The following is a 57,671-nucleotide window of genomic DNA, read 5'->3' on the forward strand; positions in this document are numbered from 1 at the left end:
ACCGGCCCCAATGGCGCGGGCATGACCGATCTCGGGTCGCTGAGTGGAGGTGACAGTTTCGCCTCTGGCATCAACGGCGCCGGGCAGGTGGTGGGACGGTCCTACACGGCCGCAGGTTTGCGTGCTTTTATCACCGGCCCCAATGGCGTGGGCATGACCGAGCTCGGGACGCTGGGTGGAGACACTTACGCTTCTGGCATCAACGACACCGGGCAGGTGGTGGGGATCTCCACCACGGCCGCAGGTGCTTACCATGCCTTTATCACCGGCCCCAATGGCGGGGGCATGACCGATCTCGGGACGCTCGGTGGATCGGAAAGTTACGCCTCTGGCATCAACGACGCCGGGCAGGTGGTGGGGATTTCCACCACGGCCGCACGTGCTTACCATGCTTTTATCACCGGCCCCAATGGCGTGGGCATGACCGACCTCGGAACGCTGGGTGGAGGTTACAGTGACGCCACTGGCATCAACGATGCCGGGCAGGTAGTGGGAGGCTCCGTCACGGCCGCAGGCGATCGGCACGCTTTTATCACCAGCCCCAATGGCGTGGGCATGACCGATCTCGGGTCGTTGGGTAGTTTCGCCCGTGGCATCAACGACGCCGGGCAGGTGGTGGGGGCGTCCGACACGGCCACAGGTGCTTACCATGCCTTTATCACCGGCCCCAATGGCGCGGGCATGACCGATCTCGGGACGCTGGGTGGAGATTACAGTTACGCCTCTGGCATCAATGACGCCGGTCAGGTGGTGGGGGACTTCGACACGGGCGCAGGTGCTTGGCATGCCTTTATCACCGGCCCCAATGGCGTGGGCATGACCGATCTCGGGACGCTGGGTGGAGATTCCAGTTACGCCTATGGTATCAACGACGCCGGGCAGGTGGTGGGGCGGTCCGACACGGCGGCAGGTGCTTGGCATGCCTTTATCACGGGCCCCAATGGTGGGGGCATGACCGACTTAAACTCGTTGGTGAGTCTGCCGGGTGGAGCTGCTCTAACCGACGCGACGGGGATCAATAACCTGGGGCAAGTCGCCGTCATTAGCAACCCTATCCCCGAACCCGAAACCTATGCCATGCTGTTGGCCGGTCTGGGCCTGCTGGGCTTTATCGCGCGCCGCCGCAAGACTGCTTAAGCAGCGTTGATGCCGCGCCACAAAGGGTCGGACCCGCCCTTGTGGAGGCATATTGTTTCCAGCGCCTGAGGACCGTTTCCTGGCACTTGGCGCAGTTCGAGGCTAACATTGTTTGTCCGATCAAATCCAAACTAATACTGGATAGATGCGATAGATGATTGTTCTGTAATAGCTTCTACTGTCTTTCTCCCTTGCCACTATACTACTTTCAAAGCAGCCCACCCCATGGTGTGACATATTGTCGCGCGGCAATATGTCACATTCCCAAGCTGGTATCCCCTCTATAATCGGGCTACTTCTTGTTGCTAAGCATTAGTACGACTAAGTGTTGGTGTCTGTACTTTCAGCGTTTTCCCCCCTAGGTTTCATTACCTATTTAGGTTCGTAACATTCGCTCAAGGATGTTACAAGCCTGTTCTTTTCCCCTTCGCTCACCTCAAGACCCGGGCTATCAGAAACGCTCGGCGGCCACAATAGAAAATTGCTTGGAAAGCGAATCCAAGTAGAGACGGGGTTTAGCACCTCTCCAGCACCGCGTCCACCTCGATGTACTTGCGGTATTCGTCCAGCGCGGTTGCCCACACACAGTGCAGCCCGCCATGCGCCAGCGCCGGTTTGAGCATATTCCCCGCATCGATCGCGCTTCCGCCTTGCGCCTACCACGGTGTGAAGCTCGTCAATAAACACGATCGTGCCCTCGCTCTGCGCGATTTCCCTCAAAACCGATTTCAGCCTTTCTTCGAATTCGCCACGGTATTTGGCACCGTGAGCAATTCCGCCGTATCCGGCGATAGCACTTCTCGTCCTTCAGCGTTTCGGGCACTTCGCCATTGACGATCCGTTACACAAGGCCCTCCGCGATGTGCTGTAAGGAAAGGAAAAGAAATAAAAATAATTTCAATCCCCCCAATCGGGCAGTTTCCCGAATATTCAATATGCATAACCGGAATGCAACACTTTTCCGTGCTAACCGAAGCTACAGGCGACTTGGCGCGGGGTTCATTTCTCGTGTGCGACAAAATGTCACATGCGGAAATATGCCACATTCCTAATTCAAATCATTTGTTTTACAGTTTGTTCCCAGACATATGACTGTCTGGAATGGACCATGACTTTTAGTAGGGGCTCTCCCCAGGCGGCCCAACCGGCAGCAAAAATACGGAATATTGCAAACCCTGCGGCCCTCGGCGCTCAGTCCCCTCGCTTTACCCTGCTCCCGGCTGGTGGCATATTGATGAGCTGGGTAGAACCGGTTCCCGATGGTCATGCCCTCAAGTATGGCGTATTGCGCGATGGACGAGGGATCCACAAGGGCGAAGTCGCGCGCGGTAATGACTGGTTCGTCAACTGGAGCGATTTTCCATCTGTGGTACCCATTGACGAGTCCTTTTGGGTGGCGCATTGGCTAATCAATAAAGAAGGGGAGAACGCCTATCACTACGATATTGCCATATCCGTTTCTCGGGATGCCGGCATAACCTGGAGTGCTCCCCGTCCACCCTATCGCAACGCTACGGCGGCGCAATACGGTTTTGCCACGATATTCCCGGTGCATGACAGTGCCGGCGTGATCTAGCTGGATGGACGCGATCGGCACAAGCGGGATGGCGGTGGCAAATCGGTTTTCACTTTACGCTATGCGCGCATTCATCGCGACGGCGGGATGGATAGCGAGCAGATAATCGACAGCAGTACATGCACTTGCTGCTGGACAACAGTATCTGTAACACCAGCCGGCCCAGCCCCAGCCTGGCGTGGCCGCACGGAGAACGAGATCCGCGATTACCGGGTGGCGCGTTTGCTTGCTGCTAAATGGTCTGCACCTACGCCGCTGGGTAAGGAAAATACGATTGTCGAATAGCTTTACACTTTGTACCGTTTCTACTCATCTGCTACAGGAGAAACTAGAAAAACATACACCTAAACAGATAGGCATAATTTATGCTTAAGGTTATTCTATCCTTTTTATATAAAAAGCAGGCACACAATGCCCTGCGACAAACAGGTTCGGCCACGTTAGCGCGCATTGTCATCGGAAGGACTTATTTTTTAGCAGACTCGTTTATTCTGTTTCAAACTTGGCTTCCTCGTAGTTTCTTGATTGGAGCGTATGTTAGCCAAGACCAGCCGCCCTCGTCTCTCCGCCGTCTACCAGCGCTCGCGCTTGTTTGATCAGCTGGACATGGCATGGAGAAAACATTCGGTCACCCTCGCCCATGGGCCACCTGGAGCGGGTAAAACCACGCTCGTCTCAAGCTATATTGAATTTCGAAATCGTCCCTGCCTTTGGTATCAGGTGGATTCGGGCGATGAGGACGTAGCCACGTTCTTTCACTATTTCGGCTCCGCGGCAAAGGAACATTTACCGGTCGACGCAACCCCGTTGCCTGATTTCGACCCGGGTACCGCGGCAGACCTCGTAAGATTCAGTCGACAGTACTTCCGCAAATTTTACGCTGGACTGAAAAGCCCGCTTGTCGTGGTGCTGGACAACTACCAGGAGCTGGCCGACGCCTCCCCCTTGCACACCGTGGTACAGGTCGCCTGCGAGGAAATTCCAGAAGGCTATCACATCGTTATCGCTAGTCGCGAAGCCTGCCCTCCGCCAATCGCCTCGGCGCGCTTTAGGCAGGCGTTGACGGTGATTGGTGCGGACGATCTTGTTTTAACGCATGAGGAGACGTGCGGAATTGCGGAGTTACAAGGGATGAAGCAGCCTTCCCCAGCCACGACACTAGCCCTGCACGCACGTAGCGCCGGATGGATGATGGGCTTGATGCTGATGCTCGAGCGTGCGGATGGTATCCGCAATGACAGCGATCTGAGCCTTTCCCTCGGAGACGATCAGGGAGAATCTGTATTCGATTATTTCGGTGTCGAAGTTTTCAAGAAACTCGACACTACTTGCCACGACCTGCTATTGCAAAGCGCGTTGCTCCCCAAGATGACCATACCCCGCGTTACGCAACTCACCGGCACGCCCAAAGCCGGCGAGCTGCTGCGGGAACTGTTACGGCGAAACCATTTCATCACACGCCATGCGGGAAAGGAAGCGGCGTATCAGTTCCACCCCCTCTTTCGGGAGTTTCTCCTTGAACAAGCAATGGCGCGGTACTCTAAGGATGCGCTAGAGTTAAAGTACTGTAGAGCTGCTGAGGTGCTGATAACGGACGGCGATAACGAGGGTGCCATCGGCTTGCTGGAGCAGGCAGGCAACTGGCGGCGCCTGGCGGAAGTAATCTTGGCGACCGCCTCGACTCTGAAGGCACAGGGCCGTGATGCAACCCTCGTGGCCTGGATGGAGAAGCTGCCCGCCGACGTGATCGACACGGATCCGTGGCTGCTCTACTGGCACGGTAGCAGCAAGGCATTCTCGGACCCTGCCGCCAGCCAGGCAATTCTTGAAAATGCCTATCGGCAATTTCGCATGATGGACGACCTCGTGGGTATGGCGATGAGCTGGGCTGGGCTTATGGGTGCGATTTTCAACATGTACCAAAACCTCCGGCAGATGGACGCATGGGTAGAGGAATTCAGCGAACGACTTATTGGCCGACTTGAGCTGCTGCCACATGACCTTCAGGTGGCGGTGACCGTCGCTTTCGTTATCGCGCTATCGTTCCGCCAGCCTCTGCATCCTGACCTGTTGTATTGGCGGGAACGATTGCGGAAGGTGCTGGAGTCCGAAACCCGGGCTGCAAATCGACCTCTGTTGCGCCACCATCTGGTGACGCATCACATCTTGCGCGGCCAGCATGCGGAGGCCGAATCCGTTCTGAGCATGCTTTACTACGCAACCAACCTGCCCTCGGCTGAACGTCCGCCTCGCACCCCCGTGGACTATATAAACGAGGCCGCGGTTGCGCTGCATACCGGCATGAAAGAGCGCTGCTTGCGAGCAGTTCATGATGGGTTGCGCGTCGCTGAGGGTACCGGCGATCGTCGTCTCGATTCGGTTTTTCTCCAGCTTGGCGCGGCCATGAGCCTCAATCGAGGCGATCTTGGACAGACAGACGAGTTCCTCGCCGCCTTCGAGCGTTTGGCTGAATCTATGCCATTTGTGGACCGGGGCGCCTATTATGCTGTGGCGGCCTGGCGCAAGTTTTATGCAGGAGAGCCTGCGCTGGCACTACATCTTTTAGGCCGGGCGGTCGCTGCTTCGGAAGCTCGGGGCGCACCCTACTACATCGCCGTCGATAACCTTGGCTTCGGGCTGCTGCTTCACCTCTGTGGCAGGAAGAGCGAAGCGCTTCTGTGTCTGAAGATGGGACGCAGGCTCGGCGCAAGCATCAAAAATGCGTTGATCGAGTACGCCTACCAGCTCTTTTCAGCCTTCATCGCGTTGGATACGGGCGGGAAAAATCACGCCCTCTACCATCTCGCTACCGGCATGCGGCTCGGCCAACAACATGGCTACATGCATTTCTTTTTTTTCCCCCCGAGAGTAATTTCAAAACTATGTTCGATAGCACTCGGGGCCGGAATTGAGACCGAGTATGTTCGTATCCTCATTGAACGCAATGAACTAAGCCCGGACCCCTCTTGGCGAGACGCCGAGTCATGGCCCTGGCCCATCCGTATTTATACCCTTGGACGTTTTAGCGTAGTCAAGCAAGGCACAGCGCTGCAATTTTCCGGAAAAGCCCAGAAGAAACCCCTGGAGTTGTTGAAGGTGTTGATCGCGTTGGGGGGTCGCGATGTGTCAGAAGCGAGGCTGGCAGATGCCCTCTGGCCCGATGCTGAAGGCGACGCGGCTTCACAGGCGCTTGCGACCAACTTGTTCAGGTTGCGTAAACTCATTGGAGAACAGGCGATTCGCAGGCAGGAGAATCGCCTTACAATCAATCCGACCTTCTGCTGGGTAGATTGCTGGGCGTTCGAACGATTGTCTAGGGAGAGCCCAGGCGATTCGCAGAGATGTCTTGAGAAACTCAGGAAGTTCTATCAGGGCCCTTTCCTCGACGGAACAGACGATGCCCCCTGGGCCCAGTCAATGCGCGAGCGATTGAAGGCAAGGTTCGCACGACTCACGCAGAATCCAGGCAATTCATCCGGCAAGAGATCGTAGCCCCAGGCCAACTTTTCCTGTTCCCGCATCTGCTGGCAATGCTCTCGTCTTCGGCCATACGAAAGAATGTAACCGTTCATCTTTCCACTGGCCGACCTCCATTTCCTCCCATACCGGCAAACTCCCCGGCTTACTCGCAACGTTGACGCAGGTCCTGCGTCAACCGTCTGCTGCTGATGCCGCGCCGCTGAATCCGAGTCTTTAGAGCTCATCCGGGCCCAGCAGCTATCTATACCGCGTCCTCATAGTCGAGATAGAGCCGGACCAAGCCCAAAGCGGTTGCGGTATCGTGGCGCCGCCCCGCAATCGTTTTGCAGCGTCTCCAATTTGTAACCCGGCACGCCTGACATCGACCGTAAAACAAACGGCGTATCTGTCCTTTTGACGGGTTGCGGCCCTTTCCTGGCCATTCCCATTCTCAGAGTGGGGGGAAACTCGATTATTGTGAAATTTATTTGAAGTTTATGTGAATCTGTACCTGATCCGTAATGACTACTGCGTAGCATTTATTTCGTCGGAGGTTATATCGCCTAACGAAATAGCATGCCAGCGAGTGTGCTTCCGGGTGATCCACCGAAAAAAAATACTTACAAAGGTGTGCAGTGCGGCCGGAGCAATGGCCCTACCGTATCAGCTGGATCACATACTCAAGGAGCGTATCATGCCAGTCAGCGTCATTAAATCAGATCTAGAATTTATCCTCGCCCAGATCAAGATCTCCGAGGCGCACGCCGGCGGTCAGCCGCTGTTCGGCCCGGGCGGGCTCATTCCATCCTATAACAATTCGTTGGGCCTGCGCACCGTCGACGGTACCTACAACAACCTTCTCAATCCAACATGGGGTGCTGCGGACCAGCAGTTTACCGAGTTGCTGCCGCCGGAATTCAGGCCTGGTTACAATCCCTCGAACGATCCCAACTCAGTCGTCATCGACTCCAGCATTCGCACCATATCCAACCTGATCGTGGATCAGACACTTGCCAATCCCGCAGCGATCCTGACCGCGCTGCAGCAGGCGGGAATCGTGGCCCCGGCAAACCAGATGGCGGTCATGGCCCAAATCAGCAATGCATTCGCACCGATTGAATCCCTGTTTTCGGCATTGACCGCCGCCGAGGTCGTCGCCGCCGAGGCAGCTGCGGCAGCCGGTGCAAACCCGGACGATCCGGATCTTGCCGCTGCTGCGGTTGCAGCCGAAGCTGCCCGCGCAGACGCGGAGACAGCTTTGACGGACGCCCGCAGCGCCCTCGACACGTTACTTGCAACCAATGGCGTGGAACTCGACGGGGCAAATGTCGTGCTCGCAAACGTCGCACCCGACGAAGGATTGTCGGCGCCGTTCAATTCCTGGTTCACGCTGTTCGGCCAGTTCTTCGATCACGGGCTCGATCTCGTCAACAAGGGGGGCAGCGGCACCGTTTTCGTTCCCCTGCTGCCCGACGATCCGCTATACGATCCAGCTAGCCCCACCAATTTCATGGTGATGACCCGTGCCACCGTTTCTGCGGGTGCCGATGGTGTGATGGGAACCGCGGACGATGTGCGGCCCGTGAACACGACAACGTCGTTCGTCGACCAGAACCAGACCTATACCTCGCACGCTTCCCACCAGGTGTTCCTGCGGCAGTACGAGTTCAACGCCGCGGGCGACCCGGTTGCGACCGGCAAGCTGATCGAAGGCGGTAATGGGGGCATGGCTACCTGGGCTGACGTCAAGGCGCAAGCCGCGGATCTGCTCGGAATTCAGCTGCGCGATGCCGAGGCCGGCAATGTTCCGCTGCTCGCGACAGACCAGTACGGAAATTTTATACCTGGGCCGAATGGCTTTCCCCAACTCATTTTTCCCGGAGCAAATCCCGGTGACCCTGGGATGCTGGTCGAGGGCGATCCGACGGCCAACGGCGGGCTCGGCGTGTCTACGGTCGGCTCCTACCGCACCGGCCATGCCTTCCTTGCCGACATTGCCCACAACGCCGTGCCCACCGGCCTCGCCGACGGCGACATTGAAATAGGTCTGGGCAATCCGGACAATTCGCCAACAAACGGCCAATACGACAATGAGCTTTTGGATGCTCACTATATAGCCGGGGACGGGCGTGCCAATGAGAATATCGGGCTGACCGCGGTACATCACGTGTTCCATTCCGAGCATAACCGGCTTGTCGAACATACGCAGCAGGTCGTTCTAGAGACGGGGGATCTTGCTTTTCTGAATGAATGGCTCGCTGTCGATGTGGCGGCGCTGCCAACGACGCCGGAGCAAGTGGATGCTTTGGTTTGGGATGGCGCGCGGCTCTTCCAATCGGCGAAGTTCGTAACCGAGATGGAATACCAGCATCTCGTGTTCGAGGAATTTGCCCGCAAGGTGCAGCCCGCGATCAACCCTTTTCTGGTGCCTGACGGCTTCGATGTCACGATCGATCCTTCAATCGTCGCCGAATTCGCCCACGTCGTCTATCGCTTCGGCCATTCGATGCTCACGGAGACGATCGACCGCTTCGATCCGGACTTCAACCAGAATCACATCGGTCTGATCGAGGGTTTCCTCAACCCCATCCAGTTCGAAAACAATGGCATGGGCACTACCGTCGACGCCGATATTGCGGCCGGCGCCATCGTACGGGGCATGACGCGACAGGTCGGAAACCATATCGATGAGTTCGTTACAAGCGCGTTGCGCAATAACCTGCTGGGGCTGCCGCTTGATCTGGCGACTATCAATCTGGCCCGCGGACGCGATACTGGCGTTCCGTCACTCAACGCCGCCCGGCGCGACTTCTACGAGGCAACCAACGATGACGCCCAACTTAAGCCCTATGAGAGCTGGGTTGATTTTGCCGGTCATCTGAAGAACGAATCCTCGATCATCAACTTCATCGCCGCTTACGGCACACACGCGCTGATTACCGGCCAGACCACGATCGAAGGCAAGCGCGACGCGGCCCTCACGATTATCACCGGCGTATCCGTCGGTGGTTTTGAAGTCCCGGCTGACGCTGTCGACTTCCTCAACGCGACAGGCGCCTACGCTGGAGGAGCGCTGGGCGGCCTGGAGAATGTCGATCTCTGGATCGGCGGCCTTGCGGAAGAGACGATGCCTTTCGGCGGCATGCTAGGGTCGACCTTTAACTTCGTGTTCGAGATGCAGATGGAGAGCCTGCAGAACGGCGATCGCTTCTATTATTTGCAACGCCTCGACGGCCTGCACCTGTTCGGCGAGATGGAGAATAATTCCTTCGCCGCCATGATTATGGCCAACACCAACGCGGGCCATCTGCCCTCGGATGTTTTTTCGACCCCTGGTCTGATACTCGAGGTCAATCAAAGCAGGCAATTCAACGATCTGGATGGCGACGGGGACCTTGAAAGCACTGATCCGATCGGAGCGGGCATTCTCACCCAACTGGTTGTCCGCAACAATCCGGCTACTGTTGGCCCCGATACGAACTACTTGCGCTATGCCGGAGACAACCATATCGTTCTCGGGGGAACCGACAACAGGGACATTCTTGTTGCTGGCATTGGCGACGACACGTTGTACGGCGATGGTGGCAATGATGATCTCGAGGGCGGTTTTGGCAACGACATTATCAATGGAGGCGCTGGCGACGACATCATTCGCGACGCCGGCGGCGACGACAACGTTAAGGCCGGCGACGGCAACGACGTGGTTCATGGCGGCCCCGGCCTCGACCTGATCATGGGCGGGTCTGGCCAGGATTTTGTCGTTCTCGGTACTGACGCGGGCTCGGAAGTGTTCGCTGGAGAAGGGAATGACTTTATTCTCGGCACCAAGAACGCTGAGCGGATTCTCGGCAACGAAGGGAACGACTGGATCGAGGTCGGTACGTTTGACGGCGCGCCCGGCGACAACTTCGACGAAATCTTTGCGCGCGATGGGGTCAAGGGTCACGACGTGTTTCTGGGCGACGGCGGCTTCGATGAATTCATCGCCGAAGGCGGAGACGATATCATGATTGGCAGCCCTGGCGTCGGCAAGATGGTGGGTATGTCAGGCTTCGACTGGGCCAACTACAAGAACAACACGTCGGGCGCCAACGCGGATTTCTTCCGGCTGGCGTTCGATGAGAACCCGGTTCCCCCGGAAAACGCTGCGCTGGACGTATATGAGGCAGTCGAGGGCCTGTCCGGCTCGGCCTTCAATGACCTTTTATCAGGCTCTGATGAAAACGCGACCACACTTGTCCCGCGGGCGGCGGGGGGCGCGGCCGGCTATCTTGGCAGCGTGCTGGATGCTGAAGGCATCGCGCTGATCGCCGGGCTGCAAGACGTGGTTGGTGCGGGCGTCACGTCTTTCGGCTCGGGCGATATCATCCTCGGCGGCGACGGCAGCGACCTGATCACCGGACGCGGCGGTGACGACATTATCGATGGCGACAAATGGCTGAACGTGCGCATCAGCGTTCGGGAGAACGTCGGGCCCAACGGCGGTACCGGCTTGGAGATCGACAGCGCCAATAGCATGAAGGAGCTGGTCACCGAGATGTTCAACGGGACGTACAATCCCGGGCAGTTGCAGATTGTGCGTGAAATCCTGACAGCGAATGGAGCGGGCGATATAGACACGGCGGCATATCGTGGCGTGCAGGCCGACTACCAGATCGGCGTGGCCAACGATGGGACGGTTACGGTCACCGACGTCGCGTTGAATCCGCTCGACGGGTCGGACAGGCTGCGCAACATCGAACGACTGCAGTTCACAGATAGCACGCTCGGGCTCGTAATCGGCACAGCCGGTAATGACATGCTGGCCAGTTCGGCAACCAACGATCTGATAGTCGGCCTGGGCGGCAACGACACGGCCACCTATGCAGCCGCGACTGCCGGTGTCACCGTTTCCCTGAGTAACGGGGGTCCGCAGAACACCGGTGGAGCAGGCACGGATACGCTGACGAGTATCGAAAACCTGACGGGCAGCGCGTTTAACGACACGTTGACCGGCAACGGCGTTGCCAATGTCCTGTCTGGCGGCGGCGGTAACGATACGCTGGTTGCAACGGTTGACAATGTGCGGGATACGCTCGATGGCGGCGCGAACACCGACACAGCGAACTATGCGGCTTACGCCGCTGCACTGACCGTAAACCTTGGCGGTTTGGATCCGATTATCGTTGGTGGTTCGGGCAGTACTGCCGCCAATTCCGATGTTCTGGTGGGGATCGAAAACTTCACTGGCGGTTCGGGCAGCGACACGCTGACCGGTAGCAACGTAGCGAACGTTCTTAATGGCGGAGCCGGCAACGACACGCTGTTAGCGACCGTTGACAACGTGCGCGATACTCTGGATGGGGGTGCAAACACCGACACGGCCAACTATGCAGCCTACGGGGCTGCGCTGATCGTGAACCTTGGCGGTGTCGCACCGATCGTTGTGGGCGGTTCGGGCAGTACTGCCGCTAATTCCGACGTTCTGGTAGGGATAGAGAATTTTACTGGCGGTTCGGGCAACGACACGGTGACGGGCAGCAACGCGGACAACATCCTTACTGGCGGGTTGGGAAGCGATACGCTCAATGGCGGAGGCGGCAACGACACGCTGATCGCAACCGTGGACAACGTGCGCGATACGTTGGATGGGGGTGGAAACACCGATACGGCCAATTACGCAGCCTACACTGCGGCACTAACCGTGAATCTTGGCGGTGCGGCACCGATCGTTGTGGGTGGTTCGGGCAGTATTAACCCCAATTCCGACGTTGTCGTCGGGATCGAAAACTTCACCGGCGGGTCGGGCAACGACACATTGACAGGCAGCGGAGTCGCCAACGTCCTTATTGGTGGTGCTGGGAACGATACCATCAATGGCGAGGCAGGAAACGACACCATCGATGGCGGCGCAGGAGCTGACATACTCATTGGCGGCAACGGGGCTGACACCATCAATTCGGGTGCAGCGAACGACAACCTCCAGGACGTGTTCAGGTTCAACGCGACGGCCGAATTTGGCGACACGGTCAACAATTTCGACGCCAATGGCGCTGATGGAGTTGATGACCAGGTTGAGTTTGGCAGTGCGCTCAATAATGCATATGACGACGGCAACGATAACAACGATTTCCTGTTCGCTTCCGGAAACGGCTCGGGAGGCACGGTGAATGTTACCGTGGGACAGGCGAATGCCAATATCGAGGCGCTGCTCCTGACCGGCGTAGGCGGCGAAGGCGTGACCACTGCAAATCTGGGGAACGCCGCCGCTGTTTCGGCAGCATTTAATGCAGAGTTCGTCATTACGGCAGCTGCCGGCGAAGATGCGCTCCTGGTTGTCAACGATACCAACGGCAACAGTTTCAGCTTGTGGCAGTGGGTTCAAGCTGGAGGGGGCGAGACGGCGGCGGGCGAAATCACCCTCATCGGCACCTTCAACGCCAATGCTGCGGTTTCTGCCGGGAACTTTGACTTTATCTAAAGGATGGGGATGGGGATGGGCACTTCGGAATAGCGGGGGCCCTTCCCAAAACCGCGTCGCAACAGGGTGATCGAGTGTCAGGGGGAGGGGGAACCTGGCTATGGTGGGGAGGAAAACTGCCAGCGCTAGGTGATTCCCCTTTTTTATTGCGTTGCCAACTGCATTGAGGAACATGGACTTGAGTCCAATAGGCAGGGTGCGTCCTGTGGAATAGCATCTGTCGCAACCGCTTTTCCCTCATGGGCTGTTTGTCGATTTATTGCGACCGTCCAGCCGAGATCATCGAGTCGAACGTTGCTGCTGTAGAGAATGAATAAATAATGGCCAGACGCCAGGTTGCACAAAACGAGATTGCCGAAGTTCTTAGTAGCTTCAAGGCAACCTTCAGAACTATCGGGGTGTTCAGTGCCATCATCAACGTGTTGATGCTGGTACCGGCCCTCTACATGTTGCAGGTCTATGACAGGGTCCTTGCCAGCCGCAACGAAACAACGCTATTGATGCTCACTCTGATAGTACTCGCTGCTTATCTGGTGATGAGCAGCCTTGAATTCATACGCAGCTTCGTGTTGATACGTGTCGGGGCGCAGCTCGACATGAAAATGAACAAACGCATTTACGAGGCGGCATTCGAGCAGAACCTGAAACGCCCTGGCGGGAGCGCAGGTCAAGCCCTGCAGGATCTGACAAGCGTTCGCCAATTCCTGACCGGTAACGGGCCATTCGCGTTTTTCGATGCGCCCTGGTTTCCGGTCTACCTGATCGTTATTTACCTGTTTGACCCAATATTGGGCTTGTTCGCACTGGGCGGAACGGTCGTGCTGGTCGCGCTGGCCGTGGTCAACGAAATAGTATCGAAAAAGCCCCTGGCGGCGGCAGGCACGATGGCAATAGAGTCAGCCAATCTTGCCAGCAATAACCTCCGCAACGCAGAAGTGATCGCGGCCATGGGAATGCTGCCCCATCTCATGTCGCGCTGGTTCAAGTTGCACAGCCGGTTTTTGCAGTTACAGGCCGAGGCGAGCGAAAAAGCTGGAATGATTGCCTCAGGCACAAAGTTTGTCCGGACCTCGATGCAATCGCTGATATTAGGGCTGGGAGCATTGCTGGTACTGGACGGCAGAATTACTCCCGGCATGATGATTGTCGCTTCCATCCTGATGGGCCGCGCATTAAGCCCGGTCGAACAACTGATCGGCGTGTGGAAAAACTGGAGCAATACGCGCGGGGCCTACCAGCGGCTCAATGAGTTGCTGCAGTTCAATCCTGCGCGGGAGGGCGGCATGTCGCTGCCAAAGCCCCTCGGACGTATTTCTGTCGAGGCAGTCACTGCAGCGCCTCCCGGCGTATCGTCGGCTTTTATTAAAAATCTCAGTTTTGCCATTTTCCCCGGCGACGTGCTGGGCATCATCGGACCCAGCGGTGCGGGCAAGTCCACCCTCGCCAGGTTGCTCGTTGGCATCTGGCCCTCGATGATTGGCAAAGTGCGCCTGGATGGGGCGGATGTCTACCTGTGGAATAAGGCTGAACTTGGGCCGCATATCGGTTATTTGCCGCAGGACATAGAACTGTTCGGCGGAACGGTCAGCGAAAATATCGCGCGCTTTGGCAAAATCGATCCGGAGGAGGTGGTTTTGGCAGCCAAGCGTGCGGGCGTTAACGACATGATCTTGCGTTTCCCGCAAGGGTATGACACGCCGCTAGGTGATGGGGGGGCGGGTTTGGCTGGCGGGCAAAAGCAGCGCATCGGGCTGGCGCGCGCGCTTTACGGCGATCCTGCCCTCGTTGTACTGGATGAACCGAACTCCAATCTGGACGACAGCGGGGAATCGGCACTGGTGGCGGCGATAAATGACCTGCGCAGCCGGCAAAAAACCGTCGTGATGATTACACACCGGCCCAATATCCTGGGCGCCACGACCAAGCTGCTGGTTTTGCAGGAAGGGGTGGCACGCTCGTTTGGCGCCCGCGCAGATGTTCTCGCCGAATTGACCAGGCAAAACCAGCAACTGACGCAACAGGCTCAACAAACTCCGCAGGTAAAGCATGCAAAATCAGCTTCAGCCTAATCCGGGCGAGGGCGTCGTCCTCTATCCTGATGAGCTTGTTTCATACGACGTCGACACCGACCCGCGCGGTTATATTCGAACAGGATGGGGAATCGTTATTGCAGGAGTCGGCGGTTTCCTGCTGTGGGCATCCCTCGCGCCACTCGACAAGGGGGTGCCCCTGAGCGGCACAGTGACGGTTTCCACCAGCCGAAAAGCCGTACAGCATCCCACGGGGGGCATCGTGGATGCAATCCTGGTGAAAGAAGGCGACCGTGTGAAAGCAGGGCAAGGCCTGGTTCATTTGAACGGAGTGCAGGCAAGCGCAAATGCGGAAATGAGGCGGGTGCAGTATTTTACTGCACGTGCAGCGGAAGCCCGCCTGATAGCGGAACGCGACGGAACGGGTGCAATCGAATTCCCTGCAGAACTGTATAAGGAAAAAGACGACCCGCGTGTCGCCAGCAATATAAGGACGCAGGAACACTTGTGGAACTCGCGAAGGGTGGCAATCAGGAGCGAATTGGGCGCCCTCGATGAAAGCATTATTGGCCTTCAACTTCAAAACCATGGATGGGAGGAAGCACGGGATAACAAAAAGATGCAGCTTGAACTCCTGAAGGAACAGCTGCATGGAATGCGGGACCTCGCCAAAGAGGGATACGTCGCGCGCAATCGCCTGCTCGAACTTGAGCAGTCTTATGCGCAGATCAGTTCTGCAATATCCGAGGATATCGGGAATATCGGACGCGGGCAGCGGCAGATCGCGGAATTCAAGCTTCGACGCGTACAACGTCAGCATGAGTACCAGAAGGAGGTACGTACACAGTTATCCGATGTGCAGCGGGAAGCCGAGGCGCTTGCCAATCAGCTGAAAGGACTGGATTACGATTTGTCCAATGTCGTGGTGAAAGCGCCCGTTGATGGAACAGTGGTCGGGCTGTCGATCTTCACGGTTGGGGGCGTAATTGGTCCTGGCGTCAGGATGATGGATATCGTGCCGAGTGAAGATGCGCTGGATATAGAAGGACAGTTGCCGGTGCATCTCATCGACAAGGTCCACCCAGATCTCCCGGTGGAGCTGATGTTTACGGCGTTCAACTTGAACCTGACGCCGCGCGTGCCAGGCGTGGTAACCCACGTCTCGGCGGACCGGCTTGTCGACGAAAAAACCGGCTTTCCCCACTACAAGATCAAAGTCAAGATTGCGCCTGAGGGAGCGGATATTATTTCCAATTTGCACATCCGACCCGGTATGCCGGTAGACTTATTCGTGAAAACAGGCGAGCGCACAATGATCAATTACATTTTGAAGCCAATACTGGATCATTTCAAAATGTCAATGACGGAAGAATAACGATACGGCTTCGCTGTTTTGTCTTCCAGGCGGAATCGGACCGGACCGTTACGCAGAAGCGTGCTGCATAAGGCACTCAGGTATATCACCCTCCACGGCTAGCGAAGGCGCCATAATCTCGCATCTCTTCGTTCCTGACATGAAACCGTAGGGGACGCGCCACTTCCTCAAGGTAGGTGATGAAATCGAAGTAGCGTCTAGTCAAAAAAATGTGATAATTTTTGTGATCATCCCATCACGCAAAGTTCCGGGCAGGTGATGGCATTCAGACCGCAGAACCGGTCGGAAATCGGGTTGCACCAAGTGAAGCTTCGGCCTGTGCCAAAAGACTTCGGGTTGGGACCAGTCATGGATGGTGCGACTGCCACGACGAAGCTTCAGCATCCGGGAAGTTATTAGCCGGAAGTTTATTTAACTACAGGCCTATCCCGGGCTAAAAGCTTCCCCACCCATCTTCTTTCGCCGCGCGATGAATCCAACAAGGGCCAGGCCGGAAAGAAGGAGCACATAGATCTCCGGCTCCGGGATGGTTCCAATGGCAACGACCTGCCCCGAGTTATTGATGCCGGTGGCTTGTTCTAGAACCAGCCCATCAGGCAGATCAACCAGAGAATTGAGGTCCATCATGCCTGCGCCATCGAGCCCGGTGACGAAAGCATGTGTGGACCCCCCAACCATGACAAAATCACCCACCACCTGCCCGGCGTCGTTGATGCCAGAAGCCCGGCTGAAATCAAAGCCGTCAGTACCGCCCAAAGTACCAAGGTCGCGCATACCTATCCCGTTGGGGCCGGTAATGAAAGCGTGGATGGCGCCCCCAGCCGTGTAAGACCAACCCACCACCTGCCCGGCATCGTTGATGCCATAAGCCCAGCTGTAATCACCCCCTAAGGTGCCGAGATCTCTCATGTCCATTCCGTCGGGGCCGGTAATGAAAGCATGTGGAGTGTTTCCATCCGTGTAAGATAAACCCACCACCTGCCCGGCGTTGTTGATGTCAGAAGCACTGCTGTTTTTATCATCCCCAAAGGTGCCGAGATCTCTCATACCCATCCCGTCGGGGCCGGTGATAAAAGCATGTGGAGTGTCCCCAACCGTGACAGAATCACCCACCACCTGCCCGGCGTCGTTGATGTCAGAAGCAGAGCTGTAAGTACCACCCAAGGTGCCAAGGTCTTTCATCCCCATCCCATCGGGGCCGGTAATGAAAGCATGGTTAACGCCTTCAGACGTGTCAGACCAACCCGCCACCTGCCCGGTGACGTTGATACCAGTAGCAGTACCACCCAAGGTACCAAGGTCTCTCATGCCTATCCCGTCGGCGCCGGTAATGAAAGCATGGTTAACGCCTCCAGACGTGGCAGAATCACCCACTACCTGCCCGGCGTCGTTGATTCCATAAGCAGAGGTGTCATTACCACCCAAGGTGCCAATATCAGTCACTGTCTTGCTGTTGAGGTCGACGAGGTATGAATGTGTTGCTTGTGCCGAGACGCCGGTGGCGAAACCCAGACCAGCAGAAAATGCTGCGGCGAGGATAAAGCCGCGGACTTTGAAACCACGTGTGATTTTCATGATGAATCTCTTCAGTTTTCTCAACAAAAGGTGGGGCTGCCAGGCTGCCAAAAAGCAATGCTCCTGCTTGAGGATAGATCACGGATTTGAATTATCAAGGGGACGAAATGCAGGATGCCTGTCAGGTCGTCCACCCTGGAGCCGGCAGGTCCTTCTCGGAGCCCAGTCATGGACGGTGCGCACTGGCATGACGAAGCTTAAGCATCCCGGAGGTTATTAGCCGAGAAGTTTATTTAAATAAAGGCCTGCCCCTTGCTAAAAGCTTCCCCACCCGTCTTCTTTCGCCGCGCGATGAATCCAACAAGGGCCAGGCCCGCAAGAAAGAGCGCGGAGATCTCCGGCTCCGGGACCGCGATAGCGATGACCTGACCCGAGTTATTGATGCCGGAGGCTTGGTCAAAAACCAGCCCACCAGGCGCGTCAACCAGCGAATTGAGGTCCGTCATGTCTGCGCCATCGGGGCCGGTTATGAAAGCGTGGGCAGCGCCAACGCCTCCACGCTGAGTTTCAGACCATCCTGCCACCTGCCCGGCATCGTCGATGCCAAAAACATAGAGGTAAAAACCCCCAAAGGTGCCAATATCTCTCATACCCATCCCATCGGGGCCGGTTATGAAAGCATGTTGAGCTTCAGCCGTGGCAAAAAAACCCGCCACCTGCCCCGCATCGTTGATGACAGAAGCATTGCTGTAACTACCACCAAAAGTGCCAAGGTCTCTCATGCCCATCCCATCGGGGCCGGTGATGAAAGCATGGCGGCCGCTTCCAGCCGTTTCAGACACCCCCGCCACCTGTCCTGCGTCGTTGATGCCATAAGCCTCGCTGTACCCACCACCCAAGGTGCCAAGGTCTCTCATACCCATCCCATCGGGGCCGGTGATGAAAGCATGGGTGGCGCCTCCAGCGGTGTCAGAAATACCCACCACCTGCCCAGCGTCGTTGATGCCATAAGCAACACTGCGATTACCACCCAAGGTGCCAAGGTCTCTGATGCCCATCCCATCGGGGCCGGTGATGAAAGCATGGGTAACGCCATTGAATGTTTGAGACTCCCCCACCACTTGTCCTGCCTCATTGATACCAAACGCCTGGCTGGAATTCCAGTCCTGCCCTCCCAGGGTGCCCAAGTCTCTCATGCCCATTCCATCGGGGCCGGTGATGAAGGCGTGATCACCAGCTACAGCCGTGGAGGACCGCCCCACCACCTGCCCGGCGTCGTTGATGCCATTAGCAGTACCACCAATAGCGGTTACTGTCTTGCTATTGAGGTCGACGAGGTATGAATATCTTACTTGTGCGGAGGCGCTGGTGGCTAAACTCAGGCCAGCAGAAAAAGCTGCAGCCAGGATAAAGCCACGAACTTTGAAGCCACGGATGATTTTCATGATTGTCTCTCCAGTAAGAGAGGGTTTTTAGAGATTCGGGACTCTGCTCATTTGATGGAAGCGTGCCGACAGCGGGGTCGCATGCGTCAAAGATAACTGCCCGGCCACCATTTCTCATAATTTAGCTTAGATCAATTAGGGGAAAAGTATATGAGCAGCCGCCTATCCAACGGAAGACATCTACTCCTGGTTTCACAAGCACTGAGCAGTAGCAATGGACCGTTTTGTATCGAAAGCAGTAACTTGAATCTGACAACCAGGGTGGGATCAGTGCCAGGAGGTGACTCTCAGGCGCTGGAAACAAAAAGCCATATGCGACCTCCGCTCCGCTTTGGCTCAGCAAAACGCTGCTTAAGCAGTCCTGCGGCGACGCGCGATAAAGCCCAGCAGACCCAGACCGGCCAACAGCATGGCGTAGGTTTCGGGTTCGGGGATGATAGGTGAGACGCCAAAGGCGGCGACCTGTCCCTGGTTATTGACCCCAGTCGCCTCGCCTAGGGTTAGAACAACTCCACCCGGCAGACTCACCAACGAGTTTAGATCGGTCATACCCACGCCATTGGGGCCGGTGATAAAGGCCGTGTCCGAGGTCCCCACCACCTGCCCGACGTCGTTGATACCATAGGCCTGACTCTCACTTCCACCCAGCGTCCCGAGATCGGTCATGCCCCCGCCATTGGGGCCGGTGATAAAAGCATGCTCAATACCTGTGGCCGTAGCGGACCTCCCCACCACCTGCCCGGCGTCGTTGATCCCATAGGCGACGCTGTAACTTCCACCCAGCGTCCCTAGATCGGTCATGCCCACGCCATTGGGGCCAGCGATAAAAGCATGGTCAACACCTGCGGCCGTGATGGAGTTTCCCACCACCTGTCCGGCGTCGTTGACGCCAAAGGCGTAACTGGTACCTCCACCCAGTGTCCCGAGATCGGTCATGCCCACGCCATTGGAGCCGGTGATAAAGGCATGCGTAGTACCTGTGGCCGTGTCAGAGTACCCCACCACCTGCCCGGCGTCATTGATGCCACGGGCGAAACTGTTAACTCCACCCAGCGTCCCGAGATCGGTCATGCCCATGCCATTGGAGCCGGTGATAAAGGCATGGTCAGCATTTGAGGGCACGTCGGAGTACCCCACCACCTGCCCGGCCTCATTGATGCCAGAGGCGGAACTGTCACGGCCACCCAGCGTCCCGAGATCGGTCATGCCCACGCCATTGGGGCCGGTGATAAAGGCATGCATTGCATCTACGGCCGTGGTGGACCCCCCCACCAACTGCCCGGCGTCGTTAATGCCATAGGGCTCACTGTAACCTCCACCCAACGTCCCGAGATCAGTCAGTCCTTTGCTATTGGAGTCTACAATGTATGCATGTTGTGCGGAGACAGGGGAAACAAAACCCAGCCCGATACTCAGGGCGGCGGTCAGGATCAAGCTTTGGATTGTAGAGCTACGGGTAATTTTCATGATTTTTCCTCAACAAGAGGGGGTTTTTTAAGGTTCCGGGCTTCTGCTGATTTGTGAAAAGCGTACCGACAGCTCGGTCCCTTGGGTCAAAGATAACTGCCCAGCTACCATTTCTCACAATCCAGCTTAGATCAATCAAGGGAAAAGTATATGAGCCGAGCGGCCTGTCCAACTGAAGAAATCTAACTCCTGGTCTCACAAACACTGAGCAGTAGCCATGGACTGTTTTGTGCCGAAAGCGGCACCTTGAATCTGTCGACGAGGGTAGGATCAAATCTCGACCGCTATACTTTAAGTGCACTATGGAGAATATATTAACGCTTTTTAATCAGATATTTATAGATTTAAAATGTAAAAACTCCGTTAGTGTAGGTGTCTACGAACCAAGGGGTCTTGAGTTCGAATCCTGCCGGGCGGGCCATTCCATTCGGTTTTTTGCAGAACCGCATTTTTCTTCTTGTGCGATAAAAATGTAGGAGTTAGGATTTGACCGGGCAAACAATGTCAGATTCGAACTGCCGCCAAGTCGCAGGAAGCGATTCTCAGGCGCTGGAAACAAAAAGCCACAAGCCGACAGCTGCTCCCCTGTGGCTGGGCATCAAACGCTGCTCAAGCAGTCCGGTGGCGGCGCGCAATGAAGCCCAGCAGACCCAGGCCGGCCAGTAGCATGCTATAGGTTTCGGGTTCGGGGATTACGGAGACGCCATTGGCTGCGACCTGCCCCATGTTATTGATAGCTGATGCTTCGGTAAAGGTAACTCCGGGTGGCGGGCCAGCGCAAGCCTGAGAGCTCTTCATCCGTCTTGTGGACGAGTTCCTGTTTCGTCAATCCACGCATGAGGTCGGCATTGCCAGCCGATACCGCTTCTGCCACCATCGAGAGAATCCGACCCTGGAGACGTGCGAGAGATAATTCTCCAAGGGAGGTTCCCTCCCGTCGGCTATGTCCAGATTCAAGGCGATCATGAGCGCCGATTAACCATTGCTCCGCTATCAAGGAACCTCATCCCCAGCCCTGGTGGGTAAGCGGCCCGGTCCATTTGGCAGTTCTTACGAGGTGGTGCGACAAAATGCCGCGCGGCAATTTGCCGCATTCTCAAATCGACGCTTCCGCACTATGCTTTGGCTTGGCTTCCATACACTAGCTTGCGGGTGGTGATAAGTGACCTACAGCTTGCATATCAAAGCTATTCTAAGTTTATTAATGGTAACCGCCACCCTGGGCCAGGCGGCCCAACCGGCAGCAAAAATACGGAATATTGCAAACCCTGCGGCCCTCGGCGCTCAGTCCCCTCGCTTTGCCGTGCTCCCGGCTGGTGGCATATTGATGAGCTGGGTAGAACCCTTTCCCGACGGTCATGCCCTCAAGTATGGCGTACTGCGCGATGGACGGTGGATCAACAAGGGCGAAGCCGCGCGCGGTAATGACTGGTTCGTCAACTGGAGCGATTTTCCATCTGTGGTACCCATTGACGAGTCCTTTTGGGTGGCGCATTGGCTAATCAATAAAGAAGGGGAGAACGCCTATCACTACGATATTGCCATATCCGTTTCCCCGGATGCCGGCATGACCTGGAGTGCTCCCCGTCCACCGCATCGCAGCCCTACAGCGGCGCAATATGGTTTTGCCACGATATTCCCCCTGCATGAAAGTGCCGGCGTGATCTGGCTGGATGGACGCGATCGGCGCAAGCGGGATGCCGGTGGCAAATCGGCTTTCACTTTACGCTATGCACGCATTCATCGCGATGGCAGCATGGATAGCGAGCAGATCATCGACAACAGTACATGCACGTGCTGCTGGACAACAGTATCGGTAACACCAGCCGGTCCAGTTGCAGCCTGGCGTGGCCGCACGGAGAACGAGATCCGCGATCACCGGGTGGCGCGTTTGCTTGGTGACGCATGGTCAGCACCTGCGCCGCTGGGTAAAGAGGAATGGCAAATTGATGGATGCCCGGTCAACGGACCCATGTTGAGTGCCCGCGGCATGCAAGTTGCCGCTGCGTGGTTTACCGCTCAGGGCGACCGGCCCCGCGTAAACGCCGCATTCTCCACTGACGGCGGGCAGAGTTTCGGTCAGACGATGGAAGTGGATGGGAAAAACCCGACTGGACGCGTTGGACTAGCCTGGATCGATGACCGTACCGCAGTCATTTCCTGGATTACGGCGCCAGACCTGGCCACAATGAAAGCCCATCTGGTGCTACGCAAGTTGTATACCGATGGCTCATCCGGTCGGTTGATACGCCTTGCGGAAATCAGTGCCGGACGAGATAGCGGCGTGCCGCAAATGGTTGCGGACGGTTCAAATTTCTTATTCTCATGGACGGGTGAAGCTCCCGATCATGGCGTCCATATGATATCCGTCTCCCGGGACTGGCTAAGAAACCTCTAAAGAACGTAAGAAACCTCTAAACAAGTTCGATGTAGAGGGGAGCTTTAGATAAAACAGGCCCTCCTTTCGGATACCCTGCCATTTTAAGTCACAAGCTACACTCTCTCCTTTTGTCACCTTACCACTGGCACTGATTCCAGTCTCCCGTGTAGGCAGGACTCTTGAAGCTGCGCCACATGGACCATGAACGTCAACTCCCTCAGATGCTGGATAAACCGTGCTATGCGGGTATTTGCTGTTGATATATCAACAATATCCATCAGCCTGTCGATTTGTTGCTGCCTTCGGTTTATTGGGACCTGAGTCCTGCCTTCTCCCCGCCGCGTGCGCCCAAGACTCGCCGTGATTTAACTCTGTAACGTAGTTCGATTTACGGCAGGGCCCGAGCGGTCCGTCTATAACAGTATAGTAGCCGCAGATTCCTTTGATTCCGAGAGTGAGTAACCGCCCCTTTCTTGTGTATGCCGATGAAAAACGCTTCCTTCTTGCTATTCATGTGGTCATTGCTGTTTACGGCGGGCTCGCTTGCGGATTCGCTGAAGGGTAAGGACATTGAAGTTCAGGTCAACATGGCTGGGGAAAATATCATCATTGACCTTAATTTTGCTGTTCCAGCAACCCGCCAGGAGGTCTGGGACGTACTGACCGACTTCGAAAACATGGCTGATTTTGTCACTAACATGAAGGAGAGCAAGGTGATCAGTGTTTCTGAAGCCACGCTTAGGATTTTCCAGCGCGGCGCTGGGAGTTACGGCCTTCTGCGCTATCCGTTCGAGTCAACACGGGAAGTAAGATTGATTCCTTACCATGAAATACGGTCGCACCTGATCAGTGGCAATATGCGCAAATTGGACGGTGCTACTTATCTGATTGACGAAGGCGGACAAACTCGTGTGATCCATCGTAGCGATGCCATCCCGAAAGTCTGGATCCCTGCGGCAGTGGGAAAGATCTTCATCGAGATTGAAATGCGCGAGCAGTTCAATGAAATGCGAAATGAGATAATCAAGAGAAAACGGGCCTCCGCTTCTTCGACACCACCCCAAAACTCCGCTAGCGGAATTTAATGCTGCTTTCCTGCTGGTTGAGCACGAAAGGTAGTGTAGTGCTTGAAACTGGCGGAGTGAATATTTGCGCTAGTTGATTTTTTATCATGAAAAAAATTCTGTTGTTGCTATGCTTGCTGACGCTCGCGGCGTGCGCCGCCCGAAAGCCAGTGGAGGGATTCGATAGTGATTTTGATGGTGACAAATCTTGGGCTGAACTGCAGGTACAATTGCCTGCTTACCCCAAAGCGGAGAATCTGCTGCCATTTGACGCCGGCCCGGCCAGCAATAATCTTCATTACATTGATGCTCCCTCTATCGTCGTCGGAGAGGATGGCATAGTGCGCTACACGCTGGTAATCAAATCACCCCAAGGAGCGGTGAACGTGAGCTACGAGGGTATGCGGTGTGCAACCGATGGCGTGAGAGAGAGCGCGAGACTGAAAATATTGATACTTAAATTTCAGATTTCCGAAAAAAGGCTCTATGCCATTGGCCGTGACGACAGGACCTGGGTACGGACGCGGGAATCAAAATGGGAGGAACTTCAAGATATCTCTCAGCATTATGCGCAACGGGCGCTTTCCAGATACTTCTTCTGCCCGGCTAATGTCATTGTAAGAAATGAGAAAGAGGCCATTCAAGCGTTGAAGAGAGGCAGCCATCCACGCGTGATTCAGTAGCCAGCGATATATACTGAACTCTCATGTTGAAAAGCCCATCGCGACAGGCAGCGCCGTGTCGGGTTGCGACTTTCGCGGTGTGGCACAGCGCTGCATACTTTCGTCACTGGCGCAGTCGGGTATGACGGGCTTGAATACCCCTGGTGGCGCGTCGCCTGGGATTGTTCTTTTGAATCCGCGTGACCAAAAACCCGGACCAGTTGGTTGCAGATGTCTCCGTATGCCTGAGCCCAGGAATTGTGCCTTTGCTATTTACGACCCTGGGTCCGCTCGGTCTTGTGGCAAAGCGCAAGAAGGTGGGCATCTGAAAACAGGTTGTGCTCTAGCGAACTGACTCAATAGTACAGGAATTCATGTCCGGCTCAATGCTCTGCTTCACACCGCAGCAAACGTTTTCCGCACTCCTACAAAGTTCTCCATCCCATCGGTCAGGAGCCTTGCCCGAGCCTCAGCAGATTCGGCATGTCCAGCAATCCAAGCACGTCCAGGCCTTCCAGTGAGAGGCAACTCAGCCTTCAAATCGCATATAACCACCGGGCGGTCAGGCTCACCAGCACTATAAATATACCAAAAACAAAGCGGGAAGTGTCGAGCGGCATTTTCATTTCCTCCAGAAATCATCAGAGGAAAATCTAGCATCATCGTTTTCTAATCCCAACCAATAAAAAATGAATAGCTTATCAATCGGTACCGAATAAAGCTGGCAAGAGCGAAGTCTCAGAGCGAAAGTTTTTTACCACATCGAGACTTAGGGTCGGATAACTACAATGTGCCAACAGAACGGTATGAATCACAAAAAAGCTTTAATCTGATTCTTTAGCTGTACTAACAAGTATTTCCTCCCCAACCCGCTCCCGGCGGGTTTTGTTTATCCGGATATGTGGGTCAATTGCCTGCGAAAATCCAGCTCGACCGGCGCATCGGCCATCCAGGACGAGGCGCAATGCTTTATGCATAGCTTGAGGATGACACGCCAGCTGCAGGAACAATTATCCCAGCGGACCCTCTAATCTTTCCTTAATATTAATGGCGCTTGCCAAGGCAATAATTCAACCTGCACATGAAGAGTCCAGAATTCACGCCCCCCGCTCCTGGTGAGCGAAAAAACATTCTTTCCGAAATGCGGAATCGGAAAATGGCTAGATCACCTCATGCTTATGTACGAGGAAACACGGCCAAGTTTTACGAATGGCTGGAAGAGAAGACGATGCGATTTCCATCGGGACCCGCTATTTGGATTTGCGGCGATTGTCACTCAGGGAACCTCGGTCCCATCGCCAATCATGAAGGAAAAGTTGACATACAGATCAGGGATCTTGACCAAGCCGTTATTGGAAACCCGGCACACGACTTGATACGGCTCGGGTTATCTCTTGCTTCGGCCGTACGTGGATCCGGCTTGCCGGGTATTATCACTGCACAACTAATCGAAAACTTAATGTCAGGTTATGAGCATGCATTCGATATTCGGGATGAACCAGAATCGAAGCCAATCAAAACTCCAACATCTATAAAAATCGCAAAAAGAAAAGCAACCAGGCGGACCTGGAAGGAGTTAGCTAAGGAACGGTTGGAGCAATCCTCTCCACTTATCCCGCTGGGAAAAAATTTTTGGCCGCTTTCTCCGGAGGAGAGAGAGTCCATCAAAAAATTATTCGAGCTAAAAACCGTAACACACCTCGTGACTTCGCTACGTCTGAAGGATGACAACGCGGTTGTAAAGCTCCTCGATGCCGCATACTGGCAAAAAGGTTGCAGTTCGTTGGGAAACCTTCGCTATGCTGTGCTGCTTCAAATACAAAACAGTGCTTCCGATGAAAAAACGTTTTGCCTGATGGACATCAAGGAAGCAACGTTGCCAGTTGCGCCGAAGCAACAGGGTCAATTGATACCGGGTGAACATGCCGATCGGGTTGTCGCAGCGGCCCGGCATCTTTCGCCCCACCTGGGAGAAAGAATGGCGGCAGCACGCTTCCTGGATAAATCGGTGTTCCTAAGGGAGCTACTTCCCCAGGATATGAAAATTGAAGTCGGCAGCTTGACGGAAGACGAAGCGAGGGAACTCGCGAGGTACTTGGGGGCGATAGTTGGAAGAGCACATCTGGGGCAGATGGATGTTTCCACCAAAAAAATGTGGTTTAGCGAACTTCAGAAAAATCGATTTAAAACCCTGGATGCCCCTTCGTGGCTTTGGACAAGTATCGTGCATTTGATTACAAATCATGAAGGGCAGTACCTCGAGCATTGCCGAAAATACTCAGTGGGGAAAAACGAGCATGACTAATTCAGCAGTATTTCCGATCATTCAAATTTGACCTGCATAAAATGTAATTCATAGGCATCGGGATCGAAGGTTAATTCAGCACATATTTGCTGAACTATTTCGCGGCCGTGTCCATCCTGAAGCTCCTGGCGTGGCGAAGAGCGAAACGCTCCTGCTTGCGCTGCAGCTAGGACTAGGTGATGTAGCGGTCATTCTCCCTGACAAGCCTGAGCGTATCTTCCCCGTTACGCGATATCAGCTGCTTAATCGGTTTTTGCAGGGTGGTCTGTCATATCGTACAGCTGAGATATAACAAACAGAAATGCCGTGGGTCGACGGTCGTCATGCAGTACTGCCAGGTGGTAAATGACTGAAACGCCCCGGGATTTGAGGAGGCTCCAACATCTGAGAGAATGGAGCCATGAAAAAATCAAACAAGTTTTCCCCCGAGGTACGTGAGCGTGCGGTACACATGGTGCTCGAACACCGCGGCGAGTACTCCTCCATGTGGACAGCCATCGAGTCTATTGCGCCCAAGATAGGGTGTGTGCCACAGACATTGAACGAATGGGTGCGCAAGCACGAGGTCGAGACCGGCATGCGCAATGGGGTGACGAGCGCTGAAAGGGAGCGGGTAAAAGCGCTAGAGCGCGAAGTGAAAGAATTGCGAAAAGCCAACGAGATATTGAAACTGGCCAGTGCGTTTTTCGCCCAGGCGGAGCTCGACCGCCGATTCAAGTCTTGAGAGCGTTCATTGATGCGCATCGGGATGTCTGCGGGGTCGAGCCGATTTGTAAGGTGTTGCAGATTGCCCCGTCAGGCTACTGGCGCTACGCTGCGCAGCAAAGGAATCCAGAATTGCGTTGCGCACGCGCCAAGCGTGATGACATGCTGATGCCGGAAATTCAACGTGTTTGGCAGGCCAATATGCAGGTCTATGGCGCTGATAAAGTCTGGCATCAGCTCAATCGCGAACATGACCACGTGGCACGTTGTACGGTTGAACGCTTGATGCGGCGCATGGGGCTGCAAGGCGTACAACGGGGTAAAACCGTACGCACCACGATTCCTGACACATCGGTCCCATGCCCGCTGGACAAGGTCAATCGGCAATTCAAAGCGGAACACCCAAATCAGCTATGGGTTTCGGACTTTACCCATGTTTCGACTTGGCAAGGCTGGTTGTACGTGGCCTTCGTCATTGACGTATTTGCCCGGCGTATCGTAGGTTGGCGCGTGAGCAGTTCCATGCACACGGGCTTCGTACTCGATGCGCTGGAGCAGGCGCTCTATGCTCGCCAGCCAAAGCTCTCCGATGGCTTGATCCACCACAGCGATAGAGGCTCCCAGTATGTCTCTATCCGCTATACCGAGCGTCTAGCCGAAGCAGGTATTGAACCCTCGGTGGGCAGCCGGGGAGACAGTTACGACAATGCCTTGGCTGAAACCATCAACGGCCTGTACAAAGCCGAATTGATACACCGACGTGCGCCCTGGAAGACAAAAGCGGCGGTGGAACTGGCCACCCTGGAATGGGTATCGTGGTTCAACCATCAACGTCTGCTCGAACCCATCGGTTATATTCCACCGGCTGAGGCCGAGGAAAATTATTATCGACAGCAGGCAGAAAAGGCCACGGTAGAGGTCTAACTTAAACCAACCAGCCTCCATGAAATCCAGGGCGGTTCAGACAGCTCAAGCAAGGCTGCTTGAGCTATCACTAATTGAAATACCAGTTACTGTTTTTTTACAGGAACATTATTTACATCGTGATTTTCGTAAGTGAAACCACCGGTACCGTTCCAGTTATTATCAATAGCCATATTGGCAGTGAATTTAGCCAGGTAAGATCCGATTGCGGGAGGTGGAAAACTTTGAACATATTCACCTTCAAGTGAAACGACTTGGGTAACGGTGCCGAATCCAGTAGGGCGAATTTGTCCAGTTACATTTTTTACAACGATAACTCCATTTGGAGAAGCAAGTGCTTGGGTAATTTCGACTGTACCGGATACGGTATGTGCTCCCGGAACAACCACTAATGAAAAATGCATGATTGGAGCGCCGGGCATTCCAACATTTCCTACGGTTCCAGTTACTAAATAAGCTCCGATCAGTGAACTCTCATACTGGGTTTTTTGGGCTACTTCTGTCATAACGAAACCTTATAAGTTATTTGTCCTACTCATGAGGCTTTTCGGAATACGCCCCCGTTTTAACTCCATGTACGGACCATGCCCGCGTATTAAAAGATACTATCGTTCATAGGCGGAAGCTGATCCTAATCCGCTTTCTTGCGAAGCAAAGCAATAAATACAATTGAAATTCCCCGCCTATTCTCTCCTTGGCTCGGTGCGCAGAGGCGTGCCGATTGCACTTCTCAATTCCAAATACGCAAGATTTCGAAATCTTCCCGCTCGTAGGCGCCGAGCACCTGCTTGAATTCCCCGCTTTCACTAGACACTTTTGAGCCGGTTGCTATACTGCTTTTTCGAACTCTACTGGAGACAGGCTATTGTTGTAGCCATGTCGCCTGCTGTCCTGGCCCAACCGCGCCCTGACTTGGCTGGTGTTCAAGCGCGAGCGCAATGGCAATAGATTAAACGAGTGAAGGAGAACCACATGGCAATTTCAGTGATTGCAGTGGATCCCAATCAAACCATTCCACCCGGCCTGGCAGCGGGGGGCCTCACGATCCTCAGCGGGATTGTGGAATGTGTTTTCAAGGGCGATACTCCAGGGGCGATCAGCAGGGATACGTTGACTTTCACTGTCGGGCCCGTGAATTTAGGTCCCGTTGGGCCGATAGCAAGCTGCACCATGTCCCTAGCGAGTTTCGCATATGATGGCGCGGTGAGTGATGCGCTATGGGCCGTCGACAGCGCACGCGTGCCGGCCTTCGTCGACGTGGACAGGGGCAGCGGGACGGCACAACTGGAAGTAGTCGGTAACTTGGCGGTCAGGGGTCCGAACGGGATCATTCTTCGGGTCAATTACATCGTCTTTTATGTGTCATCGTGACGGCAAGGGTATCAACCGCGAAATTTAAAGCAAGGCGGCATGCGCTGGGACATCCCGCAAAAACACTTCACTCCTTCCGGTATGTCGTCATCAATCGCCTGTACGGGATCATGCGGGAGCGCCTACTGGTAGCGGAAATTACCGGCGAGCGTCGTCGGGGCCACCACGTGTTGGCGTGTTGATCAACGTGTATCTCGATCCGATCGAAACAAGCCGGCCAGCGGAGACGCAATCCTCATTTCGGGGCCAATGCATGATCTCGGGTTAAGCCTCGATTCATGCTCTGAAAAGGCTTGAAGGGAAGAACGCCGTCCCATGAGCTTCGAGCACCGTGGAGACGCTACTTATGGGGATGACAGATGAGTCTCTGCACTGCTTCCGCATCCGATGAGCCCGCGATCATGGCTGCGCCAGCCGCTGCCCCATGCGCCGAGCACGTTCGCCCCATGGTGCTGGCGGCGACAATACTCGCTTCCGGTATGGTCTTCATTGACAGCACAGTCGTCAATGTTGCCCTGCCGGCGCTGCAGCATGAATTCAGCGCAAGCGCAGGACAGGTCCAGTGGGTTATCGAATCATATGCGCTGTTTCTGGCGGCCCTGCTGTTGGCAGGCGGCAGCGCTGGCGACCGGTACGGCCGGCGCCGGGTATTTCTGGCCGGCGTCATGCTGTTCGCCGCGGCATCCGTATGGTGTGGCATGGCAGCCAGCATCCAGCAGCTCATCTGCGCCAGGGCCGTGCAGGGCGTGGGTGGAGCACTACTGGTGCCGGGCAGCCTTGCGCTGATCAGCGCCTCGTTCCCAACGGATGTTCGTGGCAAAGCCATCGGCACCTGGTCCGGCTATACCGCAATCACCGCCGCACTGGGACCGGTGACAGGCGGCTTTCTAATAGAGCAGTGGTCATGGCGTGCCGCCTTTCTAGTCAATATCCCGCTGGCGCTGGCAGTGCTATTCCTCACTTTGCGCTACGTACCTGAAAGCCGGGGCAGGGAAAAGGGGCGCCTGGACTGGCTGGGCGCTGCATTGGCCAGCATCAGTCTTGGCGCGCTGGTATTCGCTCTTATTCTGTCCTCTACCGCCGGCTGGCTCGATTTGGGGGTTGCCGGTTCCTTTTTACTGGCTGCGGTCGCTTCAGTGGCTTTTGTGCTGCAGGAGCGTGGGCATCCCGCGCCCTTGCTTTCGCTGCAGCTTTTCCGTTCGCACGACTTTTCCGGGGCCAATTTGCTCACGCTGCTTCTATATGCCGCCCTGGGCGGAAGTTTGTATTTTCTGCCGCTCAACCTGATACAGGTGCAGGGCTATACTGCAGTGGAGGCGGGCGCCGCCTTGCTGCCCTTCATACTCACCATGTTCCTGTTGTCGCGCTGGGCAGGCGCGCTGGTAGACCGTTACGGCGCGAAGAAACCGTTGATGATCGGCCCGGCTATTGCTGCGCTGGGGTTTGGCCTATTCGCATTGCCAGCGACCGGTGGAAGCTATTGGCTTACGTTCTTCCCGGCTGTAATGGTTCTGGGCCTGGGCATGGCGATCAGCGTGTCGCCGCTCACGACCACCGTGATGAATGCCCTGGACAGCAGCCAGGCCGGCGCTGCGTCCGGCATCAACAATGCCGTCTCGCGGCTTGCTGCGCTGCTGGCGATTGCGCTGTTTGGCATCGTGATGAGCGTGGCCTTCCGGCATGCGATAGCTGATCTCGAACACAAAGTGTCGCCCGGGGTGAGCAGGGAAGTCTTTGCGCATTGGGACAGGCTAGCCGGGATCGACGTGCCGGCCGCAGCGACTCGGGACGAACAAATTACTGTAAAGGCCGATGTCGGTGATGCTTTCGTCTATGGATTTCGTTGGGTCATGCTTTTGTCGGCTGTGCTGGCGCTGGCAAGTTCCTATAGTGCATGGCGGCTCATAGGGCAGCGTGGTCAACACCGATCGGACCAGTTTTATGGCGAATAGCTATAGCTAAAGGCCTGGACTGAACTGATCCACAGGACCACGAGGAGGACCGTTCCATCAATGGTTGAGAACCACGGCATCTGCCAGCCGATGCGTTTATGGAACGCTTCGATCTCGTCCACCGGGGCACGCGAGACGAAGACCAGCGCGGTGTCGCACGCGTGAAGATGCGTCAGATGCGGAGTTGCCTGAGGACACCGCTCCCGTTAATTGACGTCGGAATATTACCATCTGATCACTTCTTTCTGGCCGGGGGGTAGTCTGCGAATGCCTTAGCGATTCCCGTGTCGGCCATTTTTAGATTCTCCTCCTGGCTCCCCGACAATGTTCCCACAATCGTCGCGCGCCACACCAACTCTTTTTTCGACGACTCAACCAGATCCACGATCAAGGTACCTTCCTGATACTCATAGGTGGTCACATCACCCCCATAGCCGCCTGCCCCATATCTGCCACCATAGGGATAGTTGGGCCCCCACCCGTACCTGCCACCATAGGCGCCCGCCGGCATGCCGGTACTCTCAACACGTTGCTTGTCCTTTACACCCACCCAAAAATGTACCAACAGGTCAGAACGCTCTTCCGAGCCGACTCGCTGTAGCCCCTTGGCGGTCAACTGCTGACCGACCATCGCTTCGATCCGCTTCCGTAAGAGCGAATTGTCCAACACTCCACCCTGATCTTTATCCGTCAGCCCCGTGAAAGCAAATGTGCGAAAAGCGGGAAAGTCGGCGGACGGATCAAAATCCGTGAGAACCTTCGACGGTCCCGCACAACCGGCAGCTAACAGCCCCAGGGCCAGCGATACGAGCCAGAATCTGATATTCATCTTCTATCTCCCTTATATTGGGGGTCTCGTGCAGAACACACTAACCCAGAACGTATACTGAATTCCAACTTGGAATGGACAGGAAAATCCGATGGGCTTAATCGCATGTTTCAACCGGATAACCTATCGCGGGTTCAAATTCGAAGTGCAACCGCTGATAGTGGCTTACTGTATCGCATTCCGCCCCAAATCATCCTAAATTCCGTGGTCGGCGGGAATAAAGTATACGGTTTTTGGGGTATAGGGTAAGGCACAACGACTCAGAAGGGCATTTCATTCCAAGGGCTATGCACGTGATTTTCCCTCGATTTTTCGTCCTCCAACAGGTGTGGTTCATGCTACCAATTGTTCGTTCTGCTGAGCAGCGAGCCAGTCATCAAGGAGCTGCATCGGCGGCTTGTAGCCCAGCGTCGGGGGGGCGCGGTCTCCGATTGTAGAATACCTCGATATACTCGACGCTCGTCAATGTCATCGCTGCTCGTGTTTCATAGCGCAGCCCATGCGCACGCTCGTTCTTGAGACTATTGAACCAGCTTTCGGTCGGGGCGTTATCCCAACAATTCCCCTTGCAGCTCATCGAGCAAACCATACCGCATTCCTTCAGCTTGTCCTGGAAGGCAAGACTGGCGTACTGACTGCCCCGGACGCCCTTCTAAATATCAAGTGGCAACTTGGACCTGGTCGATCTGGCGGTTTGGCTGCCATATGGTGTAAAAGACTTCCCGAGCGATATAGCGCCAAGGAGGCAGGACAAGCAAAGCTGCTTGTCGCGTTCACCGAAGACCTGATGGATTTGTGGGGAGACCTCCTTGAAAAATGCCCGGTTGCATGGCCGCTCAACATGAGGCTTGGAAGCGTATGACTGGTGCTGAGGAATATGTTTTGAAGGTCGGGCTGACCCACCGCGAGGAACTAGCAGTAAGGCAACAATAGCGTCATTAATCGGGTCGGAAGCTGCCTAACGATGGATCTGGGCTTGCGCGGCCACGGCCAGACTTTTGATGATGCCCTGTTGCAGTACCTGTTGCCGCTGGGCAGGTAGCATATCAACCTCACCGGCGATTACCTCTGGCGCAGCAGCGCCAAAATCAGCGGTAGCATGTTCAGGCCGCTACGGTCACTGCAACCGACTTAGCGTGCTTTATTGTCTGATTTCTGATGCAACCGCTTGTTTGACAGAGGATAAAACGCTAAGGTTGAATACACGTATCTTTCCAACTCAGGAGAACCAAGATGGCCAGCAAAAACACGATTTGCCTCTGGTACGACGGCACCGCCTTGGATGCTGCGAAGTTCTACGCGGAGACGTTCCCGAACAGCGCAGTGGGGGCGATCCATCGCGCGCCTGGCGACTATCCTTCGGGCAAACAGGGCGATGTCTTGACAGTCGAATTCTCGGTAATGGGCATCCCTTGTCTCGGCCTGAACGGGGGCCCAGCGTTCAAGCACAACGAGGCATTCTCGTTCCAGGTTGCGACCGACGACCAGGCCGAAACGGACCGCTTGTGGAACGCGATTGTCGGAAATGGGGGCCAAGAAAGCGCATGCGGCTGGTGCAAGGACAAGTGGGGACTGTCGTGGCAGATCACGCCACGCGCCCTGACCACCGCGATCGCCGATCCTGATCCAGCCGCGGCCAAGCGCGCGTTCGAAGCCATGATGGAAATGAGAAAGATCGACATAGCTGTGATTGAAGCGGCTCGACGTGGCTGACGCTTCCGATGGCTAACCCGTATCGCCGCGCCTGCGTGCTTGTGTTGGCGGGAATGGCTGCTTTGGGTGGGAGCAGAGCATTCACGATCTGATACATCCTGCAGATCTATTCATAATTTGTACAATTTAATTTTCTGATACAAGGAATTTGCCCATGCTCTTTTATCTAATGCTACTCAACAGGAGCCACTATATTCGCGACGCCATTGTAATGCTCAACCTCGTGGCGCTCTTCTTGATCAATTTTTCCGCCATTGCCAGCGATCCTGATGTGCCCGTTGCGGGCCGTACTACAATTGCGCGGCAAGCTGCCGAATGGAACAGTGATGGCAAACCGGTGAAACTCGATTTCGATTTCGGGGATTTCAAGGCGTGGGCGCGGCGCGACGGCTCGTGGAATGCCGAAGGAACTGTGCAGCATCGGGGCTTGAGGTGTACAACCTACACCCTACTTCTCCGAGTGGGCCACGGTAACCCTGGCTGCACGGATGTACACTGGTTTCGGGAACCTGTGCCCGTGGCCAGTACACAAGTCTGCAACAACGCTCCCGCAATGCTCTCTGGCGGTAACCTGGAATTCCGCGATGCCGCACGTTTTGACGAAATCACCTGCGCGGAACGTATAATCTCATGCAGTGGCACCTGCAAGTAGGGGTAACATGCACACAGCTGCCAAACCCGCCACTTAATTCTTGGGGTACTAAAGGAGTCAGTTCGCAAAACGGAAAAATTGTACCCCAGTGAAGTGAATTAATAAATCAAGGACTTACCAAAGCGCATGAGCATTGATTTTTGAGATGATTTTGAATTCTTGGAACATTATTCCCATCAATAACTTGTAAGACGTTAACGTGCTTTAAATTCCGTTTCGTGAGCTGACGATTGCCTCACATTGAGAAACACCCCCACAGGTGTGGGGAAGACCCCGGTAAATCCGCGCTTCGCTCATCGCAGTTCAGGAAACACCCCCACGGACGTGGGGAAGACTCAAGTCATCACCCCAGAGACCTGTCATATAGGGAAACACCCCCACGGACGTGGGGAAGACAGTGTGCGTGGAGACAGCCCAGATTGTTCTATGGAAACACCCCCACGGACGTGGGGAAGACCAGACCTTGCCCAAAGCATCCCAATAAGCATGAGAAACACCCCCACGGACGTGGGGAAGACTGAAGCGAGCGTGGCGGTATCGACCGGGCTTTGGAAACACCCCCACGGACGTGGGGAAGACATCCCAAGTAGTGGTATCGGGGTCGCTCGTCGGGAAACACCCCCACGGACGTGGGGAAGACGGAGCGCGGTGCTTCTTGCGATGGGTTACTTCAGAAACACCCCCACGGACGTGGGGAAGACCCCGGCGGACTGGGAGCCACCACTTGGAACAAAAGAAACACCCCCACGGACGTGGGGAAGACCGAATGTTCGGCAGATGCCACGCGTTGATGTAGGAAACACCCCCACGGACGTGGGGAAGACCGACATCATATCCATGATCCCACGCCAGCATTGGAAACACCCCCACGGACGTGGGGAAGACCCGTCCAGCTCGTCACGATCCCATTGATACCAAGAAACACCCCCACGGACGTGGGGAAGACACACCAGTCTCAGGGTCGTTATCCACCCCATCAGAAACACCCCCACGGACGTGGGGAAGACATACTTTTGGACATACTTTTGGACATACCCTAGGAAACACCCCCACGGACGTGGGGAAGACCAACGTCGACTGCGTAAAAAGAGTCCGGATCGGGAAACACCCCCACGGACGTGGGGAAGACAATGGTATATCGTCATCCATATCTGCGAAGCCAGAAACACCCCCACGGACGTGGGGAAGACCCGGTGAAATGGGCACCGTGATGCTTTACCGGAGAAACACCCCCACGGACGTGGGGAAGACGCCTTAAAGAGATTAAAGATTGGTACAAGCGTAGAAACACCCCCACGGACGTGGGGAAGACGCATAGAACGAATCGGCTGCGTTGGCTAATAGGGAAACACCCCCACGGACGTGGGGAAGACCCGGAAACGCCGCCTTGCATCCATCCATATTTAGAAACACCCCCACGGACGTGGGGAAGACCTTTCTATAACTACACTCCGGTCCTTGTAGTAGGAAACACCCCCACGGACGTGGGGAAGACCCACAGCAGCACCACCAATCTCATCACGGAGCAGAAACACCCCCACGGACGTGGGGAAGACCCGATGCCAGTACGAAGGCAATGCGGCGGGCTGGAAACACCCCCACGGACGTGGGGAAGACGTTTACCGACATGGGACACGGAAAGCTCGATGAGAAACACCCCCACGGACGTGGGGAAGACGTGCGTTGGGGCCATATCCGCGAACGGCGCCTAGAAACACCCCCACGGACGTGGGGAAGACTGCGCTCGTGCCTGTATGACACGCTGGATCTGAGAAACACCCCCACGGACGTGGGGAAGACTAGTGCCGGTTAACGTGACCGCCACAGACAATAGAAACACCCCCACGGACGTGGGGAAGACCGCTTTCTCGCGATCCTCTGCCTTCCACTGATGGAAACACCCCCACGGACGTGGGGAAGACTCGTTACCGCGTCACCGCTCGCCATGTACTTTGGAAACACCCCCACGGACGTGGGGAAGACCAATCAACGTCGGCGTCACCTGATGCAGAACTGGAAACACCCCCACGGACGTGGGGAAGACCCGTATCTGGGCTTCACGGTCAAGGTCGGGAAGGAAACACCCCCACGGACGTGGGGAAGACCTTGTAGCTTACGGGCGGGATAACGCTGTGGCAGAAACACCCCCACGGACGTGGGGAAGACTCAACTATGTCCGCTGAGCTAAGGTAGGGCGAAGAAACACCCCCACGGACGTGGGGAAGACCAGATTGTCCGCCCCTTGAGGCGCGGTGAGGCGGAAACACCCCCACGGACGTGGGGAAGACGGCCGTACGCTTGCCGCTTCAATCCGATAAGGGGAAACACCCCCACGGACGTGGGGAAGACTGCCGCAACCCTGGCCAGCGGTGCGAACACTTAGAAACACCCCCACGGACGTGGGGAAGACTCGCTGTTCAGATGTCGGTGTAGCATACTTTCGGAAACACCCCCACGGACGTGGGGAAGACTCGGTGAAGATCGCGCCAGCCGTAACCGATTCAGAAACACCCCCACGGACGTGGGGAAGACTCAATCTTTCCTTCATCTCAGGCTTAACCTGTGGAAACACCCCCACGGACGTGGGGAAGACCGATAACCCTCCACTTCGGCCTTGAGCTTTATAGAAACACCCCCACGGACGTGGGGAAGACGAGCCCGATCAGACGAAGAAAACGAAGGATGTAGAAACACCCCCACGGACGTGGGGAAGACATTCCAGACCCTCCGATTCTTCGAGCGGGCTTAGAAACACCCCCACGGACGTGGGGAAGACCCGTAAGCTACTAGGCATATCGGTGCGCCAGAAGAAACACCCCCACGGACGTGGGGAAGACACCAACAAATTGTTAAGGAACGTTACTATAACACTATGGGTTGTGTTTCAGTAATCGAGCCGTCCGAGACGGCCCGGACTTAAACGCTACAAAATAAGGAACCCCGCCCGCGAAGCAGCAGGGTATTTCTCATAATGTTTAGTCAATTTACGACGACGACACAGGCGGGAGAAATATATCCCGAAGGGATCAGGCCAAGGGCCCGAACAATATTTGTTTCTCGATCACCAATTGCAAGCCGGAAATCTCGATGAGATCGCGCCGGGTATCGCCGATGCCGCGAATCTCATAACCCGGCGTTTCCGGAATCCGGCGGAAAATCATCAGGCCGCTTTCGCGCGGGCAGTGATCGTGCAGATAGTCCACTACTTTCCTCGCAACAGCGTCCTTGACGCCGGAAACGAATACATTGGGGCGCGGTTCGATAAACCAGAGCTTCATTCGCCCGCGCACGGCAGGCGGCAGATCATTGGCAATCACTACGAGCATTTTTCACTCCTAACATAGCCTCGATGTCCTGGCCTATCTTGCCCAATAAATCCGTTTCAATGACGCGTTGGCGAAAAGCAGCGGACACTTTGTGTTTGTTGTAGCGTCCAGCCATCTCAAGCGTAAGCGCGAAAGCCAGATCTATGCAAAGATGCTCTTTGTATAGATCTGCTAGATCATAAACAAATGGCAGAGGACTGCCAGAATGAATAAAGCCGATGTGTGGAGAGTAGCCCATGCTATGCACGCATGAACTTAAAATACCGTAGAGCGCGGCATTGGTAGCGGTAAGCACCTGGTTGGTGATATCGCCCATTTCGAATTTGCCGGGGGTAAAACTCCGCCCTTTCCAGCCCACACCGTACTTCTGTCCGTTTTGTTCGTATAACGCGCGCACGCGGTAGCCTTCCATGCCCATCATTTCCGGCAGCGATTTGCCGGTCAGATCCGCTTCGGAGAAACGCCGGGCAAACATGCGCCGCGCAACTTCCACCGATTTTTTCGGATCGGCGGAAAGTTTGAGTTGTGCGCGCATGTTGCGTGTATCGGCGGCGGGGGCTTGCCCGCTAGCGTAAAACAGGAGGCTATCCTCTCCCACCCAGCACACGCCGCAATTGGATTGCGCGATAACTTTTACAGCTTCGTGGGTAATGCTGGTGCCCGGACCCAACAATAGACAGTTGAGCGTCGCAATCGGCAAACGTACCATATTAGCTTCACAGTCTATCCATTTGACACTGGAGTCATCGATTTCAAGCCGGCCACGCTCAAGGTAGATGAAAGGATATTTGTCTTTGACCTGAGGCAGGCTATCGCGAGTGACCTTGATGAGGAGGCGATTGGACGGCGCTGTGGGCCACGCGGCCTCATCCCGCATGAATCACGCTCACCTGACGGTCGCCGTAACGTTTGTCTTCACCAAACTGCAAGGGAACGTCGTTGATGGTAAAAACCTCGTCCGCCTCGCCCTCACTGCACGCGCCGTGCAGTACCCGGAAATCCTCGACGCGGTTTTTTTGCCTGCCAATGGAAGCGGCCTGTTCCAGCGCTGCTGTTTCATCGTCATAGGTTCCGCGATAAATAAAATCGGTCGGCACGCAACTCTTGCGCCCGAGATAGATATCCCAGGCCGGATTTTGCAGAGCGAGTGCAACGACTTCGGCTTTATCAATGGGCACTTCCAGCACCACGGCAAATGCAGCATCTTGCAAGTAGTAGCGGTAGGTCATTTTATTGCCACCGCCATCGCTTTTTCGAGGTTTTCCATCACGTTTGTAAGGTTCTAACAATGCCTGCCATGGATCATTCAGATCGTAACCCGCACCGACCATATGAAAATCGCGTAACAGAGGCTCTCTATCCCGTTTGCTAGCGCCGGCTGCGGTTTGTTTGCCGCGTACAAAAGAGACCACGGTTTGACCGAGTGCGGCAAACTCTGCCAGAAGCGCCCGTTGTTCACCGCCCGCGCCTAACGCGGCGCATACCAGGCCCAACACGCCCGACTTGGTAGGGAAAGACAGCGTATCCCGCCGCCCGAATTTGGAGTCATGCCCCCACGACTGTAGCGGGGCTTCCAGCCATAACAATAGGTAAGGATCACGCATTCGCTTTGGCGTTGGCTACGCTCTCCGTGGAATGATGATTGAGCGCGGCGATCAGGTCATCGACGGTAAAGCTTTCGTCCTGTCCATAGGTATATTCCGCCTGCTTGCCGAACAGGCTACCGTGCAGCTTTTCCTGCTTGGCCAAGTAGCCGGTCATGGCCTCAATACTTGGCTGGAGATAACCGCCGTCCTTCGCTTTGACCGCCGTTTCGAATGGCACTTGCAACCGTTGACCCTTGCGGACCAGCACCTTGGCGAATTCCCAAGGCGAGGCGCCGGACTGAGTGGCCTGACGCGCGGCAGGCACCGCAATGAATAGCGCCTTGGTAAAGTTCTCGACCGCTTCGGGCAGGTTTTGCCCAGCCAGGGTTTGGCAAAGCTGGCCCAGATCCAGGCTCACATAGCGGTAATAAGTTGCGGAGTTGAATTCAAGGCTGCCCATATGCGCGGAACCCGGTTCCGTTGCAAGATCATCCAGCGCAGTGAAAAATTCAACCTCATTGCTGACTTTGTGGGTGGAGATGGCATGGGAAAACGAGGCGGCGGCCTCGACATTCAGGTCGGCCGCCTGGGCTACCATGCGCCCGAAAAATGCGATATCCAACGCGTCAATTGCCTTGGACGCACTGCCGATCAAATCTGCTATTTCTTTGGCTTGCTTTTTCTGCTCCTTTTGAGTAATAGCTTCATTCTGGTTAAACCCTTTTGCTGCAAAGGCATCGGCAATGATTGCAACCTCATGCGGGCTTAGGAAAAGTAAGGTGTCTGATTTCTCGGAATTTGATTCCGCTTCGATTTCTTCCACTTCATTTTCAATGACGGCTTCCTTGCCTTTTTTTGATTTCTTTCCTTCCTTTTTCTTGATAAACGCACCTTCAATCTTGTCACCACAGGCCTGCGCTTGTTCGGGTGTTGCGCCTTTTGCAATACAGGCATCAGAAATCAACCTACCGATGAATTTGGTCCGGGTACCATAAATCCCCCCTAGTTCATGCATCACCATGCGCACCGGGCGCTTCCACGCCTGCGAGCTGACACGGGCGCGCTGCAAGCCGCCGACCATGGCGGTTTTAGGCGCGCCCACATCGTCGCGGTTGAGGCAGGTAACCGGGAAGGATTGCAGGATGTGAAACTCGATGCGCAGATTCTTGAAAGGGTTATTGATCGTCATTTTGTACCTTCTAAGTGTATGAAATTGAATGCAGGGGGAATTAAATAGCGTGCAGGGGCACGATTTGCAGCAGCCCGAAGCCGAATGCGCGGCCTCGGCCTATGCCGTCGGTGAAACTCTTGGTAAAGCAATCTTTGTCCATGACCGAGAGTTCACCTTTGAGCGTGGCGCTGCCATGCGTAATGGTCGTGCCGGATTTCTCAAAGGTCTGTACGCTGAGTTGCTCCGTTTGCAGGTTTTCGGAATTGACGCCGAACCCCCAGGAGTTCGGCGCACGCGCCTTGAACCATTGCTCGATGGCTTCGCGCCCCCGAATGGGCACCACTTTTCCTGTTTTCTTGTCGCGCTTGCCGGGATTGAGTTTGACTTCAAAGGCATAACGTTCGTGAGCGAGGAAATCCCGATGAACGGCCTTTGTATCTACCTTGCCAAACTGGGGGGTTTGATGCGGCTTGCGGTTGGACAGCATCAGGATATGGCGCGTATTGAAATCCCCGCCCTTGTCAGCGTAGACGATGCCGCTGCGGGCGCTGGCCTCCTTCTCGGCATCGGAACGAGTGTCTTCGAACAGCCCATACACGGCCCTGTGCAGGGCATACGCATCCTTGATCCCAAGGATGTGTACGTCGGCTCGGCTCAGACGGAGCACGCTCGCATAAGCCAGGACGTCTTTATTCATCCTTTTCCCCGTTTCCCTGTTTCCCGTAAAAATTCTGCGCCCAGCGTGCCTTGATATGTGCCCGGCTGTCGTCATAACCAAACCTGAGCAAATCGTTCAGCAGGGTGGCATAGTCGGGAACGATATCGCCCCGTGATTCAATGAGACCCAACAACGGCCGTAAAATACGGCAGGTCTCCGGCACGGAATCGCAGGCTAATAAACGGCGCAGCTTCGCTTTAGCCTGGTCGCTGGCATTGCCGTCCTCGTAACAGTGTGCAATGGCTTGACCGATATTGGCCGTGCCATTTTTCTCGATTTTCGCCCGGGCAATAGCAGCAGCAACGGTGGCGTGGGGCAAGCGCTGGTTTTCATATTCCAGGTTTATGCGAAAACCTGCCAGCATCTCCCAGCTCTGGTATTCGGTCGCCGGGTTGTCGGCGCGCTTGAGTGCAGCCCGTATTCCGTTGTCAGCCTGACAGCGGTTGATGATGTAATCCACGAAAGCCAGGCTTCTACTGCGAGATGAGCCGGTTTTCTGCAATGCGTCTTGGGTATCGGTACTCATGCTGCTTCCTTGCCGGGGTTTTTGAGATACTTGCTTAAATTGGGCCGATTTTTTGCCCAGGCGTCGAGCTGGCGGGCGGTGTCCTTGGGACAATAGGTGTCATAGGCTTTGAGGGCAAACAGGGCGAAAGTCCGGCGCATGGCGTGGGCTTGGTCCGCATCGCCACAAGCACTCACCAGATCCTGAAACCGGCGCTCGCATAGTTGCCAGAAGAGATTGCTGGCTTGCTCACCCTGCTCTTTGGCTTTCTTATTCTGGTTTTTAAAATAACTGACGGTTGCCCAGTCAACCGTTTTGGAGAGGCTTTCCATCTCGTTCATTTCCTCTGATAGGCCGCTAAACCACCTACTCCTATCTTCACCTGTAATTGAATTAGGAGCAGGTAAAATAACGTACGATTCAATGAAGTCGTCATCCTGTTTTACCGATTGATCGCCACTTGACCCTCTCACCTTTAATCCGCCTGACCAGACGCCTATAGGTTTATCACGCAACTTCACTCTTTGGAATCCAAATCTGATTTGCAAACATTCGAAACCCTTTTGATTTCCGGCATTCAAAAATGAAAGCAAAGATGTCAACATACGCCAAGGCTTTTTATCCACATCCAACCAGAGAGCTCTGATGGATTCACCTCCACGATCCAGACTAATACTTGGCTCAAACCATCCTTCTTTATGGCTTGGATACTGAATCCCTTCGATATAAAGAATGCCCTCGTCTTTCAAGAGCATAAATCTGGACATCGCAACTAAACATCCCATGTAAGAATTTATTAACTGCATGGAAATTTCACAACTTTCCCCAGAAGGCATTTCTTCCCACGGAGCTGCGCCCAACCCGCTTGTCCAGATTTTGATGCCCTGAATTTTTTCCAAAGTAAGCAAATTCAACCAAATGGTTTCCTGTATCGAATCGCCGATGAGATAAGAATGGAGATAGCCCACGTAGTTACCTAGGCCCGGTGCAGACTTGGCTGAAACGGTTTTGCCCTGATAGCGCGGTGTCAACGGCGGAATATTCTTGTGAATCCGCTTACCCCCCAATGCGAGATTCATCATGGTTATGATGAAAACTGCTTTTTCTGCATCTCCCAGTTTTCTTTCCAATTGAGCCTGATTCAAAATCGTATTGTTATCGGACGGCACGTCCGGATAAAAACCCGAGCCAAAGGATTTAGGTTCCTCATCTTTTATTAAACGATTCAAGACGGGCATCTGCAAAAATGGTTTTTCACCGTAGAGGTAAAACCGGCCATGCCACTTGTCGAGATATTCAAGGCACTTGATTGCCAGGCCTTCCGGCTTGAGGCCTGCCCAGTCGTCATCGTCTTCGGGTGTACAGGCAGCTTGGGCAATAGCCAACAGAAGTTTGGTCAAGGCGATTTTTTGTACCGGATTTCCGCCGAGCGCGCGGTATTCCGGATGGCTGAACAACTGCATCAGGCTGACTCGCCCCGCGTCTACAACAGGAATCCAGGGCTCGTCGATAAGGTTAAACCGGTTTTCAATCATATTTTTGTTCCTGTTTTTGTAGTTCTGTACCCGACTACGTTGTCATAAGAGACATGGTAGTTGGGATTCGCCATGCCGTTGTCGAGCAATTTGACCGACCCGCTTTCGTCGACCAGTGCCACCCGCAACATGACGCTTTCCTCATATTCCGGTCTGCCCAGGTAGAAATAATCCCCGAGCCATTCAATGCGTTTTTTACTGACTGCGCTTGGCGCGAGATAATCGGCAACTTTCAATGTGTTTTGCATCAGCTTGGCGCTGATCTTGCGCCACTGTTTGCGTTGCAGCGCACGTCCGTTGTGCGGGAGCCATAGTCTTTCATCGTTGAGTAACGTAACCCGGGTCCCTTTCCCCACAGAGTCGTGCGAACAAGCGCGAAACAGCAGTACTTCGGTGGATTCGATCTCGTTGTGCCGGGTCTGGGCTTTTTCTTCTGGCTGCGTGGTGCCGCCTTTCGACAGTCCCTGTAACGCAAGGCCTGCTAGCCGCCCGCGCGTGGTCTCCAGGTTGTGAAGGTGCCGTGCCATGTGCTCGTTCTCATCCTGAGCGGCGTAGGTGGCTTCGATTAGCTCGCGAATCTGTCCCGGCAGGCGAACTTGGGAAATATCCCGCCAGACGGTAAGGCTGCGGCACAGCACGTAGGGCGCATAAACCTTCGCCGTTGCACCGAAGGCCAGCTCGGGGGATACGACGGCGGTTGGCAGATGAGGGGAGAGTATCCACGCCTCGCGTTGCGCCGTCGCCGGGCGCGCAGTCTCCGAGTGCCGCCACAAACGGCCCAACCTCTGCAAGAGCATATCGGTAGGGGCAATGCGGGTAACCAGGAAATCTGCGTCGATATCGAGGGATTGCTCAAGCACTTGCGTGCCGACGAGAATACGCCCTTGCTGTCCGCGAGTATCAGCAGCGTCCTTGCCAAAAAAAGTGACCCATGCATCTTCAATGGCGCCGCGATCCGCTTTAGTAAAACGCGAGTGCAGCAGGCCGCAGGAAACGCCCATTCCAGGAGTGCGGGCAGCAAGCTTCTGATAGATGTCCTGCGCGTCCTGTATGGAGTTTTCTATCCACAATATCTGCTGTCCTTCTTCGGCCCGGCGCAAAACCTCTTCAATGGCATCGTTTTCCGGATGATGAGCAACGGCCACCAACACATCGGGAATCTGTTCCACGGCAATTTCCATCGCACCGACATCGACAGGATCGCGACTATGGGGTTGGGCGGTAATCAAAGGATAAGGGCTCAAGGGGCAAGCAGTTTTTTGCGGCGCCATGCCCAGCAGTTTGTCCCTGCGTTCCCGAGTCAGGGTGGCGCTCAGGATGATGACGGTACAGTGCAGCTGGCGCAGCGCTTTAACCAGCGCATCCAGGATCGTACCGGTAAAGCTGTCGTACGAATGCACTTCATCCAGTATCACCACTTTGCCAGCCAGACCAAAGGAGCGGACAAAGCCGTGCTTGACATTCATGACCGCCATCAAGGCCTGGTCAACCGTACCCACCGCAAGGGGCGCGAGAATGCCGCGCTTGCCCTGGGCAAACCAGGCCCCGCCAGGATCGCCTTCCTCGCCCATTTCAAACTGCTTCAGCCAGGCGTTGCCGTGGACCAGCAAGGCCTGCTTGTGAGGCGAACCATCCTCTAGAACCCGCTCCAGGAATGCATTGGCGCGTTCATGGATTTTGTCGGAAGTCAGCTGAGTGGGGAGCGCGAAGTAAATACCCGTCGCTAGATTTTTTTGCAGCAATTGATAAGCCGCATACAGGGCGGCCTCGGTCTTGCCCAGCCCCATCGGGGCTTCGAGCACATACACGCCGGGCTGGTTCGCTGCCTCGATCAGCCTGGTTTGAGCGGGCTTGGGGGGAAAGCCAAATACTTCGACGAAACTTAAACCGGGTTTTAGCCGTGGCTGTATGAATCCGGCTGAATCCAATGCCTGTTCGATTCGTGGCCGCCAATCGATACCGGGGTCTTCAAACAGCGATCCGGAGCCGATCCAGTCGGAAACCGTGGTTAGTCCGGCCAGTACGCGCGCTTGAAGCCCATCGATTACTACGGGAAAATCAGCCGCCAGGGCTTGCCTGAGTTGCGACAGCAATTCAATACGCTGCGTTTGCCAAGGCTGACCGCCGAATACCTCGCTGGTGGCTTGATATAGGGCTAAGTTTGGCGAAAATCCGTGATGCTGGCCGAGAATTTCAGGTATATATTTGCCGGTTTTCTGTTCCTCCGCCGTCGCCTGGCTGACGCCGCCATGTCCTCCCCACAATTTTTCAGCGTCGGAATTAAAGCCCCTCAACGATGAAAGCACCGCCTCATTTTCTTGAGACAGCGCACTGTAAATCTTCTTTTGGAAAGTCGGGCTGACCTTGCCGATGTCGTGAGCGGCGGCAATTAATTCAGCGCCAGCAGGAAAAAGTTCTAAACGCAGCCAATCAGGCATGCGGGCCATTATCGCGCGCGCCACTTCGCCGACAATATGGCAGTGGCTAAGTACCGACTGCCCCGGCAATACTGCGCCCTCACCGGTTCTGCGTGATTTGGCCAAACATTGATTCAAGGGCAGCGGCGGCAAATTAAACGGTGCTGTTGATTTTTTTATTCCGCGGCCAAGCATTATTTCGTCCAACGAAGTTCTAAACGTCTGCCCAAAGATGTAACGCTCTCTAAGATCGCGATAATTCTTCAAAACTTAGCCTGAGCTTAAGAATCAGCTACAGCCTGGTAAAGGCGCGCGAGAGCCGCATTGTCGAGTTGCGCACCCCGCACATCTTACGTGCTCAGCAATTAATGAACACTGGACTTTAGTACAGGTGCAAGGTGACCGATGCGATGAACCAAGGAGATTTGATAATTTCGGCCTCGAATAAGGACAAAGCAACTGACACATAATGCGTCAGGAAGATTTCCTTTGTGTGGTGAAGGGGTGGGTGCCTGTAAGCAATCCCGGTGGGAAACCTCGTGGGCGGGGGATGTTATCCGTCCACTAGGTTTTCCATTAGGGTCACCACGCGCTAAGCGTAGCGAACCGAATGATCGGCAAAGCAGCTGCTGCAATACGTATCAGTGACGGCTCAATCCTCCTCTTGCCCTAAATACCCTGCTTGGCGTTGATGACGAATCGCAAGAATCAGGACAGCGTCCTGAGCCTCCTCCAGGCTATAAAGGACCACGAGGCCGGTACGTCCGCGCGATATGACCAACTCACGCAATCCATACTCCACAGGCCGGCCACAAGGGGATGCCGGATTAATAAATTTACCGCTTCCTCGATTAATTCAAGCGTCTCTGCTGCCGCCGCTGTATCGTTATCAATCAAAAAGTCGGTTGGTCGTTCGAGATCGGCAAGCGCACGTTCCGAATAGCTCAGCTTCGCCAAGATTTGGCTTTCGGGTTTACAGGATTGTTGCCGGCTATGCGCGCCTTAAGGTAGGCGTGAACCTCATTGACATCAAAGCCCTCGCCGGTAGCTAACATTTTTTCCCGTGCTGCTTGAGCTTCACTTACGAAGCTGGCACGCGATTCAGCTGCCGTGGCTGCTCTTTCTATCGCCTGGACCATGAAAGCATGGGGCGACGCTCCTTTTTTCTCAGCTGCGGCAATAGCTCGTTGCTTGAGTTCGTCCGAAAGCTTTAGTGATGTGGTGGCCGTTGGTTTGCACCTCTTGAATTGTTGGTGCCGCCAGAGTAACACCTCCGCACCGCCGCGATGCAAGTCTACAATATCCGCCAGTAACCATTGTTTTTTATGATTGATAAAGGACTTATGAAGGATAAATGATTCGCGCAGAGCAAGAAGAAGACGTTCATCATCGCATCGCATAAAGCATTACCAGGCAACCCGAAAAGGCCAGCATGATGGCAAGCGAGTCATAGCCCATACGAAGGAAAGTCGGATTCCGCCGCTCGAGTAAACCTATTAAGAGAACGCCCGTCAGAACAACACCGAGCAGCGCTGAAGCGATCTCGAACCGGCCCAGCTCGTTGATGACCGGGCCACCGGTAAACATGGCGTCAGCAAGCAGGATGAGTGACACGTTCACAAAGTTTGTGCCCAGAACTTCGCCAATCGCCATCTCGTATTTGCGCATTCGCAGCGCAGCAACAATCGTGCTCAGTTCAGGAAGCGAGGTCGAGACGCCGATCAGAACAAAACCGACGAGGCCTGCACCAAGCCCCGTCTGAACAGCCAAGGCATCGCCCGTCTGTGACAGGCAATAGCCCGCGATGAAGATCACGACGCCGGCAACTGCCGCCCTGGCAATAAGGAGTCGCAGGCTTTGCGGACCCGCGTTCTCTACGCTGGGGATGCCGCGTTCCTTTGATTGTGGTTCCTCCTTCACGGCCCATGGTGCGGTGCGCTCGTATTGTGCGCAGAGCCAGAATGCACCGATGCTGCTCGCGAAGGCCGCAATACTCCATGCTCCTATGCCAAGAACCGAGGTATCACCGCTGGTGATGGCGGTAGCGACGAGCGCCATCACTATCATGGAAAGCGTTGCCTGCATCAGTGTGGCCGGCTGCGCGACAAGCGAAGTAAGCGCATCGCGGCCGATAAAGGAATCGGCAATCGCGAGCAAAAGAACATTGATCGACGCGCTTCCGAGCAGGTTGTTGATCGCTAACGACGGATTTCCCATCGATGATGAGGTCATCACGTTTGCGATTTCAGGAAGGGATGTGATGCTTCCGAGCAGGAGCATGCCCACGAACGCCTGCCCCAGCCCGGTTTTAACCGCAATGGCATCCAGGTAGCGCACCAAGCGCGTTCCGGCGAACCAGATGAACACCGCCGCGACCAGGAAAATCAGGCTGTTGATCCAGAGCGGATAGTCCTGCGCAGCTGAGAGAGGCATGAGCGCGCTCTCGGAGCTCAGCTGGTGAGCCGTATGACGAGCTTCAGCAGGAAAGGCATCGAGCAAGAGCTAGCCAGTGCTCTTCCAGCACGGGTCGTAACGCTCGCGATCATTTGCCCCCCTACTAAGGAAGCGCTTCTCGTTCAGGTAATTTTGTAATGGATCATGCTGGTTACGGTTCATCCGCCCCAGCATGAAATCTTACGCAGATTGAATGTTTGAGGCCTGCTTGCCCTTCGGGCCTTGAGTAACCTCAAACGTTACTTTTTGACCTTCTTGGAGCGATTTGAATCCGGACATGCTGATCGCCGAGAAGTGCGCGAACAAATCCTCACCGCCGTCGTCAGGGGTAATGAAGCCAAAGCCTTTTGAATCATTGAACCACTTTACTGTACCGTTTGTCATTTTTGTTTCCTATACATATCAATTAAAAAAAGAGACCCTCGCTTTCAGGGCTGACCGCATTTTGTCAATCTTTTGTCGAGAGATATGTTCGCTACCGTACCTAACAATTCCATGTGTTCAATCGAACCGCTTCGGCAGATTTTTGTTTATTGATCCGTTTTAAGCCTGACTAAGCAGGGATACCTCAACCACCCCGTCAAACTCCTTCTTGATTTGTCATAGCACTCGCAAGCAACGGGTCAAGACCTGCTTGAGAGGAGCCCTTCGTTTATAGGGTGACGCCGTTCGCAATGTCGAAAGGCGCGTTGCCAACAAAGATGGACCTGAAGATCAAATGATAATGGAATACCAAGCCAGATCACTTTCCGCAATAACCATCATCTGTCCTTCCTGTTCCTGTTCCTGCTCCGGGCACCCCTCGCCTTTTGCGTTAATTTTTCATCTGATGAAGCGCTACGTATCGGTTTTCTCTGCCGCCGAGGCCTTCATTCTGGATCGGCCTTTACCTTTAAGGCGCTTGGTTGCCGGGGCCGGAAGGGAATCGATGGCAATCTCCAGCGGTTCACGCCCGGTCGTCCCCAGAATTGGATTCCAGAACTGATCCGCCTCGCGTCGATAAAGCCGTATTGGTCGGAGAATGTAGTTATCCCGCTTGGCGTTGTGCATGCACATCGACAGCGGACCCTCCGATGTCATTACCTTGAAAACGCATGCACTAATGCGATCCCCATCCAATCGCTTCGAATCCATGAAATTGTGCATCACGAACGAGAGTGTATGAACGCGCCCTCGACCCCGCAGCAGATCGCCTTTCATCTGCCACGCTTTTCGGGCCACCCCATGCAGTAATGGCCACCATTGGGTTGGGTTAAATGCGAGCCAGCGCGCGAATGCCTTTACCGAGGCGGGGGGGTTAGAGCGATCCAGTTTGATATCAGCGGTCGCTGCCTGTACCCGCGAGATTAGATCAGGGTCATCGAAGGCATCGTAGAGCGAACCATTGGCTTCTAAGCACATTCCGTAGCGGCTGCAGGAGGGATGCCCGATCAAGGACGCGTCGAAGCGGATCGATGTACCCGCCCCCAGCTCGATCTGGCGTGCCAAAGTCTCCTGGGTGATGCGCAATCCGCGTTCACCCTGAACGCCGCGGCCAGTATCGGCTTGAAGTTGAAACGAGGCTGTGCGAACCGAAGCGGCGTTTGCTACGAAGAAGCGGACCACATCTGGAACCTGGTCGAAATTGTTATCGTGTACCGTGGTGTTGAACATTATGGATAGACCCAGCCCGCTTGCCCGGTCAATGAACTTACGGCGCAGCGCGTTGAGCTCGAGCTCCGTGCGAAAACCTTTAATCTGCTGCGTCGTATCGACGTGAAACGCGACGTCCATGAGTCCTGCGTTCGCTAGCTGTCGAAGGAGCGACCGGGTCGCTCGCAGCCCGTTTGTCATCAGTGTCGGACGTAGGCCGAGCGACCGCACCTTGTGGACGATCGCCAGGAGTTCGTCATGCTTGCGCAGCGTTGGCTCACCTCCCGTGATTTGAACATCGGTGTTTGGCCCGAAGTGGGCATAAATTAGGTCAATGCGCCGGAAAATCTCTTCGATTGGAAGATCCTGGACTGCTTCGGAGTTTTCCGAGAGATAGCACAAGGTGCAGTCTAGATTGCAGCGTTGAGTAATCTCCAGCGCCACACAACCAATTGCCCAGCGCTGGCCGGATTGTTGATTCGGTCCAGCTAGATTCAAGCGAGCCAATGTTCTAGTCACGCGCTCCCTGGCCTCGGCATTCGAGGATGGCAACCGGTCCGGCGCGTACTGAGCGATTGCTTCAGGTGTCATATAAGCCATAGATCCCTCTTTAACAAGAATTCAGGGTATCTCTATTGGATTATCTGCTCTAGGTTTAATTCATCGTTAGCGTCGAGTTGAAGAACGTGGGAAAAATTGCTTCGATATGAGGCTGAACTTAGCGTAGCAGGCGTACAACGACTGGAAGAACGGGGACTGGAAGAACGGGGACTGGAAGAACGGCGAGGAGAACTCTTTGGAGATCTAATGCAGGCTGAGCAGAGAATCGATGAGCTGCGTAAGCGTTCAATGGCGCTCGACCTTCTGCTAAAACTGCCGTGCAATCAACAATTCTTGGGAAGTAGCTGGGTATAACAGTACGCCGGACAATGATTCAATTCTGTTCCTCCGTGTCTTTTTTCGAGGGTTCCCCGGCAGACTCCCGTGCATTGATAGGGTAGCTATTAGCAGGCCCGACGAAAGGCTGGATCAGCATTCGATCGAGTCGTTCCCAAGCCGATTCACGGAACAGATTGATGCCAATGGTCATCCCTTCGTGGCCATCCTGGGGCTGATCTTTATACGTGCCCAGCAGCCGATCCCACCAGGGCAGATTGAATCCGAAGTTGGAGTTTGTCTCGTTAGGGTACCAGGAATGGTGAACCCGGTGCATGTCAGGCGTAACCACCAGCCAGCGCAGAACTCTGTCGAAGGATAGGGGGAGGCGTACGTTGCCATGGTTGAACAATGAGGTTGCATTGAGTAATACTTCGAAAATCAACACTGCAAGCGCTGGCGCTCCAAGAGCGGCTATGACCATCAGCTTGATCCCCATGGAAAGCACGATCTCAATCGGATGAAAACGCACCCCGGTGGTCACATCAAAATCGAGGTCAGCATGATGCATCCGATGCAGCCGCCAAAGTGAGGGCACAGCGTGGAACAACACATGCTGAAGGTAAATGGCGAAGTCGAGGACCACCACAGCAATCAACACCGCCATCCATTCTGGAAGGGCGAAAACGTTCAACAAGCCCCAGCCGTGCTCTTTACCCAGCAATGCAACGCCGATTGCCGCAGTCGGGAATACGATTCGGAGCACTAGCGTATTCAACGCCGCGATGCCGAGATTGCTCGGCCAACGCTTGAGCCGCGTAAGACTCCGCTTACGTCGCGGCGCCAGAGCTTCCCAAATACCGACAGCAGCGAGAATCGCGACAAAAAAACCTAGTCGGACAATCGGCTCAGCCTCTAAAACGATTTCAGCCACCCTGGCGGTGCGCCCATAGGTAATATCCGCCAATAATCAGGCAAGAGTCAGCTGACATGAAAAAGCCCCTATACATCGGTGCTATCTTAAAACAATGGCTTGGTAGACACACTAATACTGCTCAGGTTGATTCGTTTATCGATGCCGGTAACCCTATCCGTGTCTCTCCGTCGGCTCCCAAGCCCTGGACCATGCGGGCAAAACCGACATTGATCTAGGGAATTGGGATATCTGTAAATTGCCAATAACTTTCAAAGTTTTTCTTCCTGCTGTTGCTTTGTTGCGGGAAAAAAAATAGAAAGATACCGCTCTTCTCTCATTGTCTGTTGCTACCGACTGCTCCTGATCCCGTCAGATGCTAAACAACCCAAGACAAAGCCTGAAATTTCTTTGGACCTAGCTTCCTGCATCCCTTTTTGATTCATAGAGCTAGCCAGGAATAAAGCCGGTTTGCATTGAATGTAACCCATACTCGTCGATATATCGATATTGCATAATGGAATATACGTTCCAGAGTTTCTGTGCGATGTCCGACAATTGAAGATAAAAAATCCAGACAACACTAGAAATACAAACCTGATATGTATGGAACCGAACGGTGCCTACCTTAAATTAAACGCAATATAAGGTGTATGCGTGGGCGTACGGCAACACTGCGTAGTTGGCATATCAAGCCTTACTGCGCTTGAGAAGTAGAAGCGCGTTTACGCCACTTGCCAGTCCACTCCATATCAGTCCTGCAAGCCTTATTCGCACCCATTGCCAACATCTTTGGATATGAAATCATCAGCACATATTATTGGCGCCGGAGGTATTGGCATCGCTTCAGCGACATGTCTTATTCGTGCGGGATGGGACGTAAGCATAGTCGACTCGAACCCGGGGAAGATTGCCGCTGGTTGCCGCGATGAAATGACGCTGGATGGCGAGTTCATTCACGGAGCACACTTCATCCATTTTGACGAATGGGTGCCCCCGACGGACGAGGTGGTGTTGCTATGCACAAAAACATTCGATAACGCTCCTGTCCTGGAACGAATCGCGAATACTCAGGCCCTCGTGCCAATTCAAAATGGTTATGACAGGAAGCTTGAGGAATGTGACCACCCTGCGGAAGCCATTGCTTCATTTGTCTCTGAGTGCCCTGCTGATCGCCTCACCGCTCGCCTTACCCGCCCAGGGTCTCTGCATATCGGCGCGCGGCGAAGGGCAACCAGCGCCGAACATGAATACATTAACGCCCTGGCCTCCGCCTTTACAGAAGGTAACATTTTTCCGGTCAAGCGCGTTTCTGATATTGCGCCATTCAAAGCAACGAAACTGATGTACAACGCAGCCATTTCACCGCTTGCAGCAGGTGCTGGTGTTGACAACGCTGAATTGCTCATTGAGCCGCTCACGCAAAAGCTATTCTTCGCTTTATTACAGGAGAATTATTCCATCCTGCGTCACGCCGGCCTCACGCTGGAACAAATTGGGCCATTTCATCCGGACACCGTCATGCGTATATTGCAAACACCGCTTTTGCCCAAACTCATGGGGCTATTTTTTCGACCCTCGTTACGCGGAACCTATTGTTCTATGAGTCCGGATATGGGAAGCGGACGCACTGAGATTGACGCTTATAACGGACATCTTATTCGACTTGCAGGAGGTTTTCCCTGTCCAATCAATAATGCCGTTATCAATCTGGTTGATAGAATCTCTCGCGAGCGACTCCCGAAGCTACGAGCGCACCTTCATCATCTCGCTGCGTCTCTGCCGCATGGTACTTTGAAATGAACCTGGTAACAGGTGGCGCCGGGTTTATTGGTTCTCATCTCGTGCAGCGACTTCTCGCCGGTGGTGAACCTGTACGGGTTCTTGAACATCCTGCGGCTGTTGCAAGTCATTTACCCCTTGAACGCATTGAACTCGTTCGAGCAGACATTCGAGACTCAGGAGCGATTCGAAATATGGTGCGCGGCTGCGATCGGGTCTATCATCTAGCAGCTGATCCCAATCTTTGGCGCCGCAATCGCTGTGAATATGACCAAATTAACCATAAAGGTACTCTGAATGTCATGCGGGCCGCGCTCGACAGCGGCGCGAGTCACGTGCTGTATGTAAGTACTGAAAGTATTCTTACATCGGATAAGTTCCATGGTGGAGCCGTTGAGTCTCTGCGCTTTCGGGAAGAGGACATGATTGGACCTTATTGCTTGAGTAAATTTCGGGCGGAGCAAGCGGTATTTCAACTGGCAGAAGCCGGCGCTCCAGCCGTTGTGTGCAGTCCCACGTTGCCCATTGGACCGGGGGACCGAAATCAAACGCCTCCAACCCGTCTTTCGGTTGCGTTCTGTCAAGGCAAGATTCCGGCCTATCTTGATTGCCGTATAAATCTGATTGATGTGCGCGACGTAGCTGAGGGATTGGTGCGTGCAATGCAACGGGGCCGACCTGGCGTTCGATATCTGCTCGGAGGGCACAACTATCGGTTGATCGAGTGGCTGCAAGTTCTTGGGCAAATTGTGAACCGCCCGGCGCCACAATGGGCCATTCCATATCCAGTAGCGCTGGCGATTGGCTGGTTCAATGAGTTGTGGGCCGATCATATTTCACATCGCATGCCCATGGCGACAGTCACAGGTGTGCGGCTTACAAAACGTACTATGCACTTCGATACTTCGGAAACCTTTGCCGAGCTTGGATTGAAGCCTCGGCCCATTGCGGAATCGGCAACGGATGCAGTGCGTTGGTACCGCGAGCAGCATTGGATCTAAACCAGCGAAATCATGGTCTGAAGAAAGTTAATCCCAAGATAGGGAAACAACACAAGATTACAGCTTCAAAGATAAGGATTCATTCGACAAACGCGCTCGTCTCAGCGCTTTCAGCATAACCCGGTCCAACCGCGGCAAACACTGGCTGAACTGGAGCTTCTCCCTTGTTCGAGGATGTCGACACATGGTAAGCAAATTTTATGACTGCGTCTGTGTACCAGTGCGCCGTTCGAGCCGAGTTATAAGAGCTTAGATTGGGAGCGCACAGGTTCTTCATTCTCGCCTTCTAGTCTGTAGCATAAAGCGCTGAGCAACTTATCGCGCTTTTGGTGCCATTCACCCCCCATCAATACGTTATCAATTGTAAACGTGGGAATAAAAACTTCAGCCATCTCTCACTTGCTTTTTCTTTAACCCCACCTCTAAACGAAATGAATTTGCGGAACGGCAATGTCAGGTGGACGATCCATTGCAAAACTTTTACTGTAGATCATCAAGAGCAGCGGACGGCGTGGAGCAGGTGACCGGCCGCCCGGCAATGGGGCATCCGGGAATTTGTATTGCTTCACACGGATGAGTGCTGCGGTCATCGATCTTGAAGGTTCACCACGCCGAACCCAGCGCTGCATCGGACCCAGCCGCGTAATTCGATTTCCGCTGCCCGCCGGCTTGTCGTCATCCGCAGGTGTTGCGCGGCCGGGCCGGTGAGCTTATTCGCTAACCCTATACATACAGCCTATACACGCTACATATACAGGTAAGGAGATTTTCATGTCAGAAAGAGTCAATCTTGGTAAATCAGCTCCAGCGCTTTACCAGGCAGTCATGGGCCTTGAGAAACTGGCGACTGAGGCCGTTGCTTCCGCGGGCATCCAGGCTGGCTTTGCACATCTGTTGCGCCTTCGTGCATCCCAACTCAACCAGTGCGCGTTCTGTGTCAGGATGCATACTCGAGATGCCCTATCCAGTGGCGAGTCAAGCGATCGCATAAGTGTTTTGCCAGCCTGGCGGGAAACGGGGTATTTCACCGAAAAGGAACGTTCATCGTTGGCACTGGTGGAAGCAATTACACTGATCTCTGACGGGCAAGTGCCAGATGCCGTCTATGAGCAAGCAGCAGCCAATTTGTCAAAGGATGAGATATCGGCTGTCGAGTGGCTTTCGGTAGTCATCAATGCCTGGAATCGCATTGCCACTTCCAGCCGTTATCCTGTCAAGGCATGAGCATGGCTGACAATTCATTCAAGCCGAAGCCGCTGCTCGGCTCAGTCGGGAAATGATCAAGATCTTGATGAACGGAGAATATACGATGAGCCACTTCTTAGCTGCATTCCTCGGTTTGACCGGAATTCTGTTTACCTATCAATCCTATGCAAGTGACCTTGCGACCAAAACCTATGCAACTTATGTCAATAAAACTGGCGAAATCAGCCTGCCTGAAAACTACAGACCGAATTGGAGTCATTTAGGCTCATGGGCGGTTAATGATTCCAATGCGCCCGGCCACGGCTTCCATGATGTCTACACGCAGCCGGAGGTAGTAAAGGCATTTCGTGAAACTGGCCATTTTCCCGATGGCGCAGTTTTAGTCAAGGAAATCCGCAAGATCATCTCACGTCCGTTGACGACTGGACCGGCGGTATGGGCAGGCGATATATCCGTATGGTTTGTGATGATCAAGGATACAAAAGGTCGTTTCAAAGGCAATGCCAACTGGGGGGAAGGTTGGGGATGGGCGCTGTACGAAGCCGGAAACCGGAAGATCAATACATCCAAAGGTTACCTGGAAAGCTGTCTTCCCTGCCATATACCGGCAAAACAAACCGACTGGGTATATATCGAGGGCTACCCCACCCTCAAACCACAATAAACACACTGGGGAATCAACATGAAGGTAGCGAAACTGGCGACTATGGGGTCTTGTCTTGCCGAGAGAGCCTGGGGCTCGGTGCGGGAGGATTACAATCCGGTGAAGCGGTGCGCAGGACGGGCGATAAACTGCGCGTTCGTCTGTCCATGCTTTTCCGAAGAACAAGCCTTCTGATTCGCGATTAGATGGAGGGCCCGAGGGCATCATGCGTGGATTATTTCCACTAATTTTTATCAATGAAGGAGAACACAATGTTAAATAAATTTCTCTGCGGGGTTGCCTTCGCAGCGCTCTCCGTGAGCGCAACATCAGCCGATAACTTGCCCGCTGATAAGTCCAAGGTAACGGTCGTCTTTGATCACGTTCTTCCGAATGTGCCCGGCAAGAGCATGAAAGGCGTGCTTGTCGAATACCAGCCGGGTGGCTCATCGCCAGCACATACCCATCCAAAGTCGGCTTTCATCTATGCAACAGTCTTGGAGGGGGAAATTCGTAGCAAAGTCAATGAGGGACCGGAAAAGGTTTATCGCGCCGGCGAGAACTTCGCCGAACTGCCGGGCGATCATCATGGCGTCAGCGCAAATAACAGTAAGACTCAACCCGCACGCCTGCTGGCCGTCTTTGTCGTCGATACCAACGAAAAAAACCTGGTCACGAACGACAAATAGTTGTAATGGCTTGGCGTACATTGAAGGAGCACCTAGGCAAATATGCCAACACTAAAACTGGAACTATCTAGTGTCATTTTTCATTCCTCCTAAACCTATTAACGAGATCCCGAATTCTTTACAGGCCTATGTCATTACAGCTGCAAGCTGATGCTACATGAACGGGACCACGATATCCGTCGATAGTGGAACGTCA

42 protein-coding genes, 2 pseudogenes, 1 CRISPR repeat array and 1 other annotated feature (1 of these 46 only partly in view) are annotated in these 57,671 nt (G+C 54.6%); of the genes and pseudogenes, 21 read left to right on the forward strand and 23 right to left on the reverse strand.

The window, feature by feature from the left end; translation table 11 throughout:
* Positions 1-1,137: the 3' portion of a PEP-CTERM sorting domain-containing protein gene (locus tag BM022_RS09770; RefSeq protein ID WP_091138900.1), read on the forward strand. The gene continues 381 nt to the left of window position 1, outside the view; 1,137 of the gene's 1,518 nt are visible here — the last part of the coding sequence; the start codon falls outside the window, past its left edge; its stop codon occupies positions 1,135-1,137.
* 521 nt (positions 1,138-1,658) lie between these two features.
* Here the strand turns inward: BM022_RS09770 and BM022_RS09775 are convergent.
* A pseudogene (locus tag BM022_RS09775) lies at positions 1,659-1,978 on the reverse strand (AAA family ATPase); the annotation flags it as partial.
* A gap of 267 nt (positions 1,979-2,245) precedes the next feature.
* Between BM022_RS09775 and BM022_RS09780 the strand changes: the two are divergent.
* From BM022_RS09780 to BM022_RS09800, 5 genes are all read left to right on the forward strand, one after another.
* On the forward strand, positions 2,246-2,713 hold the full coding sequence (locus tag BM022_RS09780; protein WP_091138902.1) for a hypothetical protein: 468 nt from the start codon (positions 2,246-2,248) through the stop codon (positions 2,711-2,713).
* Positions 2,714-3,247: 534 nt separating this feature from the next.
* The gene (locus BM022_RS09785; protein WP_091138903.1) at positions 3,248-6,205 is read left to right on the forward strand and encodes an AfsR/SARP family transcriptional regulator; all 2,958 of its coding nucleotides are present in this window, start codon (positions 3,248-3,250) and stop codon (positions 6,203-6,205) included.
* Between the two features lie 661 nt (positions 6,206-6,866).
* A complete protein-coding gene (locus BM022_RS09790) occupies positions 6,867-12,632 on the forward strand; it encodes a peroxidase family protein (RefSeq protein WP_177191687.1) in 5,766 nt (1,921 codons plus the stop codon).
* Positions 12,633-12,952: 320 nt separating this feature from the next.
* Entirely contained in the window at positions 12,953-14,701 is a 1,749-nt protein-coding gene (locus tag BM022_RS09795) for a type I secretion system permease/ATPase (RefSeq protein ID WP_091138907.1), read from the forward strand.
* Positions 14,679-16,037 (forward strand): HlyD family type I secretion periplasmic adaptor subunit, encoded by a 1,359-nt coding sequence (locus BM022_RS09800; protein WP_091138909.1) that lies wholly within the window; start codon positions 14,679-14,681, stop codon positions 16,035-16,037. The genes BM022_RS09795 and BM022_RS09800 overlap by 23 nt, the downstream gene beginning before the upstream one ends.
* 423 nt (positions 16,038-16,460) lie before the next feature.
* Here the strand turns inward: BM022_RS09800 and BM022_RS09805 are convergent, their stop codons facing one another.
* The 3 genes from BM022_RS09805 to BM022_RS09815 form a co-directional block, all read right to left on the reverse strand.
* Positions 16,461-17,612, reverse strand: a complete 1,152-nt coding sequence (locus BM022_RS09805; protein WP_091138969.1) for an HAF repeat-containing PEP-CTERM protein — start codon at positions 17,610-17,612, stop codon at positions 16,461-16,463.
* Between the two features lie 233 nt (positions 17,613-17,845).
* Positions 17,846-18,997, reverse strand: coding sequence for an HAF repeat-containing PEP-CTERM protein (locus tag BM022_RS09810; protein WP_091138911.1), 1,152 nt, complete (start codon positions 18,995-18,997; stop codon positions 17,846-17,848).
* A gap of 351 nt (positions 18,998-19,348) precedes the next feature.
* Positions 19,349-20,464 carry a PEP-CTERM sorting domain-containing protein gene (locus BM022_RS09815; RefSeq protein WP_091138912.1) on the reverse strand — a complete coding sequence of 372 codons (1,116 nt, stop codon included), beginning with the start codon at positions 20,462-20,464 and terminating at the stop codon, positions 19,349-19,351.
* A 501-nt stretch (positions 20,465-20,965) separates the two neighbouring features.
* Between BM022_RS09815 and BM022_RS16440 the strand changes: the two genes are divergently transcribed.
* Positions 20,966-21,130: a hypothetical protein gene (locus tag BM022_RS16440; protein WP_177191680.1), complete on the forward strand. Its 165-nt coding sequence runs from the start codon at positions 20,966-20,968 to the stop codon at positions 21,128-21,130.
* On the opposite strand, the gene BM022_RS16445 is transcribed toward BM022_RS16440, so the two are convergent.
* Both BM022_RS16445 and BM022_RS15535 read right to left on the reverse strand, forming a co-directional pair.
* On the reverse strand, positions 21,074-21,262 hold the full coding sequence (locus tag BM022_RS16445; protein WP_091138914.1) for a PEP-CTERM sorting domain-containing protein: 189 nt from the start codon (positions 21,260-21,262) through the stop codon (positions 21,074-21,076). The two genes, BM022_RS16440 and BM022_RS16445, sit on opposite strands and share 57 nt — an antisense overlap.
* On the reverse strand, positions 21,192-21,341 hold the full coding sequence (locus BM022_RS15535; RefSeq protein ID WP_177191681.1) for a hypothetical protein: 150 nt from the start codon (positions 21,339-21,341) through the stop codon (positions 21,192-21,194). Before BM022_RS15535 ends, BM022_RS16445 begins: the two co-directional genes overlap by 71 nt.
* Positions 21,342-21,626: 285 nt before the next feature.
* Between BM022_RS15535 and BM022_RS09825 the strand changes: the two genes are divergently transcribed.
* The 5 genes from BM022_RS09825 to BM022_RS09845 all read left to right on the forward strand — a co-directional run bounded on the left by BM022_RS09825 (position 21,627) and on the right by BM022_RS09845 (position 28,504).
* Positions 21,627-22,862, forward strand: coding sequence for a hypothetical protein (locus BM022_RS09825; RefSeq protein WP_091138916.1), 1,236 nt, complete (start codon positions 21,627-21,629; stop codon positions 22,860-22,862).
* A gap of 467 nt (positions 22,863-23,329) precedes the next feature.
* The gene (locus BM022_RS09830) at positions 23,330-23,929 is read left to right on the forward strand and encodes an SRPBCC family protein (RefSeq protein ID WP_256209110.1); all 600 of its coding nucleotides are present in this window, start codon (positions 23,330-23,332) and stop codon (positions 23,927-23,929) included.
* An 86-nt stretch (positions 23,930-24,015) separates the two neighbouring features.
* Positions 24,016-24,591, forward strand: coding sequence for a CNP1-like family protein (locus tag BM022_RS09835; protein ID WP_091138917.1), 576 nt, complete (start codon positions 24,016-24,018; stop codon positions 24,589-24,591).
* Positions 24,592-25,711: 1,120 nt separating this feature from the next.
* Positions 25,712-26,875, forward strand: coding sequence for a DUF2252 family protein (locus tag BM022_RS09840; RefSeq protein WP_256209117.1), 1,164 nt, complete (start codon positions 25,712-25,714; stop codon positions 26,873-26,875).
* A gap of 400 nt (positions 26,876-27,275) precedes the next feature.
* Positions 27,276-28,504 (forward strand): IS3 family transposase gene (locus tag BM022_RS09845; protein WP_091138920.1). Its coding sequence is split into 2 segments (ribosomal slippage): positions 27,276-27,564 and positions 27,564-28,504, totalling 1,230 coding nucleotides; the frame shifts between segments, so codons are not numbered across the junction.
* Positions 27,554-27,670, forward strand: a sequence feature (AL1L pseudoknot). (Overlaps the previous gene by 117 nt.)
* A gap of 86 nt (positions 28,505-28,590) precedes the next feature.
* Here the strand turns inward: BM022_RS09845 and BM022_RS09850 are convergent.
* Positions 28,591-29,010 (reverse strand): DUF1842 domain-containing protein, encoded by a 420-nt coding sequence (locus tag BM022_RS09850; protein WP_091138922.1) that lies wholly within the window; start codon positions 29,008-29,010, stop codon positions 28,591-28,593.
* 466 nt (positions 29,011-29,476) lie between these two features.
* Here BM022_RS09850 and BM022_RS09855 point away from each other — a divergent pair, with 466 nt between their 5' ends.
* Both BM022_RS09855 and BM022_RS09860 read left to right on the forward strand, forming a co-directional pair.
* Entirely contained in the window at positions 29,477-29,875 is a 399-nt protein-coding gene (locus BM022_RS09855) for a hypothetical protein (RefSeq protein ID WP_091138923.1), read from the forward strand.
* Between the two features lie 359 nt (positions 29,876-30,234).
* On the forward strand, positions 30,235-31,827 hold the full coding sequence (locus tag BM022_RS09860; RefSeq protein ID WP_091138925.1) for an MFS transporter: 1,593 nt from the start codon (positions 30,235-30,237) through the stop codon (positions 31,825-31,827).
* Here BM022_RS09860 and BM022_RS16450 read toward each other — a convergent pair.
* The 3 genes and pseudogenes from BM022_RS16450 to BM022_RS09875 form a co-directional block, all read right to left on the reverse strand.
* Positions 31,815-32,003, reverse strand: a complete 189-nt coding sequence (locus tag BM022_RS16450; protein WP_091138927.1) for a DUF899 family protein — start codon at positions 32,001-32,003, stop codon at positions 31,815-31,817. The two genes, BM022_RS09860 and BM022_RS16450, sit on opposite strands and share 13 nt — an antisense overlap.
* A 59-nt stretch (positions 32,004-32,062) precedes the next feature.
* Positions 32,063-32,656, reverse strand: coding sequence for a DUF4136 domain-containing protein (locus BM022_RS09870; RefSeq protein ID WP_091138928.1), 594 nt, complete (start codon positions 32,654-32,656; stop codon positions 32,063-32,065).
* Positions 32,657-32,989: 333 nt separating this feature from the next.
* Positions 32,990-33,299, reverse strand: a pseudogene (locus BM022_RS09875) (IS3 family transposase); the annotation flags it as partial.
* Positions 33,300-33,889: 590 nt separating this feature from the next.
* On the opposite strand from BM022_RS09875, the gene BM022_RS09880 reads away from it, so the two are divergent.
* Entirely contained in the window at positions 33,890-34,369 is a 480-nt protein-coding gene (locus BM022_RS09880) for a VOC family protein (RefSeq protein ID WP_091138931.1), read from the forward strand.
* Positions 34,370-34,523: 154 nt separating this feature from the next.
* On the forward strand, positions 34,524-35,021 hold the full coding sequence (locus BM022_RS09885; RefSeq protein WP_091138933.1) for a hypothetical protein: 498 nt from the start codon (positions 34,524-34,526) through the stop codon (positions 35,019-35,021).
* A gap of 244 nt (positions 35,022-35,265) precedes the next feature.
* A CRISPR array of direct repeats spans positions 35,266-37,858; the repeat unit is 28 nt; unit sequence GAAACACCCCCACGGACGTGGGGAAGAC.
* Positions 37,859-38,047: 189 nt separating this feature from the next.
* Here BM022_RS09885 and cas2e read toward each other — a convergent pair.
* From cas2e to BM022_RS09955, 13 genes are all read right to left on the reverse strand, one after another.
* Positions 38,048-38,347: a type I-E CRISPR-associated endoribonuclease Cas2e gene (cas2e, locus tag BM022_RS09890; RefSeq protein WP_091138935.1), complete on the reverse strand. Its 300-nt coding sequence runs from the start codon at positions 38,345-38,347 to the stop codon at positions 38,048-38,050.
* Positions 38,325-39,224, reverse strand: a complete 900-nt coding sequence (cas1e, locus tag BM022_RS09895) for a type I-E CRISPR-associated endonuclease Cas1e (RefSeq protein ID WP_091138937.1) — start codon at positions 39,222-39,224, stop codon at positions 38,325-38,327. The genes cas2e and cas1e overlap by 23 nt, the downstream gene beginning before the upstream one ends.
* Positions 39,214-39,951, reverse strand: coding sequence for a type I-E CRISPR-associated protein Cas5/CasD (cas5e, locus tag BM022_RS09900; RefSeq protein WP_091138939.1), 738 nt, complete (start codon positions 39,949-39,951; stop codon positions 39,214-39,216). The genes cas1e and cas5e overlap by 11 nt, the downstream gene beginning before the upstream one ends.
* Positions 39,944-41,122, reverse strand: a complete 1,179-nt coding sequence (cas7e, locus tag BM022_RS09905) for a type I-E CRISPR-associated protein Cas7/Cse4/CasC (RefSeq protein WP_091138940.1) — start codon at positions 41,120-41,122, stop codon at positions 39,944-39,946. Before cas7e ends, cas5e begins: the two co-directional genes overlap by 8 nt.
* Positions 41,123-41,162: 40 nt before the next feature.
* Entirely contained in the window at positions 41,163-41,801 is a 639-nt protein-coding gene (cas6e, locus tag BM022_RS09910; protein WP_091138942.1) for a type I-E CRISPR-associated protein Cas6/Cse3/CasE, read from the reverse strand.
* The gene (casB, locus tag BM022_RS09915; RefSeq protein ID WP_091138944.1) at positions 41,794-42,348 is read right to left on the reverse strand and encodes a type I-E CRISPR-associated protein Cse2/CasB; all 555 of its coding nucleotides are present in this window, start codon (positions 42,346-42,348) and stop codon (positions 41,794-41,796) included. Before casB ends, cas6e begins: the two co-directional genes overlap by 8 nt.
* Positions 42,345-43,862: a type I-E CRISPR-associated protein Cse1/CasA gene (casA, locus tag BM022_RS09920; RefSeq protein WP_091138946.1), complete on the reverse strand. Its 1,518-nt coding sequence runs from the start codon at positions 43,860-43,862 to the stop codon at positions 42,345-42,347. The genes casB and casA overlap by 4 nt, the downstream gene beginning before the upstream one ends.
* Entirely contained in the window at positions 43,859-46,417 is a 2,559-nt protein-coding gene (gene cas3 / locus BM022_RS09925; RefSeq protein ID WP_218146871.1) for a CRISPR-associated helicase Cas3', read from the reverse strand. Before cas3 ends, casA begins: the two co-directional genes overlap by 4 nt.
* An 806-nt stretch (positions 46,418-47,223) precedes the next feature.
* Positions 47,224-47,679, reverse strand: a complete 456-nt coding sequence (locus tag BM022_RS09935) for a CopG family ribbon-helix-helix protein (RefSeq protein WP_256209112.1) — start codon at positions 47,677-47,679, stop codon at positions 47,224-47,226.
* A complete protein-coding gene (locus BM022_RS09940; RefSeq protein WP_218146872.1) occupies positions 47,666-48,778 on the reverse strand; it encodes a sodium:calcium antiporter in 1,113 nt (370 codons plus the stop codon). The genes BM022_RS09935 and BM022_RS09940 overlap by 14 nt, the downstream gene beginning before the upstream one ends.
* Positions 48,779-48,913: 135 nt before the next feature.
* Positions 48,914-49,117: a cold-shock protein gene (locus BM022_RS09945; RefSeq protein WP_091138949.1), complete on the reverse strand. Its 204-nt coding sequence runs from the start codon at positions 49,115-49,117 to the stop codon at positions 48,914-48,916.
* A gap of 453 nt (positions 49,118-49,570) precedes the next feature.
* Entirely contained in the window at positions 49,571-50,965 is a 1,395-nt protein-coding gene (locus BM022_RS09950) for a radical SAM protein (protein WP_091138951.1), read from the reverse strand.
* Between the two features lie 334 nt (positions 50,966-51,299).
* The gene (locus tag BM022_RS09955; RefSeq protein ID WP_256209113.1) at positions 51,300-52,208 is read right to left on the reverse strand and encodes a sterol desaturase family protein; all 909 of its coding nucleotides are present in this window, start codon (positions 52,206-52,208) and stop codon (positions 51,300-51,302) included.
* A 744-nt stretch (positions 52,209-52,952) separates the two neighbouring features.
* Between BM022_RS09955 and BM022_RS09960 the strand changes: the two genes are divergently transcribed.
* From BM022_RS09960 to BM022_RS09980, 5 genes are all read left to right on the forward strand, one after another.
* Positions 52,953-53,957, forward strand: a complete 1,005-nt coding sequence (locus BM022_RS09960) for a ketopantoate reductase family protein (RefSeq protein WP_091138953.1) — start codon at positions 52,953-52,955, stop codon at positions 53,955-53,957.
* Entirely contained in the window at positions 53,954-54,937 is a 984-nt protein-coding gene (locus BM022_RS09965; RefSeq protein WP_091138955.1) for an NAD-dependent epimerase/dehydratase family protein, read from the forward strand. Before BM022_RS09960 ends, BM022_RS09965 begins: the two co-directional genes overlap by 4 nt.
* 771 nt (positions 54,938-55,708) lie before the next feature.
* A complete protein-coding gene (locus tag BM022_RS09970; RefSeq protein WP_091138956.1) occupies positions 55,709-56,161 on the forward strand; it encodes a carboxymuconolactone decarboxylase family protein in 453 nt (150 codons plus the stop codon).
* 52 nt (positions 56,162-56,213) lie between these two features.
* Positions 56,214-56,807: a cytochrome P460 family protein gene (locus tag BM022_RS09975; protein WP_256209114.1), complete on the forward strand. Its 594-nt coding sequence runs from the start codon at positions 56,214-56,216 to the stop codon at positions 56,805-56,807.
* A gap of 251 nt (positions 56,808-57,058) precedes the next feature.
* Positions 57,059-57,475 (forward strand): cupin domain-containing protein, encoded by a 417-nt coding sequence (locus BM022_RS09980; protein WP_091138958.1) that lies wholly within the window; start codon positions 57,059-57,061, stop codon positions 57,473-57,475.
* Positions 57,476-57,671: the final 196 nt, after the last annotated feature.

It is taken from the genome of Nitrosospira sp. Nsp14, from assembly GCF_900113575.1.
Taxonomy (GTDB): domain Bacteria; phylum Pseudomonadota; class Gammaproteobacteria; order Burkholderiales; family Nitrosomonadaceae; genus Nitrosospira.

What these genes read in the sequence shown, in the direction of transcription:
- BM022_RS16440 (WP_177191680.1), top strand. Translation starts at nt 20,966, where the DNA reads ATGTCAGATTCGAACTGCCGCCAAGTCGCAGGAAGCGATTCTCAGGCG.
- BM022_RS09970 (WP_091138956.1), top strand. Translation starts at nt 55,709, where the DNA reads ATGTCAGAAAGAGTCAATCTTGGTAAATCAGCTCCAGCGCTTTACCAG.
- cas2e (WP_091138935.1), bottom strand. Translation starts at nt 38,347, where the DNA reads ATGCTCGTAGTGATTGCCAATGATCTGCCGCCTGCCGTGCGCGGGCGA.
- cas5e (WP_091138939.1), bottom strand. Translation starts at nt 39,951, where the DNA reads ATGCGTGATCCTTACCTATTGTTATGGCTGGAAGCCCCGCTACAGTCG.
- BM022_RS09810 (WP_091138911.1), bottom strand. Translation starts at nt 18,997, where the DNA reads ATGAAAATCATCCGTGGCTTCAAAGTTCGTGGCTTTATCCTGGCTGCA.
- BM022_RS09805 (WP_091138969.1), bottom strand. Translation starts at nt 17,612, where the DNA reads ATGAAAATCACACGTGGTTTCAAAGTCCGCGGCTTTATCCTCGCCGCA.
- BM022_RS09945 (WP_091138949.1), bottom strand. Translation starts at nt 49,117, where the DNA reads ATGACAAACGGTACAGTAAAGTGGTTCAATGATTCAAAAGGCTTTGGC.
- BM022_RS09870 (WP_091138928.1), bottom strand. Translation starts at nt 32,656, where the DNA reads ATGAATATCAGATTCTGGCTCGTATCGCTGGCCCTGGGGCTGTTAGCT.
- BM022_RS09850 (WP_091138922.1), bottom strand. Translation starts at nt 29,010, where the DNA reads ATGACAGAAGTAGCCCAAAAAACCCAGTATGAGAGTTCACTGATCGGA.
- casB (WP_091138944.1), bottom strand. Translation starts at nt 42,348, where the DNA reads ATGAGTACCGATACCCAAGACGCATTGCAGAAAACCGGCTCATCTCGC.
- BM022_RS09975 (WP_256209114.1), top strand. Translation starts at nt 56,214, where the DNA reads ATGATCAAGATCTTGATGAACGGAGAATATACGATGAGCCACTTCTTA.
- BM022_RS09790 (WP_177191687.1), top strand. Translation starts at nt 6,867, where the DNA reads ATGCCAGTCAGCGTCATTAAATCAGATCTAGAATTTATCCTCGCCCAG.
- BM022_RS09880 (WP_091138931.1), top strand. Translation starts at nt 33,890, where the DNA reads ATGGCCAGCAAAAACACGATTTGCCTCTGGTACGACGGCACCGCCTTG.
- BM022_RS09830 (WP_256209110.1), top strand. Translation starts at nt 23,330, where the DNA reads ATGAAAAACGCTTCCTTCTTGCTATTCATGTGGTCATTGCTGTTTACG.
- BM022_RS09815 (WP_091138912.1), bottom strand. Translation starts at nt 20,464, where the DNA reads ATGAAAATTACCCGTAGCTCTACAATCCAAAGCTTGATCCTGACCGCC.
- BM022_RS09780 (WP_091138902.1), top strand. Translation starts at nt 2,246, where the DNA reads ATGACTTTTAGTAGGGGCTCTCCCCAGGCGGCCCAACCGGCAGCAAAA.
- BM022_RS09980 (WP_091138958.1), top strand. Translation starts at nt 57,059, where the DNA reads ATGTTAAATAAATTTCTCTGCGGGGTTGCCTTCGCAGCGCTCTCCGTG.
- BM022_RS09960 (WP_091138953.1), top strand. Translation starts at nt 52,953, where the DNA reads ATGAAATCATCAGCACATATTATTGGCGCCGGAGGTATTGGCATCGCT.
- BM022_RS09835 (WP_091138917.1), top strand. Translation starts at nt 24,016, where the DNA reads ATGAAAAAAATTCTGTTGTTGCTATGCTTGCTGACGCTCGCGGCGTGC.
- BM022_RS16445 (WP_091138914.1), bottom strand. Translation starts at nt 21,262, where the DNA reads ATGAAGAGCTCTCAGGCTTGCGCTGGCCCGCCACCCGGAGTTACCTTT.
- BM022_RS09800 (WP_091138909.1), top strand. Translation starts at nt 14,679, where the DNA reads ATGCAAAATCAGCTTCAGCCTAATCCGGGCGAGGGCGTCGTCCTCTAT.
- BM022_RS09785 (WP_091138903.1), top strand. Translation starts at nt 3,248, where the DNA reads ATGTTAGCCAAGACCAGCCGCCCTCGTCTCTCCGCCGTCTACCAGCGC.
- BM022_RS09965 (WP_091138955.1), top strand. Translation starts at nt 53,954, where the DNA reads ATGAACCTGGTAACAGGTGGCGCCGGGTTTATTGGTTCTCATCTCGTG.
- BM022_RS09840 (WP_256209117.1), top strand. Translation starts at nt 25,712, where the DNA reads ATGCGGAATCGGAAAATGGCTAGATCACCTCATGCTTATGTACGAGGA.
- BM022_RS09795 (WP_091138907.1), top strand. Translation starts at nt 12,953, where the DNA reads ATGGCCAGACGCCAGGTTGCACAAAACGAGATTGCCGAAGTTCTTAGT.
- cas1e (WP_091138937.1), bottom strand. Translation starts at nt 39,224, where the DNA reads ATGCGGGATGAGGCCGCGTGGCCCACAGCGCCGTCCAATCGCCTCCTC.
- BM022_RS15535 (WP_177191681.1), bottom strand. Translation starts at nt 21,341, where the DNA reads ATGGTGGCAGAAGCGGTATCGGCTGGCAATGCCGACCTCATGCGTGGA.
- BM022_RS09855 (WP_091138923.1), top strand. Translation starts at nt 29,477, where the DNA reads ATGGCAATTTCAGTGATTGCAGTGGATCCCAATCAAACCATTCCACCC.
- BM022_RS09950 (WP_091138951.1), bottom strand. Translation starts at nt 50,965, where the DNA reads ATGGCTTATATGACACCTGAAGCAATCGCTCAGTACGCGCCGGACCGG.
- BM022_RS09885 (WP_091138933.1), top strand. Translation starts at nt 34,524, where the DNA reads ATGCTCTTTTATCTAATGCTACTCAACAGGAGCCACTATATTCGCGAC.
- cas6e (WP_091138942.1), bottom strand. Translation starts at nt 41,801, where the DNA reads ATGAATAAAGACGTCCTGGCTTATGCGAGCGTGCTCCGTCTGAGCCGA.
- BM022_RS09935 (WP_256209112.1), bottom strand. Translation starts at nt 47,679, where the DNA reads ATGCGATGCGATGATGAACGTCTTCTTCTTGCTCTGCGCGAATCATTT.
- cas7e (WP_091138940.1), bottom strand. Translation starts at nt 41,122, where the DNA reads ATGACGATCAATAACCCTTTCAAGAATCTGCGCATCGAGTTTCACATC.
- BM022_RS09860 (WP_091138925.1), top strand. Translation starts at nt 30,235, where the DNA reads ATGAGTCTCTGCACTGCTTCCGCATCCGATGAGCCCGCGATCATGGCT.
- casA (WP_091138946.1), bottom strand. Translation starts at nt 43,862, where the DNA reads ATGATTGAAAACCGGTTTAACCTTATCGACGAGCCCTGGATTCCTGTT.